The organism is Tissierella sp. P1, assembly GCF_002266425.1.
GTDB classification, from domain to species: Bacteria; Bacillota; Clostridia; order Tissierellales; family Tissierellaceae; genus Tissierella; species Tissierella carlieri.
In genome coordinates, this window is record NZ_NPMN01000023.1 from 1 (window position 1) to 57671 (window position 57671).

Sequence of the window (57671 nt, forward strand, 5' to 3'; positions counted from 1 at the left end):
TTAATAGATAAATTTTTAAACGGGGAAATTTATCAGCGAAAAAATGATGGACAGAAATCTAAAATATTTAAAAAGAGTCATAGCAAGGAATACAGACAAAACCCCCGTTCTCCCGTTGGAGATTTGTTTGAGAGAGAATATAGTGAAAGAAAAAATAGATATTAATCTGAAATTCCTAATTAAAGGGTTAGAAAATATTTTTAGGAGTATTTAAGAATATAAGGAATATTAACAGGTATAGATGTGAATAAAAATACTTTCTAACCCTTCTATATTCTAAGTAATTATTATTTAACTAGATATATGCATAGTATTTAGAGTAAAGTTAATAGTTAACATCAAAACCAAAATTCATATGTCACAAGATTTTTCTTTTCGGAAAAACGGGATTTTATATATTTTTTCTTGAAATTCCAACAAACAAAAATCCCGTCTCAAATCCCGATACTCCGTTCCCAAGAAAATTTTCCCGTTTATATATTGGCTCTAGATACTATTTTGTATGTCCTATTATTTATGAATGATTTTGTAAGCTGATATTTGCATTAGATAATATGCTAGATATAAATGATAATACCAAGAGATTAATAAAAAGATTAAGAATATCTTTTAGAAAAAGATATTGCATAGTAAGCGATGAATTTGAAGTAAGAATATAAACTAATAACCTAAAGTAATTTCATTAATAATAAGATACTTATAAGGTAGGAGAAGATATGAGAAAAGATAATAACTATGAATTGATAGTGAACTTAATAGGTTCAATAATATATAAAGCTGTAAAAGAAGATAATAAAAATAAGGAGACTTGTAACGAGAATATATTAGAAAAACAGATGGATAATTATATAGTGAATTAAAGAAGTCTTCAAAGATATATTATATAAATGAGTTATGATATACAAATTATAAGAGGTGAGACAGAGAAATGGAAAAGATAAGGGTTGCTATATATGCTCGTGTTTCGACTGCAGAACAGGCAGAAGAAGGATTTTCAATAGATGCTCAATTAGAGACTGTTAGAAAAATTTGTGAAAGTCAAGGAAAGGAAGTAGTAAAGGAATATGTTGATAGAGGTATAAGTGGAAAGTCTATAAAAAATCGATTGGCACTACAAGAAATGTTAGAAGATTCATCTAAAGGAATATTCGATGAGGTAGCTGTATGGAAGACTAATAGATTGGCTAGAAATCATTTAGACCTATTGAAGATGGTTGAAAGGTTTGAAAAGAATGATGTTTCATTTCGTTCAGTAACAGAGCCTTTTGAAACATCGACACCAGCAGGTAAATTATTAATGAATATGCTAGCGAGTATAGGAGAATTTGAGAGAGATACTATAGTAGACAATGTAAAATTAGGAATGAAACAAAGGGCTAAACAAGGTAAATGGAATGGAGGGAAAGTATTAGGATACAAATCTATAAAAGATTCAAGCAATAGTGAAACAAGATTAGAAGTCGTACAAGAAGAAGCAATTATAATTAAAGAAATATTTGAGTTATATTCTCAAGGTAAGGGGTTAAAAGCAATAACTAATGAAATCAATCATAAAGGTTATAAGACGAAAAGAGGGAACTTCTTTAGTGTTAGCGGAGTTAAAGAAATACTTAAAAATCCTTTATATATTGGGAGAATAAGATTTAACAGATATGTTGATTGGGGAACAAAAAGGAGGGAAGGGAAAAATGAAGATTATGTGTTAGTAGATGGTGGTCATGAACCAATAATAAGTAAAGAAACATGGGACAAGGTTCAAAAGCTATATGAAATTAAAGGGAAAAGGTCACCTAAAATTTTTGATGGAGCATATCCACTTACAGGGATATTGAAATGCCCAAAATGTGGGGCTTCAATGGTAAGTTCAAAGTCAGTCAATATATTGAAAGATGGCACTAAGAGAATAATTAGATATTATTATTGTGGTAACTTTACAAATAAAGGATCAGCAGTATGTAAGTCAAATAGTATAAGAGCAGATTATGCCGAGGAGTATGTATTTTCTAGAATAAATGAAATATTAGATAATGAAAAGATATTAAAAGATATAGTTGAAAATATTAATAGGACAAGGACAGATAAAGTAAGACCATTAAAGGAACAATTATCTAATTTCAAGATAAATCTAAAGGGTTTAAGCGACAAGAGAAATAAAATATTTGAATTATACGAGGATGGAATAATAGACAAAAAAGTATTAGTAGAAAGACTAGAAACAATAGATGATGACATACAGTTAAGTCAGAATATGATAAATAGAATATCCAAAGAGTTAGAATATAATGATTCAGAAGAAATACCATATGAATACGTGAGGAATGTTATGATGAATTTCAATAATCTACTTGACCAAGCACAATCTGAAGAAAAGAAATTATTACTTCAACTAATGATAAACAAGATAACGATAAAGGATAGGAAACATATAGATACAATAGAAATTCTATTTGACGAAAATGTAAGAAAAATATTGGATAATAATTTGAAGGAGGAACCCTTGAATGATGAGGGTTCCTCTTCTTTTGTTTTTGCTATTGCTATATAAAAAAATTAATAGAAATACCTTGGATACATAAATACAAAGTTAAACATTAAGATAGGCACTTATTGTATAATGAACAGCCATAAATATATTGAATAAACTGCATGAGATAACATATAAACCGAACAATCTTGAAAACATCTCACTAATATGGAGAAATATCTAAAAATAAAGTATAATTGATATTTATTAGTATAAGTTATCAATAACACTTAACAAAAAACCGCAGTTATATCCGTTACGGTGAACCGTATCATAAGTAACCCTAAAACCAAATCTAATAGATTTAAGTAAAAGGATAGAATTTATTTTATATCTAAAGGATAGGGAAATAGAGAAGATAAGAAGAGTAGTTTAGTTAAAGGCGATCTAATAGTAGGTTGTCTTTTTATATATCTAAAATAAGGTAGAATAAGAGACATAAATCATTAATGGACAAAAATAATGGATAGTAGGGATATGAATATATAGAGAAATACTTTAATTGTAATATAGAAAACAATAATAATAAGGGAAAGAAGGAATATAGCATGAAATTAAGTGTAGAGAAAGAGTTAATAGAAGTACAAACTAAGTATATTCAGCGGGAAATATCAAGAATTGAAATGGTATTAAGGAATAAAGATTATGATACCATGGATTTTATAATACTTCAAAGTAATAATGAAGTAGATTTAGAAGATGCTGCAACATTAGAAGAAAAATTAGATATATATAAGACTTGGTATCAGCAAGTATTATGTTTGCTATTTGAATATCAAGAAGAGAATGAATCATTAGATGATAATATTCTTTTAGCAGGGATTGATTATTAATGATTAAGGGGTAGCATTTTTCCACGAATCAAAATGTTGATTTAAATAAAATTAAATGTTATATTGAATGTAATTCAGAAAATGGATATTAAAGGATTAAACAAACGAATATCCTTAGTAGAAAATTGCGACACAAAAGTTACTTGTTCAGCACCTAATAAATAGTAATTTCATGGAGGAATTTGATATGGATGTTTTTGGGCTAAATGAGATGCAAAAAATTCAAAAGCAATTACAGGAAAAGTATAAGGATAAATGGGGTATATTGTCACCAGATAAAGGTCGTAATCAATTATTATGGATGATGATTGAGGCAGGTGAAGTTGCAGATATAATCAAGAAAAAAGGTGATAATCAGATTGTGGATAATGAAGAGACAAGGAAGCATTTTGTAGAGGAATTGTGCGATGTTCTAATGTACTTTAATGACATAATGCTTTGTTATTCTATTTCACCTGAAGAATTAGAGAAAGTATATTTAGAAAAACATTGTAAAAATATGGAGCGTTGGTAAATTCCAATCTATTAAGGAGGTTATATGATAGGTTATAGTGAACAAAATAAAAAGGCTTGGGAATATAGTGCATATGATTTTTGGGTAAATACTTCGGGAAAACCATCTGATAGAGCTAAGAAAGATTTAGAAAATCCGATGAGAATGTTAAAAAGATATGTGCGCTATTTTGATACGTATGAAGGTGTTAAAATTGCTAATATTTGCGGGGCATGTGGTAAAAAAGCAATTCCATTAGCAATTTTAGGTTCAGAAGTTACAATCTTTGATATTTCAGAGGATAATAAAAGGTATGCACTTGAAGTTGCGGATGAAGTTAATGTTGATGTTGATTTTGTAGTTGGTGATGTACTGGAAATTGACATGAACAAATATGAAGAATATTTTGATGTGGTTTTTATGGAAGGAGGCATTCTACATTATTTTCATGATATTGACCAATTTATGAAAATAATGTATCAGCTTTTAAAGCTAAATGGAAGAATGATTTGCAGTGATTTTCATCCATTTCAAAAGGTATCGGATATTCTAGAGTTAGAACAACCAACAATGAGTTATTTTTCAACAGATGTATTTGAAGGTGAAATGGCTCATGCAAGATTTTTTCCCGATGAGATTCGCAGACATATGCCTTTATGTAGTTATAGGAAATATACCATTAGTGAAATCATTAATGCAGTTATTGAAAATGGATTTATTCTTAATAGATTTGATGAACATCCATCTTGGACAAATGAGAATGTACCAGGAGAGTTCACAATTATAGCAAAGAAGAATTAGTTAATTTTATTTATGTAGTTGAGTAAAACAAACATTGCATCAAGTTAAGTTGGCTCGCATCCTATAAATTTTACGGCTTAATGCTATCATGGGTATTGGAAAATATCTATAATCTAAATTTAAATTTATGATAAGTCTTTTGAGGATAATGCAATATAAGGGTGAATATTTATGGAAAAGAGTATTAACATATTAGATATTAGAGACTTAGTTGATTATCCAAAGAAGGAAGAAGTTATATCTGCAATCAATAGGAACTTATGCTGTAAAAACAGACCAAAGCTTATATTCGGCAGGCTGGATGTTAGATATAGCTAGATGTTTATATACATTAGAAACTGGGAAAATTATTGGGAAAACATCAGCTGGCGAGTAGGCTTTAGAAAATAATTTATGTTCAGATTCTAGTGTTTTAGAAAAAGTTATAGAAATAAGAAAAGAACCCTTGCATTTTAAAAATGATGAATCTACTAAACAATGGTTAGAAACTCTTGGTCCATCTATTCAATGTTTTGCAGATGTATTAGAAAAAGGTATTAAAATTTATAGCTAGAAAACTAATGTCTTGAATAAATTAATTAAAAAATTAACATATAATTTTTATAAAATAAAAGTTATATTAAATTATCTTTAAGTTTAAAATTTTTTGCGCAAGTACGTCAATATTACAATTATCGGATGGTTAAACATTAGTGCATGAAATGATGATATAATAATAGATGTTGATGAGAAGTTACGACACCATATAATGCTTTAAGCATTTATTTTGTTGGCGATGGTGGTTGGTGGTAATAAATATCTTTAAACATTATAAATAATTATCTTGCTATATTAGGCAAGGTTTATTAAGGTGTCTTTTAACCAGGACGCCTTATTTTTATGAAAAAAAATAAGGTGTGTATCATAAAAAATTGAGTTTGGAGGCATGGAATCATATCTATGCATAAATGAGTCATGAGAGACTAATAAGAGTAGAAAAGAAATTTTAATAAATATAATAGAGGTTGAAAGAATGAAAGCTATACGACTGAAATAGATGTTCAAGCTAGACGTAGAATATAGATATGAAAGGAACTGGAAAGCAATTATTTGGTAAGTGTATCATAAGGGATGGTAAAGAATTCATTGAGGAACTTCTGCAAGCTACTAGAAATTACTGTTCCAAAAGGATATAGTTGAAAACTACATTTAATTATTAGGTGTAGTTTTCTAAATTATGATATAATTGCCGTATATCAGTAGACTGGTTATGACGAACTAGTAAACAATGTTGAAGTAATGATTATTTATATTAGGTGAGGTGATTACATGTCACAAAATAACTATAGATTATTTGATTTTGAATCTGTAGACACAGAAAATATTCATTCTATTTTTTCTAAATATAATAACCGACTTCTAATTCAAAATATAGTCCCAATTATAGCTGGAATGAGTACAAGCAATTATATAATTGAATCTAGAAACAAAAAGTATTTACTTAAAGTTTATCCTAAAGACAATGACCATAGCGATATTGAAATAGCCGCTTATAAGTACGCTCACAATATTATTAAAGTTCCCGAGGTACTACATTTTGATAACAGTAAGGGCATAATTGATAATACTTATGCGATTTTTCAATACATTGACGGATTTACATTAAGAGAATATGTGTCCAAAAACAAAGGTTTCTCAAGCAATGTTGCCTATGAAATCGGAAGCATGCTTGCGTTACTACATGGAAAGGAATACACTTATACGGCATTATTAAATGTTGATTTATGTATTAAGAATCAAATAACACAATTTAAAAATCAATATGAATTTTTTCTTGATGGAATGCCAGGAAAACATTTGAATGAAAAGGTAAAGCGAGATTTAGGACATTTCATAGACACTAATCGCCACTTAATAGAACGAATATCTGAAAAAAATGTATTCTGTCATGGGGATTTTATCCCCTCCAATATTCTTATAGATGTATATGAATCACCATGGTTTATTGATTTTGAATATTGTTTTTCTGTACCATGTTATTATGATATTGGGAAACTTTTTAGAAGCAGAGAGAATTATTCTCAATATATAGATGATAAAATGAAAGGTAATTTTGCTAAGGGCTATAACGCTATGAGCCAAAGGACATTACCTGATGATTGGTATAAACTATCAAAAATAGCAGATATAGCAGTAATGTTGGCATTGATAAACAAGGAAAATATTCCACGTGATTGGATCGAAAGAATTGAAGAAGAAATCATCGAGACAATGAATTTATAGTGATGTAAGCCTCATCAAATGTGCTGAAATACCAGAATCAAAGTGGGAAAGGGAAAGGGTTTTAAATATTATAAAGTGGGTTCTAAAGGGGCTTAATGAAAAATTTATTAAAGAGGCAGACCAATATACTAATATTAATGATATTAAGGACTGTTATATGGAAGAACTTAGGAAGTATGTTGAAATCCTAAAAAAGGGATTATATTATTAAATGAGGGGGATATTATAATGTTTTATGGAGCAGAAGAGGGGAAGGTAAAGGTCGGTAGAACGGATATGGATTATATCGCATTTGGTAGGGGACAAAAATCTTTTATTATTATACCAGGATTAGGAGATGGATTAAAAACTGTCAAAGGAACAAAAATATTGCTTGCAATGATGTATAAACTATTTGCTAAGGAATATAAAGTATATGTTTTTAGTAGAAAGAATCATATTGAAGAAGGATATTCAACTAGAGATATGGCAGAAGATCAAAAGATTGCCATGAAGAACTTAGGCATAAAAAATGCTTATATAATGGGTATTTCACAAGGAGGGATGATATCTCAATACTTTGCTATTGATTACCCTGAAATGGTAGATAAACTCGTTATAGGGGTATCTGTTTCGAAGCAGAATGATATTATGCAGAAAGCTATAAAAAATTGGATAACATTGGCTGAGAATAGTGATTATAGAAATCTAATTATAGATACTATGGAAAAAACCTTTACAGAGGATAAACTTAAAAAATATAGAGTGTTTTATCCCATTGTCACAAAATTTGGGAAACCAAAAAATTTTAACAGATTCATTGTTCAGGCGAATGCGTGTCTTCATCATAATGCTTATGATGAATTAGATAAAATCAAATGTTCTACTTTAGTAATAGGCGGTGATAGCGATAAAATTGTAGGAGAAAGTGCAAGCAAGGAAATGGCTGAGAGAATAGATAAAAGCAGACTGATTTTGTATAAAGGTCTTGGACATGGGGCATATGAAGAGGCTAAGGATTTTAATCAGCAAGTACTAAAATTTCTCATATCTTAGAAATATTTCTTAAATAAGTTTTGCGAGTCAAACTGATATGATTTCTCTTACAGAAACCATTAAAACAGAATAGGTTGATTTATGGGTAAAAAACAAAGGCAGCTTTTCTTTAACTTGATTATTCTTCATGATATAATAAAGAAAATCGTGCAAGGGAGGATGTATCATGACCAAACATAATATATATACAATGAGTGTAGCGAGGGTCTATCCCCTTTATGTTACTAAGGCAGAGAAAAAAGGACGTACGAAAACAGAAGTTGATGAAATCATTCGTTGGTTGACAGGATATAGCCAGAAAGAGTTAGAAATGCAACTGGAAAAACAGATAGACCTTGAGACATTCTTTGCGGAAGCACCCCAACTGAATCCTTCCCGGGATTTAATCAAAGGTGTGGTCTGCGGTATCCGAGTGGAAGATATCCAAGAACCAACTATGCAGGAAATTCGCTATTTAGATAAACTGATTGATGAATTAGCAAAGGGAAAAGCAATGGATAAGATTTTGCGAAAATAATTAAAACCGATTTTGCAAATTCAATAGGAGTTCCAATCTCACCCCAATGAAATTTCGAAGCATGAGCTATGCGTATCATTTTTATATTATCTTCTCTAGTCCTATGAGTTTTATCAATTAAATCCCATGTAGCATTAAAATTATTGATTGCTTGTTTTTTATGCAATTCCTGTACACTTAGCTTAATTTCATCCATCTTATTCCTCCTATATCTTGAATATAGCATAGAGAATTTTGCTGTTCAATAGAAATTATTACTCTAAGTTACTTTAGATAAGGTATAATCATTATTAAATAGGTTTTTTAGCATTAATTCTATTAATATAGTAAGTTAAAGTAATATAGATAAAAATACTTGAATGTTAGGAGATGGCTAAATGAAAGCTAAAGTCGAAAAAATTACTCTTTATAAAAATAGGAGAATTATCGTCATAAGTGATATACATGGGAATCTAAAGCTCTTTAAAAAGCTATTAGAGAAAGTTAATTATACAAAAGATGATGTTTTGATTTTGGTTGGAGATTTAATTGAAAAAGGTGAAAATAGTTTAGAAACTTTAAGATATATTATTCAGCTATCTAATGAACAAGAGGTTTATGTAGTCACAGGAAACTGTGATGTTTTGTGGGAAGATATAAAGTATGAAGTTGATAATGACAGTCTCCTAAAATATATGTTGTTTAGAAAGAACAGCCTATTAAATGAGATGTGTAATGCTCTTTCTATTGAAGTTAATGAAAAATCAGACATGGCTTTTATCAATGAACAATTAAGATTGAATTTCGTTATGGAGTTAGATTACTTAGAGAAATTACCACATATAATTGAAACAGAAGATTATATATTTGCTCACGCTGGCATTACAACTGAAGATTTAGAAAAGAATGAGATAAATAAGGTCATAAAACGAGATGCCTTTATGAATGAAAATTTATTTTTTTCAAAATATGTTGTGGTAGGGCATTGGCCAACAGCAAACTATGGAATAGAAAAAGGTTGCTGTAATCCCATTATAAATGAAGAGCAAAAGATTATAAGTATAGATGCGGAAATGCCATAAAGACAGAGGGGCAGTTAAATGCACTAATTATAGATGGTGATAATATTACTTTTGATTCGGTGGATGATTTATTAAAAGGAGAGATAATAAAAACTCAATATTCAAATAAGAATACTATTCAAATTACTTGGATTGATAATCTAATTGATATACTTAAAGAAGGAGAAGAATTTAGCCTTTGCAAGCATGTATCTTCAGGTCATAATCTTTTAATTAAGAATGATAAAATTTTTAAAGCTAAAGATGGTATAAGGTGCTATGATTGTACAGATTACTTTATCGATGCAGAAAAAGGCAGTATAGTTTCAATCATAGAAAAGGCTAATGAAATAACTCTAGTAAAAAATGATGGAGTAATTGGATGGGTGCGAAACGAGAATCTTAAACTTTAAAATGTATAAAGGAGGAGAGATAGGAGTGGACTATAACAATTTTTACGATATAATCTTCAAAAGGAAATCTATTAGAAAATATGACTTATCATCACTTGATAATAATATTATTCAAGAACTTTTAGATTATATTAGTAATCTAAAGCCTATGTATGAAAATATAGAAGTTCAAATGAAAATTGTAACAGGAGAAGTAGTTAGAAATTTATTTCCCATTAAAGCACCTTACTATCTCCTAGTATATTCTGAAGAGAAAGAAAAGCATATAACAAATGCAGGATTTATGCTTCAACAAGTAGACTTGTTTTTATCAGCTAATGGAATAGGGAGCTGTTGGGCAGGGTTGACACAACCTAAGAAGGAAATAGCAAATGAATCTAAATTAAATTATATTATTGCTTTAGCATTTGGGAAACCAGCAGAGAATATACATAGAGATAATCTATCAGAGTTTAAGCGAAAAGCAATTGCAGAAATAAGAAATAATGGAGAAAAAGATGAATTGCTAGAGGCAGTTCGTCTAGCACCATCTGCAGTAAATAGCCAACCTTGGTATTTTAAAGTAGATGAAAATAAGATTCATGCATATTGTGTTAAATCAAATTTAATCAAAGGAATTATATATAATAGGCTGAATCAAATAGATATGGGTATAGGAATTTGCCATTTATGTATAGCAGCTAAGTATTTAGGAGAAGACTATATATTTATTTCTGATAAAGATGCTTTAGATAATCCTCCTAAAGGATATTATTATATAACATCTATAGAAATTTTAGAGAAGGGAATATGAGAAGAAAGTTCACCAAATATCATTGTTAGGAGACAAATATATGAAAATATCACGTGAATGTATTAGCTGTCTTGCTAGACAAGCAGTAGAAATAGCTGAGGAATCAACGAGCAATATTGCAATGCAAGAAGAAATAATAAAAAGATCTTTAAAAGAATTAGGAGAAATGGATTTCAATGAAACAGCACCTGAAATAGCTTTTAGGATGCATCAACATGCTAAGAATATTACTGGGATTAATGATCCATATAAAAGATTGAAGGAACAATACAATGAAATTGCTAAAGAGATTTATGATAGGATTATTGGAGAAAAATGGTTAGATAAGGCAGAAAATCCCTTCGATATGGCCTGTAGGTTGGCTATTGCAGGAAATATTATAGATTTTTCAGCTGGATTAAAGCTAGAGCCTTCAGATATTGTTAAATCTGTTGAGGATAGTATTAAACATAGTATATTTGGTACGGGAACAGCAGCTCTTCGGGAAGCCGTAAAAAAGGCAGATAATATTATGTACATTGCTGATAACTCAGGTGAAATCATATTTGATAAATTTCTATTAGAGAGACTTCCAACAAGCAAAGTTACTTATGTGGTGAAAGGAGGTCCAATAGTTAATGATGCGACTATGGATGATGCAATAAGCACAGGAGTTGTAGATTTAGTAAAAGTTATTGATAATGGTCATTCTGCCCAAGGAACGATTTTAAAAGATTGTTCAAGTACATTTAAGAGGGAATTTAGTAAGGCAGATCTTATTATAAGTAAAGGACAAGCAAATTTTGAAACATTGAGTGATATTAAAGATAAGAATATTTTTTATCTATTGAGAGCAAAATGTAGTTCAGTTGCTTTTGCTATTGGGTGTAAACGAATGGATTATGTTCTTACAAATTATTAGAATAAAGAATATTTTTATCCTTTATAGAAATGGATAGTACATAAGAAAAAGACATTTGCTTAGCGACAAATGTCTTTTTTATTGACATAACAAAACAAAAGTGATAATATAAATCTATATTGGCACTTTTAATAAATATTTACTTATACCCAATTATATTATATATCTTTTTAAAAGCAATGTCAATAGTTTTTTAAAAAATTTATTAAATTATCTATTATAAGGAGGTTATACTGTGAATAGAGATGATTTTGAATGGAAGATTGAAGAGGAATGGTTGAAGGATGTGCTTGTTGAGATTCATAAACAGTATGATAAAAATAGAGATTTTAAAGAAAAAATTAAAGAGGATGCAATTAGGACGCAAAAGGAGCTATGGGATGAAATAGGCTCAGTTTCTATAGCAAATGGATTAGATCAAATTGCAGATTTTATGCAATTTATCAGTTTTATGAAAACACAAAAGATAAGCCATGAATCAACCAGAAGGCTTCAAGAGAAATACGAAAGAATGCTTTCTTCACCCTATTTTGGAAGAATTGATTTTATTGAAAAGGAAGACAGCAAAGCAGAGAAGTGTTATATTGGAATTTCAAATCTTATCAATGATAATATTGACTTCCTTATATATGATTGGAGAGCTCCTATTTCTAGTATGTTTTATGATTGTGAAATCGGAGAAGCTGGTTATACATGCCCTGAAGGAATTATAGAAGGGGAGCTTACTCTGAAAAGACAATATAAAATCAATAATGGAAAAATTGAATACATGTTTGACAGTAATCTCAAAATAGACGATGAGATACTTCAGAATATATTGAGTAAGAGTACTGATAGTAAGATGAAGACCATAGTGACAACAATTCAAAGAGAACAGAATAGAGTAATCCGTGATGAAGAATATAAAATTCTCATTGTTCAAGGTCCTGCGGGGAGTGGAAAAACCTCCATCGCTCTTCATAGAATTGCATATTTATTATATAGATATAGAGAGAAGATAACCCCTCAAAACATAGTGATTTTCTCACCTAATGAAATCTTTAATGATTATATTTCTAATGTATTGCCAGAGCTTGGAGAAGATAATATGTATCAGACAACATTTAAGGAATATATGCATAAAGCTCTAGGTAATGAATTTTCAAAGGAAGATTATTGTGAAATGATGGAATATATTTTGGATGTAAAGGAGACGCCAAATTATCAAAATAGAATTGATAATATACGGTATAAATCTACTGTAGAATTTATGAATATATTAAAATATTATGTATTATATGCGGAAAGGAAAAATAGAGATTTTAGAGATATATTTTTCAGGGATCAATTGATAGCCTCTGCTGATGCCTTAGAAGAGCTTTTTTTCCAAGAGGATATAAAGCTTCCTCTAAAAAGGAGGCTTAAAAAGATAAAAAATAGAATATTTTTTCTTATGGAACCATATAAAAAACATAGATCGGAAGAAATCATGGAGGAATTAAAAGGTACTGGAAATTATATAAATCATGTGGAGCTTTTAAGAGATAGTATAACTTTAGTAAATGAGGAAATGGCGGATATATATAATGAAATCAATAGAATAACTGAGTTAAATTTAGAAAATATCTATAGAGATTTATTTGAAAATCTAGAATTTTTTTATAGAAGTTTAAATATTGAATATGCTGAGGATAAGATTGAGAAAATCAGAAGATATACATTAGAAAACTTGAATGCTAATAGATTATACTACGAAGATCAGATTATACTTTTATATCTGAAAATTGCATTAGGAGACATTCCTAAAACCTCAGAAATTAAATATGTTATTATTGATGAGGCTCAGGACTATACACCACTTCAGTATGAAATCTTTTATCAGCTTTTTGAGTCTGCAAATATGACTATATTGGGTGATTTAAATCAATCCATTAATCCGTTTATGAATGTAGGAAATTATAATAATATCTCTCATATATTTTCTCAGAGTAATACTTGTATAATGAATTTAACCAAAAGCTATAGGTCCACAAAGGAAATCACTGAATTTTCCAGAAAGCTGCTAAATAATGAAATTATAGACGAAGGCATACAAAGAAGTGGAGAGAGACCTTTATTTCTTGGATTCCCAGATGAAGAGGCCATAAAAGAAAGGATTCTTGAGGATATAAGGACATATAAGGATAAAGGTTATAAATCCATTGGAATAATAACAAGAACTATAAAGGAAACATCTGAGGTATATAATTTTTTAAAAGAGAAGATTCATATTAAAGCCATAAGGAAAGACGATGATGGATATGTTAGTGATACTTTGGTAATACCGGCATATCTTGCTAAGGGATTAGAATTTGATGTTGTGCTTATTTATAATGTAGGAAATGGGAATTACTACTGTGAGGAGGAAAGGCTGCTTCTCTATACCGCTTGTACCAGAGCACTTCATATTTTATGTATATACTATTCTGGAGAGTGTACGCCATTGCTAGAAGAAGTCATCACGCAATAGTTATTTATATTAAAACTATATTTCTCTAATAAATAGTATGATTATATATGTAATGTATAATAAGAGAGATATCACTTTTAATAGGGATATCTCTCTTATTATGGGATTCTTCTTCTTTTTATCTCCTTTTTATTGGAATATAAATATCCATACATATTTTTTCATATTCCCAAGAATGACAACGCTCATCATAGAATTCAAAATCTAGCTTTGAGTCATCAATTTCATAGCCAGAATTTGGGAACCATTCTTCAAGTATATATTTCCAGGTGCCTTTGATTGAATTTACAAAGCTATCATCATTTGAATCTACAGCAGGAGTTGTGAAAACAGCATAGGTTGCGGCTGGTACTTCAAGTGTACACATTTCATTAGTTACATGATTAAAGTTAGTGACTTCTATGCCTAGTACATAAGAAAATTCATCGGTTTCCATATTGGTATTTACACAAATTCCGTATTCTCCGTGTCTAGGGGGGTTTTGTGTTCTATATAAATGTGCTTCCTTACCTTCTATATTACATTGATCCCAAAAGGCAGGAATATCTCTGGAATGAGCATTATTTCTCAGGGTTGTTTTAAACTCATATCCTACTATTTTAAAAGAATCTCTATTTATTATTTTAGGTTGCATTATGATACCTCCAATTTTATTTACTTTAATTTTCTTTAAATCTACTTTTTGGGGAAAACCTATTGGTGCATGTATTCTATAAAAGCTTGGTGTATATCCAAAACATTTCTTAAAGGCCTTTGTAAATCCTGCATGGGTTTCAAATCCTAAATCCAAGGCGATATCAAATACCTTTTTATTATTACTAAGTTCAGAAAGAGCATATTGAAGCTTTCGCCTTGTTACATATTCCATAACGGGAATCCCAACAAAACTATGGAATACCCTATAATAATGATAGGTAGAAAAGCCCGCAATTTCTGCCAGCTTATTAACTGTTATTTTTTCATTAATGTTGTTGTCAATATAATCTATGGTATTTTGGATTAAATCTACATAGTCCAAGAGGATCCCTCCTTTAAAAAGTTAATTTTCGTACGATAATTATATGTTAACATATTTACCGATAAAATCCTTTTCCTACTTTGCTAAGATAGTGAATAATTAAGATAAATGATAGTATCTGATTTTTAGTTAGATTTTATCTAGGATAGAAGCTTTTCTTATTGTACTTGACAATCTGTCATGTGAAAATTAAACTGACTATAAAGAAGGTTATTCAGTGATAAAAATATAATGAATAAAGGGGATGTAGATTATGTTTAGAAAATTACATAAAGAAGCCAATAATTATATGGAAAGTGATAAACCCCTAAAAGAATCAACTGTAAATAAGACACTAAATATAAAAGGATCTAAAAAGATTTTTAAAATTGCTGCAATAATCGTAGTTATAGGGATAATTCTATCTAAATTTCTCTTGAGAGATAATAGAATAAATATTAATACCATAGCAAAACCAATATATCCAAAAAAAATTGGATTTGAAGATTTTGATGAACAAGTAAAAAGGAGAGAAGATATAGACGAGAACTTTCTAAAAGAACTTGGTAAGTTTTCAATTAAATCATCCTCATTAGTACTGAGTAGGACAGATAAGGATATAAATAGCCTATACTCTCCAATAAGCTTATATATGGCTTTATCTATGGCTGCTGAAACAGCCAATGGAGAGACTCAAGAAGAGATTTTACGAGTGTTGAACATGGATAGTATTGATATGGTAAGAAGTGAAACTGGTAAATTATTTAGAAAACTTTATTATCATAATGAAATAGGGAAATTAAGTCTTGGCAATTCTATATGGTTAAATAAGGATGTGAGGTTTAACATTAATACACTAGATTTATTGGCAAAAGATTACTATGCTAGCTCTTTTAGTCTTGATTTTAATGATAATGAAAGTTCTAAAAAGATTAGTAAATGGGTATCAAATCAAATAGGTGGAAAACTTAAAAATCGTTATGATGACTTTTCTTTAAATCAAGATGATGTTATGACATTAGTAAGCACCATATATTTTTATGATGAGTGGGTAGATCGATTTAATATTAATGATACAAAAGAAGATGAATTTTACCTTGAAGATGGAAATATAGTTAAATCTGACTTTATGAATATGAAATACGGAAGTCATAGTTTTGTAGGAGTTGATGGTTATACTGTTTCTCATCTTAATTTAAAAAACAACGGCAGAATGATATTTATTTTACCTGATGAGGGATTATCTCCATTTGATATCATATCAGACCCGCAGTTATTAGATGAAGCTATTAACTCATTATCAACAGATAAGAGGAAGATGGGAGAGGTTATATTTAAAATTCCTAAATTTTAAGTTTTTATCGAAGCTTAAATTAAAAGATATTTGTGAAGAATTGGGAATAAAAGAGATTTTTCAAGAGATTTCTGATTTTACTTCTCTTTCTGATACCAAACCGTTATTTATTTCAGATATCAATCAAAGTTCAACTATATCTATTGATGAAAAGGGTGTAGAGGCAACAGCCTATACAAAAATAGACTATGATGGAGCAGCCCAGCCAAATGGAAGAGCTGAAATGATATTAAATAGACCCTTTATATTTGCAATAACAGATGTAGAAGTTTCACCTTTATTTATCGGAATTATAAACAACCCAAATATAGAGTAAGATTTATTTAGTTATAATATGTTTTTTGAGAGGAGTATATTTAATGGTGATTAATAAATTAAGTTCAATCAAAATATTAAATAATCAATTAATTCTATTTCACTCTGACGACCACATTGCTTTTGTTACAGATAAGGTAGATACTTCTTATCATAGCCATAATTATATCCAGATAACTATTGGACTTGAACAAGATTTCTACATTACTACAGAAGAAGATTCTTTTTATACAAAAGGAATTATTTTAGATTCTAATATTAGTCATAAGTTACACGGATATAATGAGTGGCAATTGTACCTATTAATTAATCCAGAATCTATATTTGGAGAGTCAATAAAAAGAAAATTTTTACATGAAAAAGAAGTATATTTAGTAGGTGAGGAAGAAATAAATGATATTGTTAAACTTGATATTCAATCAACCTCAGAGAAATCTGGTTTGATTGAATATAATGAGTTTATAAAAAAGTTTAGAGAAATTCTGGGATTATCAAATTTTTATTTGGATCATACAATAGATAGTCGCATACAGGAAATTTTAAAATATATAGAAACTTATCCATTAGATAGATTATCAGTTAAAGAATTAAGCAATGTAATTTTTTTATCAGAAAGTAGATTATCTCATTTGTTTAAAGAGGAAATAGGTATATCCTTAACTAGTTATATTCTCCATAAAAAAGTAGAAAGGGCTTTTTACCTAATACTTAATGGAATGAGTATCACTGATGCAGCAATAGAAGCTGGATTTAGTAGTTCTTCTCATTTTACTAATAGTGTTCGTGATAAATTAGGAATGAGTCCAAGAATAATAATAAAAAATAGCAGATATATGCAAGTATAGTTATGAAAAACACCTTATAATAAAAGAAAAAAGGTGATTATATGGATATATATTTAAAACAAACAAAATTACTAGATTTTAATACACCATCTATTCAAAACTTAATTGTAGAGAAAGGATGGAAGCAACTAGAAGAAAAAGAAAAGATAGCAGCGGTTTATAGCTTCGTACGAAATGAAATTAAGTTTGGTTATAATAGAAGTGATGATATACCTGCTTCGGAAGTTCTAAGGGATGGATATGGACAATGTAATACAAAAAGTATACTTCTAATGGCTTTATTAAGGGCTTTAAATATTCCGTGCAGAATTCATGGCTTTTATATTGATAAAAAAATGCAGAAAGGAGCATTGACAGGAATTACCTATTTATTTGCCCCTAATAAAATAGTTCATGCTTGGTCTGAAGTATATTTCAATAATGAATGGATAGCTTTAGAAGGTGTAATCATCGATGAAGAATATCTTAATCAAGTAAAAGATAAGCTTTATAATTTTAATAATGGATATATAGGTTATGGGATTTCTGTAGAGGATAAAGAAAAAATAAATATCTGCTGGCAGGGGAAAAGCACATATATTCAAAGTTTTTCTATTACAGATGATTTAGGAATTTTTAATAGTCCAGATGATTTTTTTCTTAAATATAATAATACAAGCAGCAAATTAAAAAGATTTTTATTTGATGTTTTAAGAAGAAGAATTAATAAGAAATTAGACTTAATCAGAGGCGGGATTTGTAACTAAACTAGAATCAAGAGATTTTTACTAATATATTTCTAAAAACATAGAAATGGATAATATTTAACTGTAAAAGTTATATATTATCCATTTTTCATATATCGCTTTATTTACGATAGGCTTCAAAAGTAATGACCTGGTTATTATCTGTAGGATAGATACCAAATTTATAATCAGAAGAAATAGTAATATCACTAAATCCAACCTTCTCTAAAATCAGTCTAAATTCTTCTACTCCATACCATTTTAATGGAAAACGCTCTAATTCAGTTTGTATTAATTGACTCTTATGCCATTTTTCATATCGAAAATGAGAAACTGTATATTGGTTAATAAAATTAACTTCTACAAGTGACTCATTTAAGGTGATTAAATCCCCATTAGGAGTCTCCCAGGTTCTCGTTGAAGTATGTCCAATATTAAAATCTGATTGCATAAATATATCAACAATAAGACGCCCACCTACGGAAAGATGTTCATAGAAGCATTTTAATCCATTAATGGCATCTATTGAATTTTCAAGCAATAGAAAAGAACCTGTAGGAATAATAATTGCTTCATATTTGTGAGGTAGAGAAAAAGATTGCATGTTTTCCTCATAGAGATCAGCTCTAAGATTTCTTTCTTTACAATGGAGCTTACATAAATCCAACATCTCAGGAGAAGAATCGATACCGTCTACAATAAATCCTTTCTCCAGCAGGGGAATCAAGATACGGCCTGTTCCTACTGCTGGTTCAAGAATCCTTCCTTTGATACCCTTAAGTCTTTCCATATAAAATTCCACATCTCCAAATGAATGTCCAATAGGTTTATCTATGTTGTATACCTCTGTAGAAAGCTTACTATAAAAACTAAACATATTATTTTGCCTCCTTATGATTGTTATAAAGAAATGCTTTATTTTAATTTAAGCATATAGTAGAAATATCTTCTTTTTAGATGATATGCCTTAAATTAATAATACCATTTAAGAGAATTATTTTCTTATCCTATCTTGCTAATTAAAAAAATTAAAGCAAAATCTCTTAATTAGAGGGGATAAATACTTATTATATTATTGATTTGGCTGAATAGTCATCTTAGTATTAAGTTATTAAATTTAAAGGAGCATCATATTTTGATGCAAAGTTTATAGAACAAAATAATAATAAGCAAAGAGGATTAATATTCAAGTTGTCAAAAGCTATAGCCTTAAATTGAATATAGAGAATTTATAGTATAAGAAGAAATGATTTTAAGTTATCATAATTATGAAATATTAATATGTATTTCTTGGAAAGCATGGATTTTGCATTATTTAGGCTTATTTGTTATGCTTTTAATGAAATTAACAATTTAGAAGGTTACCTACTTAACTATAAATAATTATTATAATGAATTAAAATCGTTGTATAGTATAATGTATTGTTTTGATTTTAAAGCTATATATTTATCTTTGCATGATTTTAATATAATACTTTATGCTTGATATTAGGCTATAAGTAGATTATTTCTTCTTATGGCTTTTTTGTTGTTTAAAATTAGATATTATGAATAAGGTAGCTTACTAGCTAAATTTTCATATGGCATATCAAATAAATGTAAAAGGATATTATTAATAGGGGATATGTACAATTAAAGTATAGATAAAATTCTGTGTCTTGAATATAGCCAAAGGAGGAATATCTATTATGAGAGATATAGTATATAATAATTATTATTGGTAAAATGATTTAGTGAGGTTAAGAGCTTGGAGTACAGACGATTGGAAATGAGATTATCAAAATAATTTTGATAGTAAATCCTTAATGCTGGCAGATTATGAAATTTCATTACCACCAATGGTTGCAGCTTATGTATATATACTGCCTATGCTTGTTATTCTTCTTTAAAATACCCAATATCCTTATGAGGGCATGTCATTTAAAAAAATAAAGTTGCTATCCAGCCAGTACATAAAATGAGATGAAACCATACTTGATAAATGATAAGATATGAATATCTCTAAGGAAAGGACCAGTAATATGGAATGGAATGAAAAACTACAAAAAATTATTGATTATGTGGAAAATCATTTACAAAGAAAAGAGGAACCTATTGACGCTGAAAAAATCATTGAAATTGCAGGTTGTTCCTATAATTTTTTCCAAAAAGTATTTTCATATATGAATGGAATAAGTTTGGCTGAATATATTCGATTCAGGAAATTGACTTTAGCTGGATATGATCTTAAAAGCACTGATATTAAAGTTATTGATTTAAGTTATAAATATGGGTACGATTCCCCTACATCATTTACGAAAGCATTTCAACAATTTCATGGTATTTCTCCAAAAGAAGCACGAAATACAACAGTTGAATTACAAGTTTTTCCTAAAATGCAGGTTTCAAAAAAGCAGAGATATTCGTGGAGGATTGAACACAAATCATCACTGAGGCTAATAGGAAAAAGTATTAGGATTTCATGTGAAGATGGAATACATCATATAAAGATACCTGAGTTTTGGAATGAATGTCAAAGAAATGGTATTTTTTCTAAACTAATTTTCATGGATACAGGTATACCTAATGGAATATTTGGTTTATTTGGAAACTATGATGAAATAACTAAGGAGATTGAATATGCAATCATGGTAAATTCGAACCTTAAGATACCAGAGGAATTTCAGGAAATCATTATTCCAGAAGCTACATGGGCTACTTTTGATTGTAAAGGTGCTGTTCCACAGGCAATTCAAAATGGATGGAAATACCTTAATGAAGAATGGCTGATAAAATATCCATTTAGGCACGCCCTATGTCCAGAGTTGGAATGGTATAGTGCAGGTAATTCTTATGATAAAGACTATTTAAGTCAAATATGGATACCGATTATTGAGGAGGAATAGAGAATGGTACATTTAGTTTATTGTGATAATATTGGAAAAAAAGGCGAAAGGATTCTCGATAAGATTTTGGCAGGAACAAAAACTATGATTGTCCGAGGTGCAGCAGGTAGAAAAATACCACACAGCAGAGTATTTGCAGGAGAAACCCTTTATTTTATGGAAAAAGGAACTGCTAAGATTACTGCTAAAGGTATTGTAAAGAATGTAGAAAATTATATTAAATTATCAGATGAGGAAATTTTAAAAATTTTAGGAGAAAATCAATCTAAGTTAAATTTATCTGAGAAACAAAAAAGTCGTTGGCATAAAAAATGTTTATGTTTAGTTGAATTTGAAAATGTTCAGGAAATTCCTGCTTTAGACTTTGACCACCAAGGAAATATGGATGATTGGTTGATTATCGAAAAAATTGAAGATGTTGTAGTTGGTACAAGTATTCCATACAATTATGATAAATCAAAATTTTAGGTGATAATATATGGCAATATGGAACTCAGGGCGTGGCATAGTATCGGCTACAAATATTGTTATATCCATAAAGATGATTCTAAAAAATAAATAGATAAGATAGTCTTAGTTAGATGGATAAAGTTTATGCTCACGTAGAAATGAAAAAGTTTAATGTTTTTAGGAATAACCTTTTAACTAAAACTACGAGAAATAGCTGAATAAAGCTATCTTCATTTTAACCTTCTTTATAATAATTACGGTGAGCCTTATCATAAATGATGCAGACTTTACTTAAAAGTATTGATTGATATGTAAAGTAATAGTAAAATTTAAAAGACTTTAAAGTATATTGATGTGGAAAATGATGATTAGAGATTGGAAGTGTGAAAATATGTATACAAAAACTGAAATACTTAGCATAGCAAAAAGACAATTGGCCCTTGATTATAATTGTCAACTCTCAGACTTTGAAAAAGAAGGAAATACAATTACTGAAAATAAGCTTCTAGAGGGTAGACGTATCTATGAAAGTGATGGATGTTTCCTAAAGATAATTAGTATAGGGGGAAGGGCAATAATCTGTGCTGATGAAAAAATAAGACCTTGGCTTGAAGAAAAGATTCTAAAGCGAGATGCTAACTGGTTGTTTGACTATGATAAACTTAGGGCTATAGATAATAAATTAAGAGAATTTGGTCATGAAATTGATCAGATGCCCCACTTTTATCTACCTAATCCTGTTACTTGTGATATAAAGCCCATTGCTCCAATAAAATGGTTTGAAAAGCAAGAGATATTACAATTTGGGGATGATAGCAGGTTTGATGAAGCTTTTGTTTTTAGTGAGAGTTATCCAGATGTTCTTGGAGTTGCCGCTTTTGATGGTGATATTATAATGGGTATGGCAGGAGCTAGTGAAGATAGTAAAACCTTATATCAAATTGGCATTAATGTGTTGCCTAAATATAGGGGAAAAGGTATTGGTATAAATCTAGTTGCATTACTAAAACAGGAACTCTTAAAGCGTGGGAAGGTACCTTTTTATGGAACCGCAGTGTCTCATATAATCTCTAAAAATATTGCTATAAGTGCTGGATTTTTTCCTGCATGGGCAGAAGTATATTCAAAAAAATTAGAGGATTAAGTAAGATAGATTTAAAATATATCCAAATTTAATTTATTTGACATATTTATTAGTAGCTATTATACTATATTGAGAAAAAACTAAATAAGACAGTTCGAAACCATCCTGTCTATAAATAAAACTAAGGGTCTGTAAATAAGAATATTCTATTTTTATAAGGCACTTTGTGCCTTTTTTTATTTGTATAAAATATATTAATAATTTCTTAGTCTATTGTTTAAGGGATATGAAGAACCTTTCTTATTTAGAATTTACTAAAATTAAGGAGTGATAAGAATGAATATCAAATCGTCAGCAATAGGGGAAGAAACTATGGCTAAGAAGGCAGCTATATCAGGGGTTACAGTAGGGCTTTATGTTGTATTGATGTATTTAACCCAAGGGTTTGCCTTTGGACAATATCAGATAAGAATAGCAACATCATTTTACGTTTTAAGTGGAATCTACCCATTTCTAGTACTTCCATTAGCGGTAGGGAATATGGTAAGTAATATACTTATGGGGGGACTAGGAATTCTTGATGCATTAGGAGGTTTCATAGTAGGGTTCGTTACCTCAGGAGCAATTTATTTGATAAAGAAATTTAAGTTAAATGATTGGCTTATGGCCATTCCAATAATCTTTGGACCAGGATTAATAGTTCCTATATGGCTTTCAGTTATACTAAATATACCTTATAAGGTGTTGGCAGCCAGTCTATGTATTGGACAAATTATTCCGGGAATAGTGGGAGTTATTCTTTTTAAACAATTACGAAACAGAATATAAACTTAATAGAAATGGAGGATATAAATATGTCTGGAAGAAAAGAACAAGAATTAGAAGGTATAACATTATTAGGAAATCAAGGGACAAGCTATAATTATAATTACAATCCATCTGTTTTAGAAACATTTGAGAACAAACACAAGGAAAATGATTATTTTGTAAAGTTTAATTGTCCGGAATTTACAAGTCTTTGTCCCAAAACAGGACAACCTGACTTCGCATCAGTGTATATATCCTATGTTCCAGAAAGACTCATGGTAGAGAGCAAGTCTTTAAAGCTTTATCTTTTTAGCTTTAGAAACCATGGAGATTTTCATGAAGACTGTATGAACATAATAATGAAAGATTTAATAAGTCTTTTAGATCCAAAGTATATTGAAGTGTGGGGAAAGTTTACTCCAAGGGGAGGAATTTCTATTGACCCATACTGTAATTATGGTAAGGAAGGAACAAAGTGGAAAGATGTAGCTGAAAAAAGATTATTTTACCATGATATGAATCCGGAGAATATCAATAACAGGTAAAATTACTAAATTGAAATAAGACGAAAACTTTACATTAAGCAGTTCCCATAGGATAATATCATCCGACAGGATATAGTAAAGACTATTTTTTCAACTAATATGGGAATTAATTCGCATATCACGTTATTGGTTTAACCGGATGGTTATGTTAGCATTAAGTTATTAAACTCAAGGGGGCCATTATATGAGAACAGTTAAACTTAAGATTGCACAATTGAGAAAGGATAAGGGAATAGGGCAGCAGGAACTAGCAGATGTATTAGGAGTATCTTTTCAGTCAGTTAGTAAATGGGAGACTGGTATAACAATGCCTGATATAACCTTATTACCAAGTATAGCTGAGTATTTTGACGTTTCTGTAGATGAATTATTAGGTTTAAAACCATTACGCCAGCAAGAATATGTGCCAAGAGATACAGATAACCGAGATAATTGGAATGGAAAGACTGACAAACTTTATAAAAATAGAAAGTATTTCTGGAATGATGACTATCTAAGATTTCTTGTAAGAAATGTTTGGCATATAGAATCTCCAAAGGATATTATTGAATTTAGATGTGGAGATGGTTACTTAGGAATGAAATTACTTGAGATTTTACCTAAGGGAAGTACTTATACAGGAGTTGATAGTGAATATTTTATTAATAAAGCTAAATTAAATTTTAACAATACTAAATTTGATGTAAAGTTCATTCCATCAGATATATATTCTCTCGAGTCAAATGAAAAATATGATATGGCTATTTGTCAAGCTGGATTACGCCATATGAATAAGCCTATGGAAGTATTAAGAAAAATGGTGGATTTAGTTAAGGAAGAAGGATTTATCGTCTGTGTAGATGTTAATAGGGAATTTGAAAATGACGGGTTATATATTGATGATATTAGTTATGATTATCTATGTACAGCATTTGATTTTCATAAAGTATGGAAGAAAGAATTAGAGTATGAAGGTAGAGACTATGCAATTGGAATGAGGCTGCCATTTTATATGCAACAATTAGGTTTATATGATATTGACATTCGTATGAATGATAGGGTAATGTATGTAAATTCTGAAATGGAAGATTATGAAGAAAAAGTGCAAGATTTTATTGAAATCAACGGATTGGATGAATCTTTTGATATTGGCAGTCAAGAAAATACTATTGAACTATTCATGAATCGAGGAATTGATAGAGTTGAGGCAGAGAATTATATAAAAATGAAAGATAAGATAGCAGAATATTTTAGAAATCCTGAGAATAAAAAATCATTTTTAAAAGTACAAGGACTATTAATTACCTATGGGAGAAAATAAATATAATATGTAGATGCACAATTGCTAGTAATAGTATTTTTTATAGAGACTACTATTTAAGTAATAGCGAGATAAAATATTTTAATATCAGACCATTAGTATATCTAAATTATATATGGTGGCTTACAGTATACGAGGTCCTACTTTTCCTTGATTTATAAGGAGATGTAGGACTTCTCTTTGTATTTGCTAATTATGACATCAAAGCTTTAAATTCAGTATTATAGAGGTTTTATACACAATTCTCGAAGGTTATTTTCATCTAATATATACTGATTTTATAATGGATTGAGATTCAAATTCTTTAAAAGCTCTATTTAGGTGTTCATAAGTTGTTCCTAAAAATAGAGGAATTTGAGCTTGAGATGATATAATTTTTATTTGTTATATGCTCAGCTAAATAACTAGATAATCTATTTATAAAGGGATAAAATTGTAAGAATTATTATTAAGTGTATAAATCATAAAAATTTGTATGTTATAATTATAAAAGATAAACATATGGAGGAGATTATTATGAAGTATGAAGTTATAATATTTGATGCAGATGAGACTTTATTTGATTTCAAAAAATCTGAAAGAGAGGCTCTTAGGTGTACTATGATTGAATTTGATATAGAATATGATGAAGAATATCATTTAAATGTATATAAGGATATAAATACGGCTATATGGAAAGAGTTTGAAGATGGACTTATTACTCAGAAAGAATTAAAGGCTGAGAGATTTAAGAGATTATCAGATAGACTAAATGCTGGATTTGATGAATTTAAATTTGCAAAATCATATATGAAGAGTCTATCTTATGGATCATTTCTATATGATGATAGTATGGACCTTGTGGAAAGTTTGCATAAAGATTATAGACTCATCATAATCACTAATGGTCTTAGTGATGTCCAAGATAATAGAATAAGAAAATCTATTATAGCAAGATACTTTGCAGATATAGTAGTATCTGAGGAAGTTCAGGTATCAAAACCAGATTCCAGAATATTTGAACACGCTTTAAATAATATAAAGTATACTGATAAAAGCAAGGTGTTGATGGTAGGAGATAGCTTAACATCTGATATACAAGGTGGAATAAATTTTGGTATAGATACATGTTGGTTTAATCCTAATAAGATTGTGAATGAAACAGAAATAAAACCTACCTATGAGATTTCTAATTTGATGGAACTTAAGGATATTCTTAAAAAATAGATAATAATCAAGAAATAACTTGAATTGACATGACAGCAATATTATTATATGATTTACTTGTAACAATATGATGGTGAAAGGTGGAGTGCTATCCAAGGAAGAATATAATGAATTAGTTGGAATTATAAATATGTTTTTAAAATTATCCTATTGGAGTTAAAAGACTAAAAATATTTTTAGTCTTTTTTACTAATTATAATATCTGCTTATGGCTTTTTCTACGGGCTAAGCATAATTATTGTATTTAGCATAATATTTAATCTATTATACAAATGGGTAAAATATATTTAGTGAAATTATTCGAAAGGAGGATATATTTATGTTTTCTAGAAATTTAGATAAAGCTAAGGAGGCTTTTAAAAATAGAGATATTGAAGCTACAATTAAGGCACATAAACAAAATTATGAACCTCATAACTCAGGTGAAGGAAAGTATATTAAAAATCTTATCTATGGTGGATTAGATGGAATAATTACTACATTTGCAGTAGTTGCTGGTGTTGCAGGTGCGTCTCTTAATGGTGGTATAGTACTAATTATGGGGTTTGCCAATTTAATAGCTGATGGTTTGTCTATGGCAATTGGAGATTATTTATCTACAAAAGCAGAGATAGAATATCAACAACTTGAAAGAGAAAGAGAAAGTTGGGAAGTAGAACATTATCCCGAAGGAGAAAAACAAGAGATGATAGAGCTTTACAAGGCCAAAGGATTGAGTGAAGAAGATGCTATTAAAATAACAGATATAATTTCAAAAAACAAAGAGACATGGATTAGTGTTATGATGGTAGAAGAATTAGGAATTGTAGAAGAAAAGGAATCTCCGATTAAAAATGCATTAGTTACCTTTGTTTCCTTTTTAATTTTTGGATTTGTTCCTTTAATAGCATATGTATCATCAACATTTATACCAGGCATGGGTGATATAACCTTCATATTAGCTTGCATATTAACTGGGGTAACCCTATTTGTTTTAGGTGCTCTAAAGGTGAAAGTAACTGTGAAAAATTGGTTTACTTCTGGACTAGAGATGCTTATAGTTGGAGGAATAGCAGCTATAGCGGCATTCCTCATAGGTAAACTATTGGCTGGTCTTGCATAAACTTAAAAGAGACAAATCATTTCATGGAGTTTTAAAATTAAGGTTTTGATGAAGACGAATTAGAGCAGTAGATTATTTTTATAAAAACAATCTGCTGCTTTTAATTTTATCCATTCTGCTTAGGATGTTTAACTTCCAATTTAGTTTTTATTGCAGGTTTATGATTTCCAGATTAAGTTCTTGCAAATACTCAATTATTCTTGGCAAGGCATCAATAACGGCTTGGGATTCATGGAGAAGAATGATGGATCCTGATACATTGGAGTTCTCAATAGAATAAAATATCTTATCTGCATCGCGGGTTTTCCAATCTTCTGGATCATTATTCCAAAGTACTATTTTATATTCCTGATTGTATATTAAATCTTTTATCTGTTTATTAAGAGAGCCATAAGGTGGTCTAAAGAGATTTATCTTTTGATTGGTTACTTCTTCCAGTAATTCAATAGAGTCTATAAGTTCACTTTTTTGTTTATCATAAGAAAGAGTAGGCATATTAATATGATTCATAGAATGACTACCAATAGAGTAGCCGTTAGATTGAATACACTGAACGTAATCGGGATATTTCTTCACATTAAGTCCAGTAAAAAAGAATGTTCCACCAACTTCATATTTTTTTAGTACATCCATAATCCCTATAGAATATTGAGAAGGACCATCATCGAAGGTAAGAGCAACACTTCCTTCTGGAACGCTATATGTTATTGATTCTTCAAGTTTTATAAAAGGAATAGCGGGTTCAATAGAAGAGAGGTCTTCAATTGTTATACTATTCTCTGATTCCAAACTTTCACTTTCTTTCTCGGTTAATTCATTATTTAATTGAATTGACTGAGCCAGTGCCTTTTCATCAAATGCGGTTTTATTCAGATAAAGACGGCTTAAATATCCAAATAATATGACGAATATTACACTCATAATAGCAATAGATGTCATTTTAAATTTACCAATGTAATTCTTTGATATCTTTTCCTTATCTTTATGCGGTTCATCATTTGATTCTAATTTTATAGGTATGAAGATTGGCTTGTCCAAAGCAGCAATGTCTTGACAACGTTTAATAGTATTTAATTTACTTATATAATCTTCTGAGCATGAAAAACTTATTATCTCACTTTGATCACAATATGTTCGTGTCAATACACTTTTATGTTGTTTTTGGATTGCGTCCCATGAGCTATTAAAGGATAATCTATATTTATGTTTTTCATCAAGCTGAATAAGGTCTTTTAAATTCTCAGCTGTATATTTATCAACTTCCCAAAACATTTCAATATCTTGTTCAAATGAGAGCCTTACTTGTAAAAAATATTTATCATATTCATTTTTAATTTCTTTTAATTCAAGTAGTTTTCCGCTATAAATTGACATAGTTGGCCCCCTTTCTTTAGGTTTAAATAAAGTTCTGGTAATTGTTTACCTTGAATCAGATATATTAGAATTAATTGCCTTTGAAGAAAAAGAGGAAGACATTCGTTCTGTAAAATCATTTATGGTTTTCATCAATTGAGATTTCTCATGAAGTATTTTTTCATATTGCTGTGCATATTGTTGGTTTTCCGTTTCCAGCCTTCTAATATTTTCTTCAAGCTCATTGATTTTTAGCATATTTTGATATTGAGCATTCATAGACTCCTCGTTAAGTTTATTGTATTTATTAATTTCAGTTTCAAGTTGATTTGAAATCTTTTCATATTCCATATTTGAATTGTTTTGATACTCTTTATAATCTTCCAGCAATTGATCGTAGTTCATTTGTTTGTTTGTTAAGCTATTTTCTAGTCCGCGAATTTCTTTATTCTTCTCCTGTAAAAGCTGATCTTTTTTCATTAAATCTTGCTTAATACGACTAATTGCTTCATTAGCAGCATATAATTGTTCCTCAAGGCCTTTATTTTTATAGAATATCAATTGACGATCTTTTATGATATTTTCCATGGAAACAATTAAATCTAGAACTACTTTGTCTTGATTATCTTTTGAAAATAGGGGATTATTGTTTTGTGTACTTATTTGTTCAGACTCTTTCAAATTAAGAAATTTCTCTTCTTTAATAACTTCCGTTACTTCTACTTGTTGTTCTATATTGTTTAGATCTAAAAGGTTTTGATTAGGATTAGTAGTTTTAAACCAACTAATGCCTTTTTTTTTAGTACTCTCTTTGGTCACAATATCATCCTCCTATATAAATGGCTTAATAAAAAACTTCTATCCATTTAATTATAGGCAAAAAGTAGAGGTAACAAAATAGTACAAAACTCCTATAATATTTTCAATATTGAAGTAAATTCATAGGGAGAAATGTAGGATAAAGAGATATGTAATACTTTAATGTCAAATAGTATATGAATATTCTTCTTATTTTTCTTGACCTTAGCCTTAGGATAAGGTTTATAGTGTATATAGAATGATAAACAATGGAGGTTATATAATGGAGAGACTTTATTCTGTAAAAGAAGTATCTGAGATATTTAATATATCTACAAATAAAATTAGATTCTATGAGAAAAAAGGATTAATTAATCCTAAGAGGAACGTTGAAAATGATTATAGGTATTTCAATGAAAATGATTTAATAAAACTCCATACAATTTTAATGTATAGGGAATTAAATTTACCAATTGAAAGCATTAGAGATATATTTAAGGATGAGAGTAAAAACAATTTATTAAATCATTTCTATACTCAATGGGAAGTTGTGAATAACCAAATCCATAAGATGCAGCTGATAAAAGGATCTTTGGAAGACATTATGGATAATGTATATGAGAGTGAAAATGAGAGTTATAAGGCAGAAATAATAAAAGTAATAGAATCAATGAATGAAATATGGAAGGTTAAAAATGAATGGAAGGATAAATGGGATTTCAATAGTTGGGCTAAAACTTATGATGAATCAATAAGAAAAGATTATAGCACATTAAACTTTTATAAAAACTATGATAAGTTATTAGACACTGTTTTTGAAGAAGCGGTAGCAGATAAGAAAATGACAATTAAAGTATTGGAAATAGGTGTGGGGACAGGGAATCTATCAAGAAGATTTTTAGATAAAAATTATGATATAATTGGTATTGATCAATCAAGAGAAATGTTAAATATATCGAAGGAAAAGTTTCCAAAATTAAAGTTAAGATTAGGTGATTTTCTAAAGATTCCTTTTGAAAATAATAAATTTGATGTGATAGTATCAACCTATGCATTTCACCATCTAGATGAAGAGGAAAAAATTATTGCAATCAATGAAATGCTTAGGGTTTTAAAATTAGATGGCAAGATAATCATAGGAGATCTAATGTTTGAAAGTCAAAAAGATAAAGGAGAAATTATGAAAACTTTAACTAAAGATGAAATTGAAGAAATAGAGGATGAATATTATTCAAATATTGATTTTTTAAGAGAACAATTTGAAATTCATAGGAAGAAATTAGAAGTAACTAGAATAGATAAATTAGTCTTTGTGGTTGAGGTGAATTAAAATTTGAATTATAATATATATAATTTTAGGGGAGAGTGACCATAAAAATAAGGGAGGGATTTTATGAAGGAAATGAGAAGGAAAGATAGAGAAATGGACGAGAATTTTGCCTATTCCATCATAGACAAAGCTAAATTTGGAACCTTAGCCACTATTGATGAAGAAGGAAATCCTTATTGCATTCCAGTTTCTATTGCTAGATGTGATAATAAAATATATATCCATTCTGCATATCAGGGTAGTAAAATAGAAAATATAAAAAGAAATTCTAAAATATGTATATCTTTTGTTGGAGATGTGAATGTTCCACCACCAGGACCTGCTGGAGAATTAGAAAAAGCTATGGAAGACCCCAAAACCTTTAGAAAGATAGCCAGTCAAAAATTTACCACTGAATTTGAATCAACAGTAGTTTTTGGTAGGGCTAATATTGTTGAAGATGAGAAGGAAAAAATCTTAGGGCTAAGGCTGTTATCAGAAAAATATAGTCCTTGGAATATGCCATATTTTGAAGCAGCTATTGAAGGTTCTTTAAAGATTACTTGTGTAATACGTATTGATATCGAAAGAATTACTGGAAAAAGAAAGAAGTATGATAAAGGCGGCGTAGAGATGAAATGGGGTAGAATGGAATAGTGTAGTTAAAGTTATGAATATTTTTTGAGATCATTTTATTGCCATAAAAATGCTAAATATATATTTAGCATTTTTATTTTTATATAAAGGTATTATTCTTTGAGTAATAATAATATTAATTAAAGATTTTCCTGACTTATAGTTAGATTAGTCTTATAAGTTTAATATATTATATTGACTTCTAATGCATATAGCTATATGATATATATCGACGCGATATATTAATATTAAGAAAGGTTGATGCTAATGATAAAATTTATAATTTTAGGTTTTTTAACATATAAAAACCTCACAGGGTATGATATAAAGCAAATTATGATTCAAAGTACATCAAATTTTGCTAATGCAAGTTTTGGAAGTATTTACCCTGCACTAAATAAATTAGAAAAAGATGGTTTAATAAACTCTACTAAGGTTATAGAGGATGGAAAATACAAGAAGGTATATTGTATCAATGAAGCTGGAAATGATGCATTTATTAAATGGCTAGAAGAGCCTATAGATTTTATGAGATCTTATGAGGATATTCTTACCAAAATATTTTTCTATGAAAAACTTCCAAAGAAAAAGGCTTCACAGCTTGTGGAGCAGTTAATTGGAGATATTAATAAAAAGTTAGAGGAGCTTGAAAGTCTTGAGGCTGAGATTAGGGATAAGGCAGGGTATTTTGAAATGTCAACACTTTATTTTGGTATAGATCATTTGAAATTTATGACTAGTTGGTATGAAAAATTCTTAAAGGATTTAAATAATAGATAAGGGAGGTATGTATAGGTGAAAGCATTAATACTTAACGGTGCATTAGAAAACGACCAAAGTATGGAAAGAATAAACAAGCTTACTGAAGAGACACTTATTGAACATGGTTATGAAGTAGAATCTATTGTACTCAATGAAAAGAAAATAGGAGAATGTATGGGGTGTTTTGGCTGCTGGGTAAAGACTCCTGGAATTTGTGTAATAGATGATTATGGACGAGTGCTTACAGAAACTATAATTAATATGGATTTAGTAGTATATCTTACGCCTGTAGTCTATGGAGGATATTCATCTGAACTTAAAAAGGCTTTAGATAGAATAATTCCTTTATTACTTCCATTCTTTAAAAAGATTAGTGGAGAAGTGCATCATAAGGAGAGATATAAAACATATCCAGAGGTAGTAGTGTTAGGATTGATGTCAGAAGAAGACAATGAAATGGAAGAAGTATTTAATAATCTTCTCAAGAGAAACTCTTTAAATTGGTATAATTCTTTCAGCGGAGGAACTATACATAATAAATCAGAAGAACAGATAAAATATCAATTAAAAGAGAAGTTAAGTCATAGAAAGGGGATATAATATGTTAAATGAGAAAAAGGCATTGTTATTAATTGGAAGTCCTAAAAAGAAAAACAGTACCTCCGAATCCCTAGGAAATTATTTACTTGAAGGGCTGAATAAAAAAGGATATATTTCTGAGAAACTTCATATAATTTCTATTCTAAAAGATGATGTAGAAGGTCTATTTGCCAAGGTAAATGATGCTGATATAGTTATAGTTTCTGCCCCTTTATACGTGGACAGTTTACCATCTCCTTTGATTAAAGCTTTTGAGCTTATAGGACAAAATAGAAAAGGAATGTCAAATTCTAAAAGCCAAAGGTTTATTTCTATTGTAAATAATGGTTTTCCAGAATCATTTCATAGTAATACAGCTCTTAAAATATGTAAAATATTTGCAGATAATGCTGGATTTCAATGGCTTGGTGGTCTTGCAATAGGATGCAGTCCTGCAATAAATGGCATGCCAATTAAAAACTTAGGCGGCATGACTAGGAATATAGTAAAATCTTTAGATATAACTATAGATAAAATAGCTAAGAATGAAAGTATCCCTTTAGAGGCAATAAATTTAGTATCAAAAGAAATAATACCTAGTTGGTTATATACATTAATTGCTAATAGAGGATGGAAGATTCAGGCTAGGAAGTTTAATGCTCATAAAAGCTTATATATAAAGCCTTATATAAAATAAATATAATTCACCTAAAAATCTTCTTATAAGGGGATTTTTAATATTGTTTTAATATGATAGACAGCTTAAGATATCTTTGTTTCTATATATAAGGTATAATTATTCTATAATTACAGATCCATAAAGGAGAAAAAGTCCAATGAAGTTATATAATCTAATATTCATCACATTAGGAATTATTTCTATGGTAATTGGAATGATAGGAGTCATTATACCTGTATTACCAACAACACCATTTTTGATATTAGCATCTATGTTTTTTGTAAAGGGATCTGAGAAATTTGACTTATGGCTTAAAAGCACAAAATTATACAAAGATTATGCAGAAGATTTTATTAGAGATAGGTCAATGACATTAAAGAGAAAAATAACAATAATGTTGATCTCTGATTTAATGTTATTATTTCCATTAATAATTGTAGGAAAGGTATTTATTAAATTGTTTATAATATTGATAGCAATTTTCAAGTATTATTATTTTATCTTTGAGATAAAGACTAAGAAAGAATAATTGATTCACAAAACATTTAATATTTTGTAGCTCTAAGTTATTTGATATAAATTATATTTTCCTGTATTATTTCTAATAAAATTTGCAGAATCAGTTTAAATACAGCATGAGATGTGCCAGTATCTGTCTTTTCTAATTTTTCCCCAATATAATTGTCTATTGTTTTTATTGTTTTTTCATTTGCCCTAAATTTATACCACTTGCAACTATTAATATAGGTTTTGAAATGTTTATCCTTTAAAAATTAAAGATTTATCTATTTGAGATACATTATGTCCTACTGCATCTGCCGCCTCTTGAGCAGTTCTAGTTGAAGCACAAAATTCAATTACATTTAAATTTGACCCAACTTATTCCAAAAATGTTTTGAATTTTTCAGTACTTTTACTCAAATCATATGACATATGCTTCTCTCCTTATTTGATTAAATTATTATAAATAATATAAAGATGAACTTTGAAATATGTGAATTATAATAAAGTCAGTAAATATTTATCTTATACTTTCATTAAATTACCTAGTATTTAAAATCGTTAAAACATACAAAATAATAAAGAATAAAACTTTGATATAGAGGTGAGAATTTTGGCAAAAAGACCATTGAATTCTAATGCTGTAAGAGCTTTAGAAGAAATGAAAATGGAGATAGCCAATGAAATGGGCTTATCAAATAATCTTTCAAATTTAGATCCCATAGAGAATATATTTACTGCTGGTACAGTAGGTGGAATGATGACTAAGAAATTAGTTGAAATGGGACAAAAACAGCTTATAGATAAATAATAAGATTGTGGTCATCTTTAGATGAAAAAATTATTAAAAATAAGGAGGTGCAGATTATGAATAATAAACCAAAACCAGATGATAGAAGAGATAATGTTGAGAAGATACAATTTAATATTGACAATACAATTAAAAATTACAATCTTGCAGAAGAAGTGATTGCAAAAACAGATGATGAAAAGACTAAAGAAGCATTAATGGAGAAAAATAAAAGGAGAGAAGAATCTCTAAAGGGAATGAAAGAAGAAATTAAAGATGAGGCAATAGCAAGAGAAAATAATTACAAGTAAATGAAATTGAATGTAAAATAAGGCATGGGTAGAATGATACCCATGTTTTTTTCTATTACTTATTTTTCTCCGGAAGTATATAGGTGATGTAATTGGCAATAGGTATTATTACTCCACCGCCTAAAATATTGCCCAATGTCACTGGAATTAAGTTTGAAAACCATATATTAGACCAAGTAGTATTAAGTCCCGAGTACTTTGCTAATGGTAAAAAAAACATATTAGCCACACTATGTTCATATCCAGATAAAACAAACAACATTATGGGAAACCATATAACAAATATCCTTGAAATTATATCTTGTGCTGCTGCAGCCATCCATACTGCAAGGCAGACTAATATATTACACAGTACTCCTCGTATAAGTGCGGTTTGAAAACTTAAAGACATTTTAGAACTACCTATATTAAGTGTAACATCTAGCACACTTTGACTTACCAGGTATGATTTGTGTATAAGGTAAGCCAGAGTTAAAGAGCCTATGAAGTTTCCCAAATATACTAAGAACCAATTTCTCAATAATCCATATACAGATATTTTTTTATCCATTATAGCCATAGTCATTAAATTATTTCCAGTGAAAAGCTCGGAACCTGAAAAAACTACAAGCATTAGACCGACAGGAAAAACTAAACCACCTGCGAATTTCATTAGTCCAACATCTATATTACCTAAGGTTTGCATGATTACAATATCACCAAAGGCTCCAAAACCAATATAGGCTCCAGCCATTATTCCAAGGATTAGTAGCCTAGTTACTGATAAACTTGCTTTTGTTTCTGCTGAGGCAATGATTGATTTTGCTACTTCAGAGGGTGCAAGAAATTTCTTCTCCATGTGCATTACCTACCTTCATATTTTGTGATATAAATTATTCTGTATTAATATTTTCTCTATATATTAAAAAATAATACAGTAATGAAAATTAAGGATTATAATAAAAAAATAGATTAGTTTTCAAGAATATGATTATAATTAAGTACTATGTTATAATAGAAGCAAATTTATTAACAAAATACATTTGGGAGAGTTTTATATGGCTAGAGATTATTTTCTCTTATATCTAATTTATGGATTTGCATTTATCAATATGGGGATATTTTCCATTCAAGGAAAAGATGCAGAAGTGACTGATTTACCACTGGTAAAATCATTGAAATATTTAGGATACTTTGGCATTAGTCATGGTATAACAGAATGGATTACAATGATTGAAATCCTAGATATTTATTCCCATCTACATACTTTTTTATTTATTATAAAATATTTTTTAAAAGCAGTTTCATTTGCCTATTTGATGATTTTTGGAATTAGTTTATTACCATTAAAACATAGATATCGAAAGATTATTCTTAAAGTTCCTATTATATTGTTTTTAGTGTGGCTGACGGGTTTTATTTTATTATCTGTTTATTATGGACAAGATTATCTTATGTTAAATCCAAAATATAACATTATAGTACTAAGATATATAATGGCACTTTCGGGCGGTGCAGTATCGGCTATTGCCTTGTACTTAAATGGTAAAATCATAGAGAAAAGAAAATCTAATAGTATGGCTAAAAGATATAAAGGATTAGCATGTATATTTTTAATCTATGGCTTTTTAGATGGACTTATTGTAAAAAAGATGGATTTTTTCCCTGCTAATATTATTAATGATAATTTATTTCTAGAAATTTTTCAATTTCCCATTCAAATATTTAAAGCATCTGTTGGAATAACTATTAATTTTCTATTAATTAAGGTAATAGATACATTTGGTTGGGAACAGAAAGAAAAGATAAATAGATTGGAAGAACGTAGAATAGCCTCTGAAGAAAGAAGAAAGCTGGGACTAGAGATACATGACAGTATAATACAAAGCCTATATGCAGCAGGACTAAAGGTAGAATATTTGATAAAAAATAAATCGGAAGATAGTATAGAGCCTATGTTGAAGGAAATAAAAATTGACTTAAATAATACAATAGATAAGACTCGTGAATTTTTGTCATCAAGTACATTGGAAATTATAGAAATGGAGGATTTAAACTATAGTCTTCAACAATTAGTAAGGAAGTTCAATGAAAATCAGGATATCCCAATAGAGTTCAAAAGTAATACATCTCAAACAAACTATGGGCATTTATCTCCAGAGAAATCTACGCAAATTTATTATATAGTTCAGGAGGCTATTAGCAATGTAATTAAGCATTCTAAGGCTATTTATGCAGAAGTTTTATTAGAGAGTAAGTATGATTTTCTATATATTAAAGTAATAGATAACGGTTTAGGAATTTCTATGAAGGGTATGAATGTTGAAAAACATTTTGGGATTAGTTCCATGGAAGAAAGGGCTAAGAGAATTGGAGGAACACTTAATATTGATAAAATAGGGAATGGTACAAAAGTGGAGATTATGATACCTTGGGGGGATACAAGACATGAATGATAAGATAAAGGTCTTATTAGTAGATGATCATAGTGTGGTTAGAGACGGATTAAGACTATTGTTGCAATTAAATGATGGTTTAGAGGTATGTGGAGAGGCAGCAACATTAAAAGAGGCTATTATGATGGCTATTAATACTAATCCAGATGTTATCCTATTAGATTTTAAGCTTCCTGATGGTGACGGAGTAAGTGGTTGTATTAGTATCAAGAATTTATTTCCAAATATCAAAATTATTATTTTAACAGCTTATGCAGAGGAGCATATAGTTATGGAAACCATTAGGGCGGGGGCTGATGGATATTTATTAAAAAATATTGAATCAGAAGAGTTAATAAAAACTATATTGTCTGTATATAATGGGGATTCAGTGCTGGACCTTCTGTTACAGAGGGAGTTTTTAATAGTATAAAGCTAGACAATCAGAAAATAGAAGAAAGTTCGGAGTTCAGTCCGAGAGAAACGAAAATATTACAAGCTCTTAGTTTAGGTAAAACCAATAAGGAGATAGCAGAATCATTGTCAATTTCAGATAAAACTGTTCGAAATTATATTAGTAATATTTTTAAAAAGATAAATGTTTCAAATAGAACAGAGGCAGCTAGTTATTGGATTAGAAAAAGGAACTTAAGATAGGACAAATGTACCTAGCTTAGGGACAAAATTCAGAATATGAAATCCTTTTTTTACATGGTAAATTATTAATATGAAGTTTTTACACTTACACAAAAGATAAAGAACAATTTAAGCACAAAAGATGAAGAAGTCAGTTTACTATTAACGTAGACTGGCTTTTAAGCTTTATAAGTATTTAGAAAGATATTGACTGTTATATAATCTTTCTGTATAATTTATTATGTAAATTTAATCAAATATATAATAAATATAAAGGCAGATGGGCGGCTTCCAATACCCATTTGCTTTTTTGTGTTAAAAAATAGGAGGATGACGTAAATGAAAAAGACATTAAAAGACAAGAGGTTCTTCCTTGCAATTCTTACATTAGTTATACCTATAACTTTACAGAACTTAATTAGTTCATCTCTAAATATGGTTGATAATTTAATGATAGGAAGACTTGGAGAAAGTTCCATTGCAGCTGTAGGTTTAGTTAATCAATATTTTTTTATATTCATGTTATGTTTAACAGGAATTAATGCAGGAGCAGGCATATTTATGTCCCAATTTTGGGGTAAAAAGGATATTTCAAATATAAGAAAGATGTTAGGATTAGATATGATTTTGAGCCTTATAGTTTCATTTTTATTTTTTATTCCAGCATCTTTATTTCCTAGAGAAATAATAAAAGTATTTACTAAGGATACTGAAGTTATAAATTTAGGAGTTCAGTATATTAGAATTATTTCAGTAACCTTTGTACTTACTAGTATTACTCAAGCCTATTCTACAACATTAAGATGTATTGGTATTGCAAGATTACCAATGTTTGGAAGTCTAATAGGTGTACTAACAAATGCTTTTCTTAACTGGGTTTTTATATTTGGACATTTTGGATTTCCTGCAATGGGCGTAGTAGGGGCAGCCATAGCTACTAGTATAGCTAGATTTGTAGAGATGATGTTTATAATTGTCTGTGCCTATAAGTCTAACTCAGTTATTCCTAGTAAACTAAAAAATATTATAGGATTTGACCATGAATTCGTTAAGATGTATTTTAAAACATCTTCATCGGTAATAATTAACGAGTTGGTATGGTCCATAGGATTATCTGTATATTCAATAATATATGCTAAAATAGGTATTCGTGAGGTAGCTAGTATGCAGATAGCGAGTACTATCAATAATTTGTTTATGGTTTTTTCCATAGGACTTGCTAATGCAGCAGCTATTATGATAGGAAATAAAATTGGAGCAGGTGAAGAAAAGATAGCAATTAATTATGCAATAAAGTTAGGTATATTTGCTCCAATTGTAGGATTAATAACAGGAATATCATTATGGATTGCATCTCCTGCAGTTGTAGGATTATTTAAGATCAATAAGGATACATTAGATATTACAATTACAGTACTTAAAATCATGGCCTTTTTTGCACCACTTAGGTTTTTCAATGTCCTTATGATAGTAGGAATATTTAGAGGAGGGGGAGATACGACATATTCCATGTTAGTACAACTTGGAACAATTTGGTGTTTTGCTATTCCAGCAGGATTTATTGCAGCAACATATTTTAAATTACCGTTGGAAAAAGTATTTTTTATAATATCCTTGGAGGAGGTTGTAAAAATATTTTTTTGAGGCTAAACGACTTCGCTCTAAAAAATGGATAAGAAATGTTGTGGAAGAATTAAATAGTATAAATATAGCTGCATAAGAAAAATACTCCTTTGGGAGTATTTTTTAATATAGATTGTCATCTAGTCTGGAGATAGCCTTTTCTAAATCAACCTCAGCAGTAGATATAGCTTTTTCTCTACTAACATTTGGATCACCTAAATATCCGCCATTACTCTTAAGAATATCTCTAGCCTTCTGAGAATCCTCACTATTAGCATCTACACTAACAACGTAATTTATACTTGCAACTTCTTCAAAAGAACCCATTCCACTAACCATAGGGCTAGCAGCAGCTAAGGGAGAATTTCCTTCATTTAAGCCAGTCGAACCAGAGTTTAAAACTAATTGAGAGAGGCTAGGTGCTGTACTTGTTCCTGGATTATTTGTTTTAATATTTCTATTTCCAATATAATGATCGTTAATATCTACAAAAGCACCACTAAAACCTGCATTTTTAAGTTCTTTAACAGCATCATTTGCGGCACTTATTTCTCCAAAATAACCTTTTACTGTCATTTTTATTCCTCCAGTATGAATTATAGTATATATATACTTTTCCACAAATTTATTTTATTATTATAGTTATAATTTTCAACAATAACCAAAAGAGAGTTATTAATATACAGAGTATATTATATTATTAATTTGTGCAAAATACTCTAGAGGTGATAAATATGAAAAAAATTGGTGTGGAAAAAGGATTAAATAATATAGCAGGTTACCTAATTAAGGAAGGTTATTCTGTAGAAGCATTAAGTGAGTCAATAGATAACAATATATCAAAATTAAGTGGCCTTGATGCTATTGTAACAGCAGGATACAATACGGATATGCTAGGGATTAGTGACACAGAAACTAAAGCACCGGTAATAAATGCTAAAGGATTAACTCCACAAGAAGTAAAAGATAGACTTGAACAACAACTCCGTTAGATTTTTTATAAATCAGCCTGTATAGTATTTAATATTTATGCTATACAGGCTATTTGTTAGGAGGTTCTAAATTATAATCATACATATTATAATTGTTTAGCAACACTTTAATAGGGTAATTTAAAAATGATAAAAAAAATAACGGGAGGTATTAAATATGAGCGAATATCATGAACCAGTCGGGAAGTTGGACGAAAAAACTTTAAACATATCAAGGGCTATAAATAGTCTGAAGGAAGAGATAGAGGCTGTTGATTGGTACAATCAAAGAGTTGATGCTTCAAGGGACATGGAACTGAAGGCTATAATGGCACATAACAGAGATGAAGAGATAGAACATGCTTGTATGCTTTTAGAATGGTTAAGAAGGAATATGGATAAATGGGATGAAGAGCTTAGAGCCTACTTATTTACAGAAGGACCTATATCACATTTAGAGGAGCAAATTAAATCAGTGTTTGAGGATGAATCAAATCTAAATATCGGGGATTTAAAATAGGAGGGATAATATATGTTATATAGAGAATTAGCACCTATATCTAATGAAGCTTGGAATGAAATAGATAAAAGGGCAAAAGAAGTTCTAAAATCCTACTTGTCTGCTAGAAAAGTGGTGAAGGTAAATGGGCCAAAGGGCTTGATTACAACGTAATTACAGAAGGTAGATTAACTAATATTCAAGACTCGGAAGGTGTTTATTACGGTAATTATGAGGTTTTACCCTTGACAGAGGCAAGAGTAGAATTTGAAATGCATAGATGGGAATTAGATAATATCGCACGAGGAGCTAAAGATATTAACTATGAACCACTGGAGAAAGCAATGAAAAGCATTGCATTATTTGAAGACAATGCAATATATAATGGGTTAAAAAGTGCTTCAATAAATGGAATAAATGATTCAGTTGAATTGCAGGAAATACCATTTGGAAAAGATCCTACAGCTATAATGGAAGCAATAACTAAGGGGTTAATTGAACTAAAAAAATCCTATGTAGAAAGACCTTTTACTTTAGTTGTAAATGAAGAAGCATATAAAAGAATTATAGCTAAAGAAACAGCATATCCATTAGATGAGAGAATTGAAAAATTAATTGGTGGCAAAATTGTATTTAGCCATGTAGTAGATGGTGCATATTTATTACCATATAATCATGATGACCTAGAACTTACTATTGGTAGAGACTTTACAATAGGATATCAAACTCACACTAGTGAAATGGTAAGATTATTTGCTACAGAGTCTTTTACTTTTAGAGTGTTAGACCCATCTATAATAGTTAAATATACATTGAAATAAGGTTTTCCAATATAAAAGAATCTGTCTCAAAATGATTATTTTAATCATTTTGAGACAGATTCTTTTTTTCAATACTTATTTTTTTATTACGATATTTTAATTAAATGAAGAATACCTTTCTTATAGCATAAAATTAGTATAAAATATAATTAATTATATTAATTGAGGGGGAGAATATATATGTCAAGACGGCTAATATCTTTAATATTATCATTTATCTTAATTTTAGGTATACCATTTAATGCATTAAGTGAAACGAGTTCTAAAATCCGAATAATATTAAATGAAGAAGTAATTGAATTAGAGAACAATGCCTTTTTAAATCAAGATGGAAAGCTTATGTATCCATTACGTGACATTGCTGAGAAGTTGGGACATTCTATAACTTGGAATGGTAATCAAAACATCACTCTTTCTAATGGAAACAGTAATATTCAGCTCAATATAGGAAAATCTATTATTGTACTTAATCAAAAAGAGATTGATTTGAAGACGAATATAATAGCCGTAGACGGTAAAACTTTTGTTCCACTATCATTTTTGAGCGATGCATTGGATTTAGTTGTGGGATGGGATGCAAAAACACAGAGTTTAAGAATAAATCAGATAAAAAAGAATAATGAAGATTATTTTCAATCCTATGTTGGAGTCAATAATGAATTAAATAATTATATGGAACTATTGCATAAATATGAAAACTTTAATGGAAGCATACTTATAGCTAAGAAAGGAAATATAATTTTAGATAAAGGCTATGGATTTGCAGATATAGATCAAAATATTAGAAATAAAACTCAGACAAGATTTGCAATTGGTTCTGTTACAAAGCAGTTTACAGCTATGGCAATTATGCAGCTTGATGAAAAGCAAATGTTAAATATAGAAGATAAAATATCGAAATACTTACCAGATTTCCCAAATGGGGATGGGATAACAATACATAATTTATTGACCCATACATCTGGATTAGTCAACTACACAGAGTTGCCAGAATTTTATGCTTTGGAGTCAGAAGATCCTAAGGTAGAGGATGTGCTTAACCTTATTAAGGATAAGCCATTAGAGTTTGAGCCAGGGACTCAATTTAAATACTGCAATACAGGATATGCATTGTTAAGTGAGATAATAGAAAAGGTAAGCGGAGTGACATTTGAAGAGTATTTACATGAAAATATATTTAGACCATTGAATATGAAGGATACTGGAGTATGTTACGGAAAAAATAAAGAAATTCATCATGCCACTGCATATTCAGGACATCTGGATTTGATTCCTGTAGATGATGAAATTTTATTGAGTCAAGCTTATGGTGCAGGAAATATGTATTCCACAGTTGAAGACTTATATAGATGGGATAGGGCATTAGATACAGAACAACTTGTAAAAAAAGAAGGTCTAGATAGGATATTTAAAGGATATATAGATATGCAAGGTATGGGAGATTATGGATATGGATGGCTTATCAGAGATACGGAACTTGGAAAAGAAATTTTTCATACTGGGGGAACCCTTGGATTTTCAGCTAATATAGCAAGATATATAGATGAAGACTTGACAGTTATTGTACTGACAAATAAAAGTGGTTATGATACCATGAGTTTGGCATATACATTAGCTTCTATTACGCTAGATAAGGAATATACTACACCAGAACCTATTAAAGAAATAGAAATAAAGGATAAGGCTTTATATGATAACTATGTAGGAGAATATGTAATATTCCCGGGATTTACTATTACCATTACAGCAGAAGAAGGAAAGATATATGCTATGGTTACAGGACAAGATAAATATGAAATATTCCCTGAATCAGAGGAAAGCTATTTTTATAAAATAGTAAAAGCCAAGATTACCTTTGTAAAAGGTGAGGACGGAAAAGTAACTAGTCTAATATTAGATCAAAATGGACAGAATCTAACTGGAATTAAGATGAAATAAATATAAATAAATTTCTAAAACCCACCTCTGATATTTCAAAGGTGGGTTTTAAATTGATGTTAGTTAGTCATTTTATTATTATAAGCGCTTTCCCATCCAGATGTCTGGTTTTCCTATGCCGTTAGCATCAGGTACAACTCCAATGATTTTATAGCCGACTTTCATATAGAAGCCAGTTTGGTGAGTGGCAGGATTAAAGTTTTCAATACGCATAGGTAAATTATCGTATAGGTCAACATTGGCAAAGGAAGTTTCTCCATCATTAACTTCGTCATCTGCACCTAGTTGCATTGTTATTCCTCCACGACTGCGTGCTGCATCTTCTAAAGCTCTAACAATTGCAGCTCCAACACCATTCCTTCGCATATTTTCTTTAACCGCCAATGGATGAAGTTCAAAAACATTACCATTGTATTGGGGAATTATTCCACCCCAGCCTATAATCTCATTATCCTCTACAGCAGCAAGTAAAACGTTTTCAGGGATCAATCTTTCTTTAATCTCATCAATTGCATCATCAAGGGTTGGCCATCCGATGGGGAGACTATCAGTAAGAATTTGTGCAGCCTGAAGAATTAAATCCTCTTTAATTTCATTCATATTTATAATTTTCAAAATAACACCTCCAAATATTATAGAAAAAACTTGAAACTATAAATCTTAAGAGGAGGTGCTCGCAACCTTTGTAATAAAGGATATTAACAAGGGAGTCTAATATATCTCATAAGGTTCACCTTCTTTTTTAAATAATAAACAGAATTTTCCTTATATTTTTTATTATAACAGAGAAGTAAAACCTATAGCGATAAAGTTATCAATTATATTTAAGCTTATATATAATTAATCCACTATATGTTTTCTATATAGTGGATTAATCTATTACTATAGAATATGCTTAATTATTTGTTATCTATACATTAAATCTAAATAATACTACATCTCCATCTTTCATTATATAATCTTTTCCTTCAATTCTCACAAGTCCTTTTTCTCTAGCAGAAGCTAAATTACCCCCATGAGCCATAATATCATCAAATGATATTACCTCTGCTCTGATAAATCCTCTTTCCATATCTGAGTGAATTTTGCCAGCCGCTTGAGGAGCCAATGTACCTTTCTTTATGGTCCAAGCTCTTGTTTCCATAGGTCCTGCTGTTAAGAAGCTCATAAGTCCTAGTAAGCTATAAGATGCTTGTATCAATTTATCAAGACCAGATTTATCAACACCTAAGTCTTTCAAGAATTCTACTTTTTCTTCGTCATCTAGTAATGAAATTTCTGCCTCTATCTGTGCACTTACTACGACTACTTCTGCATTTTCTGTAGAAGCAAATTCTTTTACTTTAGCTACATAAGGATTTGAGCTTCCACCATCAGCTAAGTCATTTTCTGAAACATTTGCTGCATAGATAACAGGCTTTGAACTTAGAAGATTAAAAGATTTCACGATTTCATTTTCTTCAGGTGATAAGTCCAATGTTCTCACGGATTTTCCTTCTTCTAAGGCTTTAATTGTTCTTTGAATGAGTTCGATTTCTGTAGAAAGACTCTTATCTCCTTTAGCTGCTTTTCTGGATCTTTCCAACCTTCTTTCCAATTGCTCCATGTCAGAGAACATTAGCTCTAGATTTATAGTTTCGATATCTCTTAGGGGATCAATGTTTCCTTCTACATGGACTACATCCACGTTTTCAAAACATCTAACTACATGCACTATAGCCTCCACCTCACGAATATGAGATAAAAACTTATTTCCAAGACCTTCTCCATTACTTGCTCCCTTTACAAGTCCAGCTATATCATAAAATTCAATAGCAGTTGGAAGAATTCTCTTTGATGAGTAGATTTCTGCTAGTTTTTCTAGTCTCTCATCTGGTACTGCAACTACACCTACATTTGGCTCTATAGTGCAAAAAGGATAGTTAGCAGATTCCGCACCAGCTTGAGTTATTGCATTAAAAAGTGTACTTTTCCCTACATTTGGTAGGCCTACAATTCCAAGTTTCATTTTCTATGTCCTTTCTATGATAAAAATATTACATTAAACTTTAACTAAATTAAAAAAATACCACACAAAAAGAAATTATACAGTATATAAGCTATAAGTGCAATGACAACATTATGGTAGATGACTGTTAAGAAATTTGTGGGCTATTTTTTATATATAAAATTTAGATATAATATTGCATCTTACAATTATTTAACATATAATAAAATTAAAAAACCGACTAGTCGGTTTGTGGGAGGTAATATGTCAAAAACAAGCAACGAAGGGGTAGAAACTAAAAAGGAAAAGATAATTAAACATGCATTTGATCTGTTTGCAGAAAAAGGTTATTCTGAAACATCTGTAGATGATATTGTCAGAGCATCAGGTATAAGTAAAGGGGGGATATATTATTATTTTAAAAGTAAGGAAGACATATTTTTAGAGATTGCAGAAGAACGATTAAGACAGAGAAAGAATCTTATGGATAATAATCAGGATGTGAAATCAAGTAAAGAGAAAATTATTAGTTATATAAATTGGACTTTAACAGGTTTTTTTGATGAAAATATTCAAAAGATGTCTCGCTTTACTTTTGAATTTTGGTCTGTACTTTCTAGAAATCCAAATATGGCAGACAAAGCTAAAGAAAGGTATAAGATGTTTTACACTATTTTAGCAGAGATTCTACAGCAAGGAATTAATAATGGGGAATTTAAAGAAGATATAGATATAGAATCTATGGTCTATATTATTTTATCCTCAATGGATGGTATCGGATTTGTGAATTCTGTAATGGGGATTAGTATGACTCATGATATAGTTAAAAATTATATAGATATGATATTGAAAAAAATCGAAAAAGGAGATTAAGATGATCATATACGACTATTGTAGTAATATTGAATTTGAAAAAGTGTACAATGCCTTTAGAATCGGTTTTTCAGATTATATAATAAAACTTGAGATCTCTAAGGAGGATTTTATGAAGCGTTTCTTTGGACCAGAAGGAAATCAATTAGAACATTCATTTATAGCATTAGATGAAGGGAATCCAATAGGATTAATTTTAGGAGGTGTTAAAGATTATGAAGGAATCAGAACTATTCGCTGCGGAGCCCTTTGTGTTCATCCTGACTACCGTGGAAAAGAAGTTAGTAAAAATCTATTTCAGCTGCATAGGCGGGCTGCAGTAGACAATAAATGTAAACAGCTGTTTTTAGAAGTTATAGTAGGGAATGATAGAGCTATCAAATTTTATAGTAAATTGGGTTATGAAAAAGTCTATGATATAAAATATTATTCTATTAAAGATATTGATAAACTACAGGGAGAAGCAGATGAAGCTATAGATATAGAGGAAGTAACCTTCGATACTATTTTGAACTTATCAGAAGAGATAAAGGATATTCATATTAATTGGCAAAATGATTTTGATATATGAAAAAACTTGAAGGATTGAATTATTATGGAGTTTATGAGGAAAACAAATTAATAGGAGCTATGAGTATAAGTAAAAATGGAAAGGTTTTTTTCATTTGGGTTAATCCACAGTATCGCCAAAAAGGAATAGGAAGAAGTCTTATTCTAAAAGCAACTAATGATCTAAATCTAAATAGTGTGAGTATAAATTTCCCTAATAATGCTAGTATAGAAGGTTTTATAAAACATATGAATTTCAAAAAAGATAGTATATCACAATATGAAATGTATTTAACTATTTAATAAAATGAAAGCGGGGTATATGGATGAAGGCAATTAGAAAATTATCAAGTGAAGGAGAGTTTATTGCTTTTGTAGATATAGTAGGGAATGCTTATCCGGGATTTAATATAGAGACAGAGGAACAGAAGAAAAAATTTGTTGAGAATTCCATGAAAGTACAGGAAGAAAATCCTTTCGTTACATTTTATGGAGTATTTGAAGAGGATAACCTCCTTGGTGGTATGAGATATCATGATTTTAAAATGAATCTGCTGTCAACAAAGATTAAAGTCGGAGGAGTAGGCTTAATAGGAGTAGATTTATTGCATAAAAAGGAAAAGGTAGCTAAAGCAATAATGACTAAATTTATAGAGGATTATAGGAGCCAAGGAATATCTATGGCAATCCTTTATCCATTTAATCCCGAATTTTATAAGAAGATGGGTTTTGGGTTTGGAACCAGTATAAGTCAATATAGAGTAAAGCCTTCTAATCTTCCTAAGGGTAAGTCTAAATCAAATATAAAGCATATTAGAGGGAATGACGCCAAAAAATTATTGGATTGTTATACTAGAATCTATGAAAAAACTAATGGACTTATAGAAAAATATGAAAGGGAATTCCAATTACTATTTAACAATCAAAAGATGAAAGTAGTAGGATATAAGAAGAACAATGAGATTAAGGGATACATGGTATTCGAATTTAAACCAAGTCATGATAAAAATATTTTTGTAAATGATATTATAGTGAATCAATTGTTATTTGAAGATCAGGAATCACTTATGGAATTAATGACTTTTTTAAATTAGTCAAAGTGATCAAATAAATAATGTTATTTTTAATATACAGGATGAAAACTTTAGATTTATATTAGAAGATCCTAGAAATGATTCTAGCAATATTTTAACACCAGTATATCATGAATCTAGCATGCAGGGAACGGGAATAATGTATAGAGTAATTGATTTAAAGGGAATTATAAATGAACTAAGGAATCATAATTTTAATAATGAGAGGTGCAAATTGAAGATTACTATAAGAGATAACTTTATACCAGATAATGATGGCAGTATAATAGTGGATTTCAATAATGGATTTCCTACCATTGTAGATAATAAAGAATATGATGTTGAAATAAATTTGGATATAGCAGATTTTTCTTCCTTAATTACTTGTACAGTTAATTTTAAAAGCTTATATAAATATGGAAGAGCATTGATTTCAGATGAGTCTTACTTGAAAAAAGTAAATAATATATTTGCATCGGATGAAAAACCAATTTGCATGACTATGTTTTAATGAAAAGGAGCTGATTCTATCAGCTCTTTTTCATTAAAATTGCCATTTTCTGTTGGTTGACATAATAAATGAAATTCTATAATATATCCACATAGGTTATTTTGTAATGAGGAGAGGATTTCGTGAATATGAATTCTATATATAAAAAAAAGCTGGTATTTTCAATTCTTACCTGTTTCTTGGCATTTACTTTGCTATCTACAACCCCTAAGGCTATGGCCAATATAGTTTCAAAGGAACAACTGAAGAATGTAGGTTATTATACATCTTGGTCAGCTTATTCAAATTTTACTCCAGATAAAATCGATGCAACTAAATTGACTCATATCAATTATGCTTTTGCAAATGTAAATGAAGAGTTGAAGATAACTTTAGGGGATTCATATATAGATCCTTCTAATATAAAAAAGTTAAATGAACTTAAAAAAATTAATCCAAATCTCAAAATATTGATATCCGTTGGAGGATGGTCATGGTCTGATAAGTTTTCTGATGCAGCTTTAACGGACAAGTCTAGAACTATTTTTGCAAATAGCTGTGTAGACTTCATAAAGAAATATGGATTTGATGGAATAGATATAGATTGGGAGTTTCCAGTGAGCGGAGGACCTCCAACCAATAAATATAGGAAAGAAGATAAACAAAATTTTACCCTTTTACTTAAAGCCATACGAGAAAAACTAGATATACAGTGCAAAAAAGATGGTAAACATTATTTATTAACTATTGCAGGGGGAGCAGGTTCTATGGGTATTGATAATGTTGAGCTGTGGAATATCCATAGGTACTTAGATTTTGCAAATATTATGACTTACGATATGCATGGAACATGGGATAAATATACGGATTTCAATGCTCCTTTATATGGAGGTAATTCCCCTAATTACGTTAAATCCAGTGTAGATACGGCAGTCAAATCTTGGATAAATGCTGGATTTCCTAAAGAAAAAATTGTTATGGGAATTCCTTTCTTTGGAAAGCAATATAATATGGTGAATGTATGGAATAATGGTTTGTATCAGACTTTTAATGGTGGCTTATCCCTTAGCTATGCTGATATTGTTTCCAAATATTTAAATAAGCAAGGCTTTATAAGATACTATCATTCAGAATATATGGTGCCATGGCTTTATAATGGTACAACTTTTATATCCTATGAAGATGAGGAGTCCATAGGTCATAAAGCAGAATATATTAAGTTAAATGGCTTAGGTGGAGCATGATTTGGGAACTAAAGCAAGATCCAAATAGCATTTTGTTGGACAAGCTATATAAAAGTTTACAATAAAAAATTGATTATAAAACCTAGGTCTAGAATAAGACCTAGGTTTTCCTATGCTTGCAGTTAAATATGAAAATATGATATATTATTGGAAGTAAATAAGTTTATATCTATTATTTTAAAAAGAGAGGATGTTATTTTTGAAGAATAAAAAATATCTGCCTATAATCTCCGCAATTATATATTCTACTATATTTGGATTTTCTTTTATGTTTTCTAAGATAGGATTAGAGGTTATGACACCAATAGAACTTATTGCCTTTAGATTTTTATTAGCAGCATTAACTATGACTACACTAAAGGTATTTAAAATTATTAAGGTAGATTTAAAAGGAAAGAATATAAAAATGGTTTTATTAACATCTTTTTGTGAGCCTGTATTATATTTTTTCTTTGAATCCATGGGCATAAGCATGACTTCTTCATCAGAGGCAGGTCTTATGATATCATTGATACCTGTATTTGTAGCTATTTTTAGTATGATATTCTTACACGAGAAACTTAAATCATCCCAACTAGGATTTATAGTTTTATCTGTAGGTGGAGTTGTTTTTATCAATATGATGAAGAATAGCTTAAGTTTGTCTGGAAATTTTCTAGGAATTATATTTTTATTTTTAGCCATAATTGCATCTTCTTTTTATAACATTGGATCAAAAAAATCATCAGCAAATTTTACTCCTATTGAAATAACTTATGTAATGATGTGGGTAGGAGCTATTTCATTTAATATAATATTGATTGCTACTAATTTAATAAAAGGTACAATGGGAAGCTATTTTGCACCTCTAGCTTATAATCAGGCCATAATTCCTCTATTGTATTTAGGTATTTTATCATCAATAATTGCATTCTTTATGGTTAATTATACTATATCAAAAATTCCAGTATCCCAATCCGCAGTTTTTGCTAATCTTTGTACTATAGTATCAATTTTGGCTGGGGTATTTATATTAAAAGAAGATTTTTTCTGGTATGATTTTGTTGGAGCTCTTATGATCCTTATAGGAGTATGGGGAACTGTATATTTTGGAGAAAGAGATAATTATGAGGTTTTAATCCACACTGAATTATTAGAAGAATAACTTTTGGTATAAACTATAATAATCAATAGAATTAGATGGAGTGATAATAATGGATGAAAAAGATAATGGCATAAAAGGATCAGGATGTGAAATACTAGTCCCTTTTAATGAAAGAAGACCATTAGCTGATATAGAGAGAAGTATTATAAAGACTTATAGAAAGCATATATGGGCTAAATTTATTAAAGCAATAAAAGAATATAATCTTATACAAGATGGAGATAAAATAGCAGTGGCCATATCAGGAGGAAAGGATAGCCTTCTTATGGCGAAACTTTTTCAAGAATTATATAGGAATGGAAATAAAAATTTTGAATTAGAGTTTATAGCCATGGACCCAGGGTATCATTCAGAAATAAGAGAGCTTCTAGAGGATAATTGTAAATATTTAAATATACCAGTCCATATATATGATGCGGATATATTTGCAGTTGCAGATAAAATAGCTAAGGATTATCCTTGCTATATGTGTGCAAGGATGAGAAGAGGCTCACTATATGGTAAGGCAAAGGAGTTAGGCTGTAATAAGCTTGCCTTAGGCCATCATTTCAATGATGTTATAGAAACTACAATGTTAAATCTATTATGTGCTGGTAATTTTAAGACTATGTTACCTAAATTAAAGGCTCAAAATTTTGAGGGTCTTGAATTAATAAGACCTTTATACCTAATAGAAGAAATTTATATTCAAAGGTTTATTCAAAATGCAGGAATCTGGCCTTTAAATTGTGCTTGTATGGTTGCAGCTAAAAAAATTGGTAATAAAAGATATGAGATAAAGGATTTACTTGAAATATTAAGGAAAGATTTCGTAAATGTTGATATTAATATTTTTAGAGCAGCTGAAAATGTCAATATGGACGGAATATTAGGATGGCAAGAAGATGGAGAAAAGCATTCATTTTTAGATGAATATTAAAAAGAGTTGACAAGGGGGAATTTGAGATGAAATTGATTTCTTGGAATGTAAACGGGCTTCGTGCTTGTGTGGGAAAAGGATTCTTAGATTTTTTCAATGAAGTTAATGCAGATATATTTTGTATACAGGAGACTAAACTACAAGAGGGACAAATTGATTTGGAACTAGAGGGATATCATCAATATTGGAATTATGCAGAGAAAAAAGGATATTCAGGAACAGCAGTATTTACAAAGGTTGAGCCAATGTCTGTATCCTACGGTATAGACATAGAAGAGCATGACAATGAAGGTAGAGTTATTACTTTAGAGTATGATGAATTCTACTTAGTAAATGTCTATACTCCCAATTCTCAAAGAGAATTAGCAAGATTAGATTATAGAATGAAATGGGAAGATGAGTTTAAATCTTATCTCAAAAAATTAGAAGATAAAAAGCCTGTAATCTTATGTGGTGATTTAAATGTTGCTCACAAGGAAATAGATTTAAAAAATCCTAGTACCAATAGAAAAAATGCAGGATTTACTGATGAAGAAAGAGAAAAGATGACAGCATTAATAAAATCAGGGTTTGTTGATACCTTTAGACATTTCTATCCAGATAAAGAAGATGCTTATACTTGGTGGTCTTATATGAGACAAGCAAGAGATAGAAATGTGGGCTGGAGAATTGACTATTTTATAGTATCAGAGACTCTTTTAGACAATGTGAAGTCAGCAGCTATACATTCAGATGTAATGGGTTCTGATCATTGTCCAGTGGAATTAATTATATGAAAAAAATAATTCTAAGAATTATTAGACTTTTTATAGGATATTTTGTATGTGCCGTAGGGATGGTCATGACTATTAATGCTAATATAGGGGTTTCTCCATGGGATGTATTTCATCAGGGATTAGGAAATATATTTAATCTACCTATAGGAAGAGCAAGCATAATTGCTGGACTTATAATAACTATAATAGATATATTCTTAGGACAAAATATAGGCTGGGGAACTATATTTAATATGATAGTTATTGGTATTTTCGTTGACTTTCTAATGTTCAATAAATTAATCCCTATTTTTAATTCTTTTTTTCCAAGTTTACTGATGATGCTTTTGGGGATGTTAGTTCTAGGATATGGATGCTATATTTATATTGGAGCAGGTTTTGGAGCGGGACCTAGGGATGGACTTATGGTTGCACTGACTAAGAAGACAAAGAGGTCTGTAAGATTTGTGAAAAATTCTGTGGAAATTTTAGCTACAGTAGTAGGGTATTTATTAGGTGGTTCAGTTGGTATAGGAACTGCTATAATGTCTATAGCTGGAGGATATTTTTTCCAATTTGCTTTCAAAACTGTTAATTTTGATGTATCTCAGGTAGAGCATAGATATATATCTGATGATATAAGGTTTATAAAGGAAAGATTAATAAGTGTTAAAGAGGATAAAGCCTAGACTTTATCCTCTTTATTATATTAATTAGTTTTTAATTCTTGTACTCCTGAAATTGAGTAAGTTCCTTCTGGGCTAAATGTATCTTTAGCTTCTTGAGTAGTGAAGTATACATTACCTTCAACCTTTGTATTTATTAATCTAACTCCAGGTGCTGAAATATAAAGGTCACCTTTGATAGTTCCGTTTTGTATTCTAGCTTTAGGAGTTTTGATAATTAATTTTGGTGTTGTTAAAGTAAATTCACCAGTTACATTTTTCTTATCATCTTGAGTGTAAAGAGCTATTTTACGATCAAAAGCATGTGTACCATCAGTAGCAAATTTACCATTTCTAAATTCACCTTCTAAAGCAAGCTCTTTATCAGTAGTGATATCAGATTCAAGACAAATAATCCATTTTCCATGTTTGGATATTGCTTTTTCAAAATTAGCTTCATCAGTTACCACAGAAGCTGATGCAATGGCATCTACCTCTACTAATTCTTGTTCTCCAGTAATTTCACTATTTGCATTATTGAAAGTAGACTTTGCACTTTCTGTAGTGAAATAAATACTTCCATTTACCTTAGTATTTTCTAACTTAAAGTTATCTGAGGAAACATAAAGGTTCCCGTTGAATGTGCCGTTAAGCATTCTAGGCATTGGACTTTTAATAAATAATCTTGGTGCTGTTAATGTAAAATTATGAGTAAAAACCTTAGTTTTATCTTCTAAAGTCTTTTGGCTATAAAGACCGATTTTACGGTCTGCTGTGTCGTTATTTTTAAACTCACCCTCCATAGTAAGGTCTTTATTGAAAGTTAAATCCTTTAATAAAGCGGCAATCCATGAACCATCTTTAGATATTGCTTTTTCAAAATCAGCTTCATCTCTTACTATTGAAGCAGTAGAAGTTGCATCAACATTAATTAATTCTCTTTTTCCTTTTATAGTACTCTTTTCATCGATATTGAAAGTTTCCTTAGCTTCATTATTTAAGAAATATATATTACCTTCAACTGTAGCATCTACTATTCTAAAGTTTGGTACCTCAACATATATATCACCTTTGAAAGTTCCGCCTTGGATTCTGGCATTAGGACTCTTGATAGTTAATTTTGGAGCTGTTATAGTAAATCTTTCAAGTACAACTTTGTTATCATCTTGAGTATAAGGAGCTATCTTACGTTGAATAGCATCTGTACCATCTGCATTTTTCTTGCCATTTTTAAATTCACCTTCTAGAACAAGTTCTTTGTCAAAAGTAAGGTCATTTAAAGTACAAATAATCCATTTTCCATCCTTAGATATTGCCTTTTCAAAATCGGCTGCATTATCTACTATAGAAGCTGATGTTACAGCATCTACTTTTTCTTCAGCTTCTTCTTCAACAGGCTTAGTTACTGTCTCTGTTTTTTCTGATTTAGGTTCAGTCGTTTCAGTTGGTTTTTCTGTCTCAGCTGGTACTACTGGTGTAGCAGGTTCAGCTGGTTTAACTACTTCAGCTACTACTGGAGTTAATTTTGCAAGAGTCTTTGGACCAACGATTCCGTCAACTCTAAGACTATTTTTACCTTGATAGTCTTTAACTGCTACTAAAGTTCTTTCTCCAAATATTCCGTCTGTTTTAAGTACATACCCATTGCTGTTAAGTAAAGTTTGTAGTAGCGTAACATCTCCACCTACAGAGCCTAATGCTAATAAACGAGTTATCGTTGATGATGTAGCAGTAGCTTGTGTTGTAACTGTAGTTGTTTTTGCTGGTGTTGTTGGCTTTTCTGCTGGTGTAGCTGGTTTTGCTGGCGCTGGTGCTGATGTAGTAGCCGCCGCTACAGCGTCAACTGCAACTAATTTTGTCGCTGAGTCTGCGTGGGAAACTAAGCTTGTAGAAGATAAAAGCAAAGCTGCGCAACTCACTGATGCGATTAATCTTTTGTTCATAAAAACACCTCCGTCATATTTTGGACAATATGGCTGTCCATACCATTATAGTATATATTTTTTCATAATACCTGGCAATAGTTATATGACATTTCACAAACAAAAGAATTACATTAAAGTGATATTATTTGATTTTTTCTATTTAATTCTATTATTGTGCACATATTTCCCTTAATTTTGTGGATAAAATCTGTTGTTGTGCTAAACTTATCCCCAAAATGCATTGGTATAAAATAATTTGGATTTACTTCTTTAATGAAATATTCTCCTCCTAAATCAAAGGCAGTTTCTAATCTAGGGTCTACAGGGAAAAAGGCTAAGTCAATATGGAAATCTTTAATCTTAGATATCTCTTCTTTGAAAGACCTTTCCATACTTAGTTTCTCCTCTTCAGTATCATCTTCCCAATACCACCAGTTTAAGTCACCTGCATGAAATATATTTATATTATCTACATTGACCAGGAAGGACACCCCCATATCTGTAGAGCCAAAAGTCTTTATTTTAATATCATCTAATTCTAGCTCCTCATAGGGTCTCATACTATGAATTTTTTCATCTTCAATATCTATATCTGAGCTTAGAACATAATTTATATTTTTATTTGTATTTCTCCATTTAAATATAGCAGGGTTAAAATGGTCTATATGAGAATGAGTTGCGAAGACTATAGTCTTTTTATCTTTTAGAGAAATGTCTCCTTTATAATAATCAAATACTAAATAAAAATTTTTTGTTTCCACAGTAAAACCACTATGGAATATGTGCTCAACAGTTATATTTAATTTATCCATATTATCACTCCTAACTAGAGATCTCTATATAAAATGATACCCCTTCTTTTTCATTTATAGCAAAGATATTAGAACTATGTGCGTTAATTATTTTATATGCTATGGCTAGACCTAATCCAAATTCGCCCTTATAACCTTTATTAAATTTATTAAACATGGTATTTAAAAGATTTTCTTCAATATGTGGACCATCATTCCATATTCTTAAGAGAGTTTTATTATCAGTTTTCTTCAAAGAAATAAGAATTTGACTATTTGCATACCGTATTTGATTATCTAATAGATTTTCAATTGCAATTTTCCATTGCTCTAAGTCACCTTCTATAGATATAGGAATAAGGTCTAGATTCCAATTAATATTTGTTCTATGCCAAGAAAATCTCTCTATTATTTCTTTAATTAAGGAATCAAGAGAAAAATTAACTTTATCTATTTCATGATTAGATAAATAATCTAACTTAGTTAGGTATAGTAAATTTTTAATCTTTTTTTCAAGTCTTTTAGCTTCATTATCTATCACATCTATAGAATCATCTAAAGTACCTTTTGGATATATACCGTCTTTAATAGCTTGAGTAAAGCTTTGAATGACCATTACTGGAGTTTTTAGCTCATGGGATACATGTTGTAGGAAAGACTGTTCAGCTTCATCTTGGCGTATAAGCTGTTTTCTAAGATGTTCAATAGAATAACCTAATTTTCCTATTTCATCTCTTCTATTTAGCTCAATAGGTTCATTCCATTCATTATTAGCTAATTTTTCTACTTTCTTTTCTAAATTTACTAATGGTTTAGATAAATACCTAGATAGTAGTATGGCTGGAATCCAGCTGAATAGAAATACCAAGCCCATGAGGTTAATAAGCCTTTTAAATAGAGTTTGAACTAGGTCTTCTCTAT

General features: G+C 29.7%; 63 protein-coding genes and 1 pseudogene (1 of these 64 running past the window's edge). 52 read left to right on the forward strand and 12 right to left on the reverse strand.

Annotated features, from left to right (window positions below; translation table 11 throughout):
* The first annotated feature begins 716 nt into the window (after positions 1-716).
* From CIW83_RS22335 to helD, 14 genes are all read left to right on the forward strand, one after another.
* Positions 717-860, forward strand: a complete 144-nt coding sequence (locus CIW83_RS22335; protein ID WP_158220145.1) for a hypothetical protein — start codon at positions 717-719, stop codon at positions 858-860.
* Positions 861-928: 68 nt separating this feature from the next.
* The gene (locus tag CIW83_RS15480) at positions 929-2545 is read left to right on the forward strand and encodes a recombinase family protein (RefSeq protein ID WP_094902841.1); all 1617 of its coding nucleotides are present in this window, start codon (positions 929-931) and stop codon (positions 2543-2545) included.
* A 527-nt stretch (positions 2546-3072) separates the two neighbouring features.
* A complete protein-coding gene (locus tag CIW83_RS15485; protein ID WP_094902843.1) occupies positions 3073-3357 on the forward strand; it encodes a hypothetical protein in 285 nt (94 codons plus the stop codon).
* A gap of 187 nt (positions 3358-3544) precedes the next feature.
* The gene (locus CIW83_RS15490) at positions 3545-3871 is read left to right on the forward strand and encodes a MazG nucleotide pyrophosphohydrolase domain-containing protein (RefSeq protein WP_094902845.1); all 327 of its coding nucleotides are present in this window, start codon (positions 3545-3547) and stop codon (positions 3869-3871) included.
* A gap of 24 nt (positions 3872-3895) precedes the next feature.
* The gene (locus CIW83_RS15495; protein ID WP_094902847.1) at positions 3896-4651 is read left to right on the forward strand and encodes a bifunctional 2-polyprenyl-6-hydroxyphenol methylase/3-demethylubiquinol 3-O-methyltransferase UbiG; all 756 of its coding nucleotides are present in this window, start codon (positions 3896-3898) and stop codon (positions 4649-4651) included.
* A gap of 171 nt (positions 4652-4822) precedes the next feature.
* Positions 4823-4969 (forward strand): hypothetical protein, encoded by a 147-nt coding sequence (locus CIW83_RS22340; protein WP_158220146.1) that lies wholly within the window; start codon positions 4823-4825, stop codon positions 4967-4969.
* Between the two features lie 990 nt (positions 4970-5959).
* The gene (locus CIW83_RS15500; RefSeq protein ID WP_094902849.1) at positions 5960-6913 is read left to right on the forward strand and encodes a phosphotransferase; all 954 of its coding nucleotides are present in this window, start codon (positions 5960-5962) and stop codon (positions 6911-6913) included.
* 228 nt (positions 6914-7141) lie between these two features.
* The gene (locus CIW83_RS15505; protein WP_094902851.1) at positions 7142-7948 is read left to right on the forward strand and encodes an alpha/beta fold hydrolase; all 807 of its coding nucleotides are present in this window, start codon (positions 7142-7144) and stop codon (positions 7946-7948) included.
* A 166-nt stretch (positions 7949-8114) separates the two neighbouring features.
* Positions 8115-8465, forward strand: a complete 351-nt coding sequence (locus CIW83_RS15510) for a DUF2200 domain-containing protein (RefSeq protein WP_094902853.1) — start codon at positions 8115-8117, stop codon at positions 8463-8465.
* A 377-nt stretch (positions 8466-8842) separates the two neighbouring features.
* Positions 8843-9526 carry a metallophosphoesterase gene (locus tag CIW83_RS23115; RefSeq protein WP_201259930.1) on the forward strand — a complete coding sequence of 228 codons (684 nt, stop codon included), beginning with the start codon at positions 8843-8845 and terminating at the stop codon, positions 9524-9526.
* Positions 9527-9585: 59 nt separating this feature from the next.
* Positions 9586-9918, forward strand: a complete 333-nt coding sequence (locus tag CIW83_RS23120; RefSeq protein ID WP_201259931.1) for a hypothetical protein — start codon at positions 9586-9588, stop codon at positions 9916-9918.
* A gap of 25 nt (positions 9919-9943) precedes the next feature.
* On the forward strand, positions 9944-10711 hold the full coding sequence (locus CIW83_RS15520) for a nitroreductase family protein (protein WP_201259932.1): 768 nt from the start codon (positions 9944-9946) through the stop codon (positions 10709-10711).
* A gap of 40 nt (positions 10712-10751) precedes the next feature.
* Positions 10752-11612: a DUF89 domain-containing protein gene (locus tag CIW83_RS15525; RefSeq protein ID WP_094902857.1), complete on the forward strand. Its 861-nt coding sequence runs from the start codon at positions 10752-10754 to the stop codon at positions 11610-11612.
* Between the two features lie 235 nt (positions 11613-11847).
* On the forward strand, positions 11848-14100 hold the full coding sequence (gene helD, locus CIW83_RS15530; RefSeq protein WP_094902859.1) for an RNA polymerase recycling motor HelD: 2253 nt from the start codon (positions 11848-11850) through the stop codon (positions 14098-14100).
* A gap of 118 nt (positions 14101-14218) precedes the next feature.
* Here helD and CIW83_RS15535 read toward each other — a convergent pair whose 3' ends face one another.
* A complete protein-coding gene (locus CIW83_RS15535) occupies positions 14219-15118 on the reverse strand; it encodes an effector binding domain-containing protein (protein ID WP_094902861.1) in 900 nt (299 codons plus the stop codon).
* Positions 15119-15371: 253 nt separating this feature from the next.
* Between CIW83_RS15535 and CIW83_RS24460 the strand changes: the two genes are divergently transcribed.
* From CIW83_RS24460 to CIW83_RS15555, 4 genes are read left to right on the forward strand one after another with little or no spacing between them, the layout of a single operon-like run.
* Positions 15372-16451 carry a serpin family protein gene (locus CIW83_RS24460; protein ID WP_094902863.1) on the forward strand — a complete coding sequence of 360 codons (1080 nt, stop codon included), beginning with the start codon at positions 15372-15374 and terminating at the stop codon, positions 16449-16451.
* Positions 16378-16767, forward strand: a complete 390-nt coding sequence (locus CIW83_RS24465) for a serpin family protein (RefSeq protein ID WP_094902865.1) — start codon at positions 16378-16380, stop codon at positions 16765-16767. The genes CIW83_RS24460 and CIW83_RS24465 overlap by 74 nt, the downstream gene beginning before the upstream one ends.
* A gap of 43 nt (positions 16768-16810) precedes the next feature.
* Positions 16811-17611 carry an AraC family transcriptional regulator gene (locus tag CIW83_RS15550; RefSeq protein ID WP_094902867.1) on the forward strand — a complete coding sequence of 267 codons (801 nt, stop codon included), beginning with the start codon at positions 16811-16813 and terminating at the stop codon, positions 17609-17611.
* A 41-nt stretch (positions 17612-17652) separates the two neighbouring features.
* On the forward strand, positions 17653-18357 hold the full coding sequence (locus CIW83_RS15555; protein ID WP_094902869.1) for a transglutaminase family protein: 705 nt from the start codon (positions 17653-17655) through the stop codon (positions 18355-18357).
* Positions 18358-18457: 100 nt separating this feature from the next.
* Here the strand turns inward: CIW83_RS15555 and CIW83_RS15560 are convergent, their stop codons facing one another.
* Positions 18458-19213, reverse strand: a complete 756-nt coding sequence (locus CIW83_RS15560) for a bifunctional 2-polyprenyl-6-hydroxyphenol methylase/3-demethylubiquinol 3-O-methyltransferase UbiG (RefSeq protein ID WP_094902871.1) — start codon at positions 19211-19213, stop codon at positions 18458-18460.
* Between the two features lie 1144 nt (positions 19214-20357).
* Between CIW83_RS15560 and CIW83_RS15565 the strand changes: the two genes are divergently transcribed.
* The 6 genes from CIW83_RS15565 (at position 20358) to CIW83_RS15590 (ending at position 25407) form a co-directional block, all read left to right on the forward strand.
* Positions 20358-21221, forward strand: a complete 864-nt coding sequence (locus CIW83_RS15565; RefSeq protein WP_094902874.1) for an AraC family transcriptional regulator — start codon at positions 20358-20360, stop codon at positions 21219-21221.
* Between the two features lie 3 nt (positions 21222-21224).
* Complete coding sequence (locus tag CIW83_RS15570; RefSeq protein ID WP_094902876.1) at positions 21225-21689, forward strand: hypothetical protein; 465 nt, start codon at positions 21225-21227, stop codon at positions 21687-21689.
* A gap of 373 nt (positions 21690-22062) precedes the next feature.
* Positions 22063-22815, forward strand: coding sequence for a GNAT family N-acetyltransferase (locus CIW83_RS15575; protein ID WP_094902960.1), 753 nt, complete (start codon positions 22063-22065; stop codon positions 22813-22815).
* 276 nt (positions 22816-23091) lie between these two features.
* Positions 23092-23583, forward strand: coding sequence for a QueT transporter family protein (locus CIW83_RS15580; protein ID WP_094902878.1), 492 nt, complete (start codon positions 23092-23094; stop codon positions 23581-23583).
* Between the two features lie 26 nt (positions 23584-23609).
* The gene (queF, locus tag CIW83_RS15585; RefSeq protein WP_094902880.1) at positions 23610-24107 is read left to right on the forward strand and encodes a preQ(1) synthase; all 498 of its coding nucleotides are present in this window, start codon (positions 23610-23612) and stop codon (positions 24105-24107) included.
* Positions 24108-24291: 184 nt separating this feature from the next.
* A complete protein-coding gene (locus CIW83_RS15590; RefSeq protein ID WP_094902882.1) occupies positions 24292-25407 on the forward strand; it encodes a DNA (cytosine-5-)-methyltransferase in 1116 nt (371 codons plus the stop codon).
* Positions 25408-25665: 258 nt separating this feature from the next.
* Here CIW83_RS15590 and CIW83_RS24945 read toward each other — a convergent pair whose 3' ends face one another.
* Positions 25666-25788: a helix-turn-helix domain-containing protein gene (locus CIW83_RS24945; RefSeq protein WP_369819402.1), complete on the reverse strand. Its 123-nt coding sequence runs from the start codon at positions 25786-25788 to the stop codon at positions 25666-25668.
* A 135-nt stretch (positions 25789-25923) separates the two neighbouring features.
* Between CIW83_RS24945 and CIW83_RS15600 the strand changes: the two genes are divergently transcribed.
* Positions 25924-26613, forward strand: coding sequence for a YjjG family noncanonical pyrimidine nucleotidase (locus CIW83_RS15600; RefSeq protein ID WP_094902884.1), 690 nt, complete (start codon positions 25924-25926; stop codon positions 26611-26613).
* Positions 26614-26932: 319 nt separating this feature from the next.
* Complete coding sequence (locus tag CIW83_RS15605; protein ID WP_094902886.1) at positions 26933-27715, forward strand: VIT1/CCC1 transporter family protein; 783 nt, start codon at positions 26933-26935, stop codon at positions 27713-27715.
* Between the two features lie 147 nt (positions 27716-27862).
* Here CIW83_RS15605 and CIW83_RS15610 read toward each other — a convergent pair whose 3' ends face one another.
* The gene (locus CIW83_RS15610; protein ID WP_094902888.1) at positions 27863-29089 is read right to left on the reverse strand and encodes a polysaccharide deacetylase family protein; all 1227 of its coding nucleotides are present in this window, start codon (positions 29087-29089) and stop codon (positions 27863-27865) included.
* Between the two features lie 45 nt (positions 29090-29134).
* Positions 29135-29887 (reverse strand): hypothetical protein, encoded by a 753-nt coding sequence (locus CIW83_RS15615; RefSeq protein ID WP_094902890.1) that lies wholly within the window; start codon positions 29885-29887, stop codon positions 29135-29137.
* 262 nt (positions 29888-30149) lie between these two features.
* On the opposite strand from CIW83_RS15615, the gene CIW83_RS15620 reads away from it, so the two are divergent.
* The 8 genes from CIW83_RS15620 to tlp all read left to right on the forward strand — a co-directional run bounded on the left by CIW83_RS15620 (position 30150) and on the right by tlp (position 35433).
* A complete protein-coding gene (locus CIW83_RS15620; RefSeq protein ID WP_094902892.1) occupies positions 30150-31196 on the forward strand; it encodes a MerR family transcriptional regulator in 1047 nt (348 codons plus the stop codon).
* 63 nt (positions 31197-31259) lie between these two features.
* Positions 31260-31832 (forward strand): pyridoxamine 5'-phosphate oxidase family protein, encoded by a 573-nt coding sequence (locus tag CIW83_RS15625; RefSeq protein ID WP_235601366.1) that lies wholly within the window; start codon positions 31260-31262, stop codon positions 31830-31832.
* Positions 31833-32078: 246 nt separating this feature from the next.
* The gene (locus CIW83_RS15630) at positions 32079-32591 is read left to right on the forward strand and encodes a PadR family transcriptional regulator (protein WP_158220147.1); all 513 of its coding nucleotides are present in this window, start codon (positions 32079-32081) and stop codon (positions 32589-32591) included.
* A 15-nt stretch (positions 32592-32606) separates the two neighbouring features.
* Positions 32607-33173, forward strand: a complete 567-nt coding sequence (locus CIW83_RS15635) for a flavodoxin family protein (RefSeq protein ID WP_094902896.1) — start codon at positions 32607-32609, stop codon at positions 33171-33173.
* Position 33174: 1 nt separating this feature from the next.
* Entirely contained in the window at positions 33175-33849 is a 675-nt protein-coding gene (locus CIW83_RS15640) for an NAD(P)H-dependent oxidoreductase (protein ID WP_094902898.1), read from the forward strand.
* 139 nt (positions 33850-33988) lie between these two features.
* The gene (locus CIW83_RS15645) at positions 33989-34360 is read left to right on the forward strand and encodes a YbaN family protein (RefSeq protein WP_094902900.1); all 372 of its coding nucleotides are present in this window, start codon (positions 33989-33991) and stop codon (positions 34358-34360) included.
* A 576-nt stretch (positions 34361-34936) separates the two neighbouring features.
* Positions 34937-35143: an alpha/beta-type small acid-soluble spore protein gene (locus tag CIW83_RS15655; RefSeq protein ID WP_308523964.1), complete on the forward strand. Its 207-nt coding sequence runs from the start codon at positions 34937-34939 to the stop codon at positions 35141-35143.
* A 56-nt stretch (positions 35144-35199) separates the two neighbouring features.
* Entirely contained in the window at positions 35200-35433 is a 234-nt protein-coding gene (tlp, locus tag CIW83_RS15660) for a small acid-soluble spore protein Tlp (protein WP_094902902.1), read from the forward strand.
* 55 nt (positions 35434-35488) lie between these two features.
* On the opposite strand, the gene CIW83_RS15665 is transcribed toward tlp, so the two are convergent.
* The gene (locus tag CIW83_RS15665; RefSeq protein ID WP_094902904.1) at positions 35489-36271 is read right to left on the reverse strand and encodes a formate/nitrite transporter family protein; all 783 of its coding nucleotides are present in this window, start codon (positions 36269-36271) and stop codon (positions 35489-35491) included.
* 199 nt (positions 36272-36470) lie between these two features.
* Here CIW83_RS15665 and CIW83_RS15670 point away from each other — a divergent pair, with 199 nt between their 5' ends.
* The 4 genes from CIW83_RS15670 (at position 36471) to CIW83_RS15685 (ending at position 40127) form a co-directional block, all read left to right on the forward strand.
* Positions 36471-37868 carry a sensor histidine kinase gene (locus tag CIW83_RS15670; RefSeq protein ID WP_094902906.1) on the forward strand — a complete coding sequence of 466 codons (1398 nt, stop codon included), beginning with the start codon at positions 36471-36473 and terminating at the stop codon, positions 37866-37868.
* The gene (locus CIW83_RS15675; protein WP_094902908.1) at positions 37861-38280 is read left to right on the forward strand and encodes a response regulator transcription factor; all 420 of its coding nucleotides are present in this window, start codon (positions 37861-37863) and stop codon (positions 38278-38280) included. The genes CIW83_RS15670 and CIW83_RS15675 overlap by 8 nt, the downstream gene beginning before the upstream one ends.
* Positions 38281-38297: 17 nt before the next feature.
* On the forward strand, positions 38298-38504 hold the full coding sequence (locus CIW83_RS24950) for a response regulator transcription factor (protein WP_369819403.1): 207 nt from the start codon (positions 38298-38300) through the stop codon (positions 38502-38504).
* Positions 38505-38822: 318 nt separating this feature from the next.
* The gene (locus tag CIW83_RS15685; RefSeq protein WP_201259933.1) at positions 38823-40127 is read left to right on the forward strand and encodes an MATE family efflux transporter; all 1305 of its coding nucleotides are present in this window, start codon (positions 38823-38825) and stop codon (positions 40125-40127) included.
* 102 nt (positions 40128-40229) lie between these two features.
* On the opposite strand, the gene CIW83_RS15690 is transcribed toward CIW83_RS15685, so the two are convergent.
* Positions 40230-40682, reverse strand: a complete 453-nt coding sequence (locus tag CIW83_RS15690; RefSeq protein ID WP_201259934.1) for a hypothetical protein — start codon at positions 40680-40682, stop codon at positions 40230-40232.
* A gap of 158 nt (positions 40683-40840) precedes the next feature.
* On the opposite strand from CIW83_RS15690, the gene CIW83_RS15695 reads away from it, so the two are divergent.
* The 4 genes and pseudogenes from CIW83_RS15695 to CIW83_RS15710 all read left to right on the forward strand — a co-directional run bounded on the left by CIW83_RS15695 (position 40841) and on the right by CIW83_RS15710 (position 44335).
* Positions 40841-41098, forward strand: a complete 258-nt coding sequence (locus CIW83_RS15695; RefSeq protein WP_094902912.1) for a YkuS family protein — start codon at positions 40841-40843, stop codon at positions 41096-41098.
* Between the two features lie 157 nt (positions 41099-41255).
* The gene (locus CIW83_RS15700) at positions 41256-41597 is read left to right on the forward strand and encodes an encapsulin-associated ferritin-like protein (RefSeq protein ID WP_094902914.1); all 342 of its coding nucleotides are present in this window, start codon (positions 41256-41258) and stop codon (positions 41595-41597) included.
* Positions 41598-41609: 12 nt separating this feature from the next.
* A pseudogene (locus CIW83_RS15705) lies at positions 41610-42397 on the forward strand (family 1 encapsulin nanocompartment shell protein).
* 180 nt (positions 42398-42577) lie between these two features.
* On the forward strand, positions 42578-44335 hold the full coding sequence (locus CIW83_RS15710) for a serine hydrolase (protein WP_094902916.1): 1758 nt from the start codon (positions 42578-42580) through the stop codon (positions 44333-44335).
* A 78-nt stretch (positions 44336-44413) separates the two neighbouring features.
* On the opposite strand, the gene CIW83_RS15715 is transcribed toward CIW83_RS15710, so the two are convergent.
* Together CIW83_RS15715 and ychF are read right to left on the reverse strand one after the other, a co-directional pair.
* Entirely contained in the window at positions 44414-44950 is a 537-nt protein-coding gene (locus CIW83_RS15715; RefSeq protein ID WP_094902918.1) for a GNAT family N-acetyltransferase, read from the reverse strand.
* A gap of 295 nt (positions 44951-45245) precedes the next feature.
* Positions 45246-46343: a redox-regulated ATPase YchF gene (gene ychF / locus CIW83_RS15720; protein WP_094902920.1), complete on the reverse strand. Its 1098-nt coding sequence runs from the start codon at positions 46341-46343 to the stop codon at positions 45246-45248.
* Positions 46344-46586: 243 nt separating this feature from the next.
* Here ychF and CIW83_RS15725 point away from each other — a divergent pair, with 243 nt between their 5' ends.
* From CIW83_RS15725 to CIW83_RS15760, 10 genes are all read left to right on the forward strand, one after another.
* The gene (locus CIW83_RS15725) at positions 46587-47195 is read left to right on the forward strand and encodes a TetR/AcrR family transcriptional regulator (protein ID WP_158220148.1); all 609 of its coding nucleotides are present in this window, start codon (positions 46587-46589) and stop codon (positions 47193-47195) included.
* 1 nt (position 47196) lies between these two features.
* A complete protein-coding gene (locus tag CIW83_RS15730; RefSeq protein WP_201259935.1) occupies positions 47197-47766 on the forward strand; it encodes an N-acetyltransferase in 570 nt (189 codons plus the stop codon).
* Entirely contained in the window at positions 47763-48047 is a 285-nt protein-coding gene (locus CIW83_RS23125; RefSeq protein WP_201259936.1) for a GNAT family N-acetyltransferase, read from the forward strand. The genes CIW83_RS15730 and CIW83_RS23125 overlap by 4 nt, the downstream gene beginning before the upstream one ends.
* A gap of 23 nt (positions 48048-48070) precedes the next feature.
* A complete protein-coding gene (gene eis, locus CIW83_RS23130) occupies positions 48071-48838 on the forward strand; it encodes an enhanced intracellular survival protein Eis (RefSeq protein WP_201259937.1) in 768 nt (255 codons plus the stop codon).
* A gap of 139 nt (positions 48839-48977) precedes the next feature.
* Positions 48978-49328, forward strand: a complete 351-nt coding sequence (locus CIW83_RS23135) for a sterol carrier protein domain-containing protein (RefSeq protein ID WP_255374484.1) — start codon at positions 48978-48980, stop codon at positions 49326-49328.
* Between the two features lie 128 nt (positions 49329-49456).
* Positions 49457-50551 carry a glycoside hydrolase family 18 protein gene (locus tag CIW83_RS15740; protein ID WP_235601368.1) on the forward strand — a complete coding sequence of 365 codons (1095 nt, stop codon included), beginning with the start codon at positions 49457-49459 and terminating at the stop codon, positions 50549-50551.
* Between the two features lie 199 nt (positions 50552-50750).
* A complete protein-coding gene (locus CIW83_RS15745; RefSeq protein WP_201259939.1) occupies positions 50751-51695 on the forward strand; it encodes a DMT family transporter in 945 nt (314 codons plus the stop codon).
* A 49-nt stretch (positions 51696-51744) separates the two neighbouring features.
* Positions 51745-52614, forward strand: a complete 870-nt coding sequence (locus CIW83_RS15750) for an ATP-binding protein (RefSeq protein ID WP_094902928.1) — start codon at positions 51745-51747, stop codon at positions 52612-52614.
* 26 nt (positions 52615-52640) lie between these two features.
* A complete protein-coding gene (locus tag CIW83_RS15755; RefSeq protein ID WP_094902930.1) occupies positions 52641-53390 on the forward strand; it encodes an exodeoxyribonuclease III in 750 nt (249 codons plus the stop codon).
* A complete protein-coding gene (locus CIW83_RS15760; RefSeq protein ID WP_094902932.1) occupies positions 53387-54058 on the forward strand; it encodes a YitT family protein in 672 nt (223 codons plus the stop codon). The genes CIW83_RS15755 and CIW83_RS15760 overlap by 4 nt, the downstream gene beginning before the upstream one ends.
* A 20-nt stretch (positions 54059-54078) precedes the next feature.
* Here the strand turns inward: CIW83_RS15760 and CIW83_RS23140 are convergent, their stop codons facing one another.
* The 3 genes from CIW83_RS23140 to CIW83_RS15775 form a co-directional block, all read right to left on the reverse strand.
* Complete coding sequence (locus tag CIW83_RS23140; RefSeq protein WP_201259940.1) at positions 54079-55977, reverse strand: peptidoglycan-binding protein; 1899 nt, start codon at positions 55975-55977, stop codon at positions 54079-54081.
* Between the two features lie 113 nt (positions 55978-56090).
* Entirely contained in the window at positions 56091-56771 is a 681-nt protein-coding gene (locus tag CIW83_RS15770) for an MBL fold metallo-hydrolase (protein WP_094902934.1), read from the reverse strand.
* Positions 56772-56781: 10 nt separating this feature from the next.
* Positions 56782-57671, reverse strand: partial view of a cell wall metabolism sensor histidine kinase WalK gene (locus CIW83_RS15775; RefSeq protein ID WP_094902936.1) — the 3' portion only. 460 nt of this gene lie beyond the right edge of the window; the window shows 890 of its 1350 coding nt (coding positions 461-1350); the start codon falls outside the window, past its right edge; the stop codon is at positions 56782-56784.

Coding starts and splice junctions, on each gene's coding strand:
- CIW83_RS15760 (WP_094902932.1), top strand. CDS start 53,387: ATGAAAAAAATAATTCTAAGAATTATTAGACTTTTTATAGGATATTTT.
- CIW83_RS15740 (WP_235601368.1), top strand. CDS start 49,457: ATGAATTCTATATATAAAAAAAAGCTGGTATTTTCAATTCTTACCTGT.
- CIW83_RS15630 (WP_158220147.1), top strand. CDS start 32,079: ATGATAAAATTTATAATTTTAGGTTTTTTAACATATAAAAACCTCACA.
- CIW83_RS15670 (WP_094902906.1), top strand. CDS start 36,471: ATGGCTAGAGATTATTTTCTCTTATATCTAATTTATGGATTTGCATTT.
- CIW83_RS15695 (WP_094902912.1), top strand. CDS start 40,841: ATGAAAAAAATTGGTGTGGAAAAAGGATTAAATAATATAGCAGGTTAC.
- CIW83_RS15730 (WP_201259935.1), top strand. CDS start 47,197: ATGATCATATACGACTATTGTAGTAATATTGAATTTGAAAAAGTGTAC.
- CIW83_RS24460 (WP_094902863.1), top strand. CDS start 15,372: ATGTTTAGAAAATTACATAAAGAAGCCAATAATTATATGGAAAGTGAT.
- CIW83_RS15750 (WP_094902928.1), top strand. CDS start 51,745: ATGGATGAAAAAGATAATGGCATAAAAGGATCAGGATGTGAAATACTA.
- CIW83_RS15485 (WP_094902843.1), top strand. CDS start 3,073: ATGAAATTAAGTGTAGAGAAAGAGTTAATAGAAGTACAAACTAAGTAT.
- CIW83_RS15590 (WP_094902882.1), top strand. CDS start 24,292: ATGAGAACAGTTAAACTTAAGATTGCACAATTGAGAAAGGATAAGGGA.
- CIW83_RS24465 (WP_094902865.1), top strand. CDS start 16,378: ATGAAGCTATTAACTCATTATCAACAGATAAGAGGAAGATGGGAGAGG.
- CIW83_RS15505 (WP_094902851.1), top strand. CDS start 7,142: ATGTTTTATGGAGCAGAAGAGGGGAAGGTAAAGGTCGGTAGAACGGAT.
- CIW83_RS15640 (WP_094902898.1), top strand. CDS start 33,175: ATGTTAAATGAGAAAAAGGCATTGTTATTAATTGGAAGTCCTAAAAAG.
- CIW83_RS23125 (WP_201259936.1), top strand. CDS start 47,763: ATGAAAAAACTTGAAGGATTGAATTATTATGGAGTTTATGAGGAAAAC.
- CIW83_RS15685 (WP_201259933.1), top strand. CDS start 38,823: ATGAAAAAGACATTAAAAGACAAGAGGTTCTTCCTTGCAATTCTTACA.
- CIW83_RS23115 (WP_201259930.1), top strand. CDS start 8,843: ATGAAAGCTAAAGTCGAAAAAATTACTCTTTATAAAAATAGGAGAATT.
- CIW83_RS15690 (WP_201259934.1), bottom strand. CDS start 40,682: ATGACAGTAAAAGGTTATTTTGGAGAAATAAGTGCCGCAAATGATGCT.
- CIW83_RS15625 (WP_235601366.1), top strand. CDS start 31,260: ATGAAGGAAATGAGAAGGAAAGATAGAGAAATGGACGAGAATTTTGCC.
- tlp (WP_094902902.1), top strand. CDS start 35,200: ATGAATAATAAACCAAAACCAGATGATAGAAGAGATAATGTTGAGAAG.
- CIW83_RS15725 (WP_158220148.1), top strand. CDS start 46,587: ATGTCAAAAACAAGCAACGAAGGGGTAGAAACTAAAAAGGAAAAGATA.
- CIW83_RS15495 (WP_094902847.1), top strand. CDS start 3,896: ATGATAGGTTATAGTGAACAAAATAAAAAGGCTTGGGAATATAGTGCA.
- CIW83_RS15665 (WP_094902904.1), bottom strand. CDS start 36,271: ATGGAGAAGAAATTTCTTGCACCCTCTGAAGTAGCAAAATCAATCATT.
- ychF (WP_094902920.1), bottom strand. CDS start 46,343: ATGAAACTTGGAATTGTAGGCCTACCAAATGTAGGGAAAAGTACACTT.
- CIW83_RS15700 (WP_094902914.1), top strand. CDS start 41,256: ATGAGCGAATATCATGAACCAGTCGGGAAGTTGGACGAAAAAACTTTA.
- CIW83_RS15620 (WP_094902892.1), top strand. CDS start 30,150: ATGGAGAGACTTTATTCTGTAAAAGAAGTATCTGAGATATTTAATATA.
- eis (WP_201259937.1), top strand. CDS start 48,071: ATGAAGGCAATTAGAAAATTATCAAGTGAAGGAGAGTTTATTGCTTTT.
- CIW83_RS15610 (WP_094902888.1), bottom strand. CDS start 29,089: ATGTCAATTTATAGCGGAAAACTACTTGAATTAAAAGAAATTAAAAAT.
- CIW83_RS22335 (WP_158220145.1), top strand. CDS start 717: ATGAGAAAAGATAATAACTATGAATTGATAGTGAACTTAATAGGTTCA.
- CIW83_RS15550 (WP_094902867.1), top strand. CDS start 16,811: ATGGTGATTAATAAATTAAGTTCAATCAAAATATTAAATAATCAATTA.
- CIW83_RS15645 (WP_094902900.1), top strand. CDS start 33,989: ATGAAGTTATATAATCTAATATTCATCACATTAGGAATTATTTCTATG.
- CIW83_RS15605 (WP_094902886.1), top strand. CDS start 26,933: ATGTTTTCTAGAAATTTAGATAAAGCTAAGGAGGCTTTTAAAAATAGA.
- CIW83_RS15510 (WP_094902853.1), top strand. CDS start 8,115: ATGACCAAACATAATATATATACAATGAGTGTAGCGAGGGTCTATCCC.
- CIW83_RS15710 (WP_094902916.1), top strand. CDS start 42,578: ATGTCAAGACGGCTAATATCTTTAATATTATCATTTATCTTAATTTTA.
- CIW83_RS15525 (WP_094902857.1), top strand. CDS start 10,752: ATGAAAATATCACGTGAATGTATTAGCTGTCTTGCTAGACAAGCAGTA.
- CIW83_RS15770 (WP_094902934.1), bottom strand. CDS start 56,771: ATGGATAAATTAAATATAACTGTTGAGCACATATTCCATAGTGGTTTT.
- CIW83_RS23135 (WP_255374484.1), top strand. CDS start 48,978: ATGTATAGAGTAATTGATTTAAAGGGAATTATAAATGAACTAAGGAAT.
- CIW83_RS15480 (WP_094902841.1), top strand. CDS start 929: ATGGAAAAGATAAGGGTTGCTATATATGCTCGTGTTTCGACTGCAGAA.
- CIW83_RS15575 (WP_094902960.1), top strand. CDS start 22,063: ATGTATACAAAAACTGAAATACTTAGCATAGCAAAAAGACAATTGGCC.
- CIW83_RS15755 (WP_094902930.1), top strand. CDS start 52,641: ATGAAATTGATTTCTTGGAATGTAAACGGGCTTCGTGCTTGTGTGGGA.
- CIW83_RS15490 (WP_094902845.1), top strand. CDS start 3,545: ATGGATGTTTTTGGGCTAAATGAGATGCAAAAAATTCAAAAGCAATTA.
- queF (WP_094902880.1), top strand. CDS start 23,610: ATGTCTGGAAGAAAAGAACAAGAATTAGAAGGTATAACATTATTAGGA.
- CIW83_RS15600 (WP_094902884.1), top strand. CDS start 25,924: ATGAAGTATGAAGTTATAATATTTGATGCAGATGAGACTTTATTTGAT.
- CIW83_RS15570 (WP_094902876.1), top strand. CDS start 21,225: ATGGTACATTTAGTTTATTGTGATAATATTGGAAAAAAAGGCGAAAGG.
- CIW83_RS15675 (WP_094902908.1), top strand. CDS start 37,861: ATGAATGATAAGATAAAGGTCTTATTAGTAGATGATCATAGTGTGGTT.
- CIW83_RS15580 (WP_094902878.1), top strand. CDS start 23,092: ATGAATATCAAATCGTCAGCAATAGGGGAAGAAACTATGGCTAAGAAG.
- CIW83_RS22340 (WP_158220146.1), top strand. CDS start 4,823: ATGGAAAAGAGTATTAACATATTAGATATTAGAGACTTAGTTGATTAT.
- CIW83_RS15500 (WP_094902849.1), top strand. CDS start 5,960: ATGTCACAAAATAACTATAGATTATTTGATTTTGAATCTGTAGACACA.
- CIW83_RS23140 (WP_201259940.1), bottom strand. CDS start 55,977: ATGAACAAAAGATTAATCGCATCAGTGAGTTGCGCAGCTTTGCTTTTA.
- CIW83_RS15560 (WP_094902871.1), bottom strand. CDS start 19,213: ATGTTTAGTTTTTATAGTAAGCTTTCTACAGAGGTATACAACATAGAT.
- CIW83_RS15565 (WP_094902874.1), top strand. CDS start 20,358: ATGGAATGGAATGAAAAACTACAAAAAATTATTGATTATGTGGAAAAT.
- CIW83_RS15555 (WP_094902869.1), top strand. CDS start 17,653: ATGGATATATATTTAAAACAAACAAAATTACTAGATTTTAATACACCA.